Origin of the sequence: Tenacibaculum sp., from assembly GCF_048269885.1 — a bacterium.
In the GTDB taxonomy this organism is placed as follows: domain Bacteria; phylum Bacteroidota; class Bacteroidia; order Flavobacteriales; family Flavobacteriaceae; genus Polaribacter.
In genome coordinates this window covers 1-57,671 of sequence record NZ_JBLWTZ010000019.1, presented here as the reverse complement: position 1 = coordinate 57,671, position 57,671 = coordinate 1, and the positions used below count along the sequence as shown (strand labels likewise).

Below are 57,671 nucleotides of genomic sequence, written 5' to 3'. Positions count from 1 at the left end.
AAGAAAATCAATTGCTGCACTTAAGTCTTCTGTAAATATTTCAGGTGATGCGACATTTCTTAATTCTCCACCGCTTTCACCTGTGAACGAAGGGTCAAATGCTATTACGGCAAATCCACGTTGGGCAAGTTGATTAGCATATAATCCAGATGATTGTTCTTTTACCGCGCCATAAGGTCCGCTGGTAGCTAAAGCAGGTAACTTTTCGTTTCCTTTATTTTTAGGAGTGTATAAATCACCAGTTAATGTTATTCCATATCGGTTTTTAAAAGTAACCTTTTCTCGTGTTACGTTTTCACTTAATTCAAACGTATAATGTTCTGTTTCTTGATGCATGTTTTCTGTTTTTTTAATAGTATTATTCTGACCGTTTGAGTAGCTCACACATAAAAGTGTAGCTATTGCTAGTATTAACGTTCTCATTATTTCTCTTTTAAATACTCTTTATCTGTAACAGCTTCTTTCCAGTCTACAATTCCTTTTTCAACATTTGGTACAATGTAGAATTGTTGTAAGCCTACATCAGGACTAGCTCCATGCCAATGGTTTACATTTGGCGGACATTTTACCACGTCTCCTTTTTTGATAGTCTCAATCGGCTCTCCTTCAATTTGATGATAGCCAACACCATCAGTAATAATTAGGATTTGTCCAGCAGGGTGACTGTGCCAATTACTTCTTGCTCCAGGTTCAAAGTAGACATTACCCACTGCTGTTGTAAATACAGAGTCGGGAGCTACTAGTCCATAGTTAAAGGCATTTCCTGTAAATAATTCATTTGAGCCTTTCTCGCCTTTAGGGAAGATAGCGTCTAGTTTATCTTTGCTTTTTTCCATGATTTCTATATTTTTTTTGCTTTTTGATTGACATCCTACAAGAAGAATAAAGCTTCCTAATAAGAGTGTCAGTACTTTTATTTTTGTTGTGTTATGCATTTCAATTTTTCTTAATTGGTTAACCATGGTACAAATTTACGATGTTGATATGCTCTATTTGTTACATTTAATTCGTAGATTGTGTCATATATTACATATGTAGTAATGAGTGTAGAGAAAAACAGTAAAAATGAAGAAGCAGAAAGTCTTATTGTTTGAAGGATTAGGAGGAATTCAGTTTCCTGAGAATTTTTTGGAGACTTATCATACGCATATTTATTGTCATAGTGGTGAGATTGCTTTTATATTTAAGGGAAGACAGCTCAAAGCATCTGCAGGTGAATTTGTATTCTGGTATGCCCACAGCGTAGTATCTCATATATCATTTACAAATAACTTCACGGCGACTGTTCTTTTGGTAGATGAAGAGTTTTTAAATAGTAACTTGCCAGATATAAGCTGGAGTATAGATGTACTCATTCATACACGTGACCATCCGGTATTGCACTTTAACGAGCAAAAGAACAAACAGAAGGTTCTGAGCAATTTTAGGTTGCTGCATGACAAGCTTCAGGAAAAGGATCATACTTTTTATACTGAGCTAACTAAAACACAAATGCACCTTTTTACGTTGGAAATGTGGCATGTATTTGCTGCAGAGTTTGACCGAAACAAACGAACACCACAAAGTGGGAGCATTTATGACCGTTTTATTCATTTAGTACAGGATTATTGTATGACCGAGCGTGAGGTTAAGTTCTATGCAGACAAGCTATTTATCACTCCCAAACACTTGAATTTTATTTGTAAACAGAATACAGGTATTACTGCCTCTGAGTGGATACAGCGTTTTGTAAAAGAACGATTGATTGTTCTTTTAGAGAATCAAAACCTAAGTATTGCTGAATTGGCAGACATGATGGAGTTTTCTAGTAGATCATTCTTTACTAGGTATGTTAAAAAGTTACTTGGACTAACTCCTTCGGAATATAGAAGTAGGTTGGAGTAGTTTATTGGTTTTTTTGTGGAATTTTAGATTGTGGTTAGTATTTTTAAGTGTGTAGACTTTTTTTGAAGAAAGTTAAAGTAACTGAATTTGCAATAAATGATACCAAATATTTTCTTCACCATGCTTGTTCTTAGGTGTAGTTGGATTGTTTAAGGTGTTTTTTGAGGTAAGTAAGAGTAGGTAATTACTTATTGTATTTAGTTTATGTTTTCAGTTTTATCAAAAAGATTATCTATTATTTTTTCATATTCAGAAGAGTTAAATTCTTCTTCGGTTATAAAACTATTAAAAGATTTGTCTAGCATCCATTCAGGCTCTTCAAATGGGTAACCTCCAAATAATCCTAGAGACATGTCAAACCTCATCTTACTCCCCATTACAGACATTTCGTCAAAAGAAGAATGCTTTAACCATTCATCAACTCTCCTTTTTGCTTCTTGTTCAATTTCGATTCTCCTTTCTGAGGATAAAATTGTTTTTGTTCTAGGTGTTTTACGTAACTTATTCAACTTGTGTTGATTTGTAGCTATTTTAGCTTTTTTCTTTTTTTGTTTTCTCTTTCTAGAATTACTCATTTACTATTATTTATAGTGATCTTAAATGACCATCAATTATTATCGGTTTAAATATACTTTAGTTTTTGGTTTAGAACTGACTATAGCAATTAAACATTGTCTAATTTACCTTTATGTATTGTTTGGTTTAGCTATTTCTAGTTCAGATGTTAAGTATTTTTGATTTGAGTGTGTACTCTCAGTTGAAATAAAAAAATCAAATTCAATTTCTTCCTTAAAAAAGCCTTTGTTTATAGGTATAACAGCTAATCTACGCCAAGAATTAGGTAAGATAGGTTCGTATTCGGAGCCTATTTCAAATTTATTATTTTGTATTGTAATTGTTCTTGTTATTTTATTTGAAAATGATATTTCAAATAAATCAGTTAGAGAGGTTTTTTCAAGATTAGTAAAATCTATATATTTGAAAGCTGACTTTTCAATTTGTAAAAAACAATTTATATAATTAGCCATAATGTTCCCAGTATTTTCAATGGCAATTATCAATTCATAATCATAAGCTCTTAATTTTGTTAATTGCTTAATTATATAATCAGGTTTTTTCTGAATAAATATTTTTTCTTGAATTATAGGTTTATTGTGTCTATTGACTAATGATTTTATTTCCCAATCATCCATTTTTACTGATTGGAATTCAAACCTTTTATAATACCTTTTATCATTAGCTTGATGGACAGTTATACTTTCTTTAAAATCGATAGCAATTACAAATTTATTTTCATCAACATCAATTTCGTGTATTTTATAGTTTTGAATTCTTGGTTGTATTCTAGAGTTCATTATTTGTTCCATCCATTCAACAGATATCTTATTCTTATCGATTGGTGATAACCTCTTCGCTTTACCTTTATTATTTCCTTTTGGGAACTCTTGAATACCATAAATTATGGTTCCTCCACTAGAATTAGCAAGAGCAGTTATATCTTTAGTAAATTCATTTATATCATCTTCTTGTTTTCTCGCCAGATTATATAGAGCATCTGCTTGTTTAAATTCAAGAGTATTACTTTCTCTGACTTGATTTTTAATTATATTTTCTATGTCTTTTTTTGTCATTCTTTACAATTAAGCTTATAGATAATTTATACATTGGATATTATAAAATCACTAATAAATTCCTCAAATAATAAAATAAGCAGAAGCCATAGCAATTTCACTCTCCCAAATATAAAAAAATAAACAGAAGAAAGGATGCCACTTTTATAGGTACAACATCTTGTATCTAAGAAGAGTAACACCAAACAAATAAAGGGATACGAATAGGTGCGTGTGTAGAAAAATGTTTGTTAGCATGGTATGCCGTATGCTTTTAAAGGTATTGTACATCAGTTAGTTATGTGTTTTTTCTTTTATACATGTAATACGTGTATTCGTGATTGATTATCAGTCGTTTACTACCTTTTTTTTATAATGTGTTTATCAATTTCTCAACTTTATAATAACAAATGACATAAAATAATAAGTGCAGTAGGGGGACTTAAAAAACTGCATTCGTACTCAGGTAAAGCCTAAAGGATTGTTAGTTATATAAGGTATTTGATTAGGTTTTTAATCTGCTGTCGAAAATAACTTAGTAAACATTAAATACAATATATTATGAAAAATTCTCAATTCCCCTACGGCATTAACGCTTGGATCTTTTTAAATGAAGATGAACCACCAAAAACGAACTACAATAGTCCTGATAGCTGTTTTCAATCGCTTATTACATACAAAGTATACGATAGTGTAACCTCACTTGGAATTGCTTTTTTTGAAGTGGTTCCCGCCACCAAAGGATCAACCATTAAAATGGGAGACTCATCACACCCAGGTGGGCTTACGAATCAAGATTATTTAAACTATGTACTTAGGGATGCTCGCCAAGTGAATCCGAATATCAAGTTTTTAGCAACGATGGTCTATTCGGGAGATAACACACTGGCGTCTATTTTTTCACCTGGTGGAAACGAACAAGAAGAGGCAACTAATTTTGCTAATAATTTGGTAGCTTATTTAAAAGAGACTGGAATGAACGGACTGGATGTTGACTGGGAAGGTAATGTGTCTACACGCATGACTCAATCTCAATTTAAAACGTTGTTTTCTACGATTCGCTCAGTGTTTGATAAGCAGCCAGTAAAATATTACTTGTCGTTCACTCCTGCATGGCCAACTAATTCGATTGACTATCCAACGGTAAATAACGCATTTGATTTTGTATCACCGCAGTTTTATGATGGCATGCCATTATCTGAATTTATAAGTGCTGGAATATCGCCAGAGAAAATTGGTTATGGTGCGCAATTTGAACCCGGAAATGCAGCACCTAACTCTAGTGCTCAACAAGTTTGGAATCGAGTTTCTGATGGATTTACTAATAAAGGTGCTACTTATGAGTATCAAGATATTTTTATGTGGCGTTTTAACTCTGGAAACTTCCAGTTTGAGCAAGCCCAATTTATGATTCTTAATCAGTTAGCCAACCCATTGCCAAGTAACGCATTTGATGATACTCCGATAGTTGGAGCAGCAGGTAACCCAAACATAACGCAAATGACGATCCGTTCGGGTGATGTACTTGATGCTATTCAGACTGTAAATACTGGAACTGGACCTTATAATACGGGGACTCAGGGTAATAATACAGGTGTGTTTACGTTGCTACAGCAGGGAGGAAATAGTGGAGTGGCTAAAACGATAGATATTCCTCAAAACGATCCAATCGTGGCTATTTCTGGTTACACAGGTGTGTGGTATGGTTGGCAATGTGTGTTACAAATAACTTTAATAGGTAAAAGCGGCGCTTCTTATGGTCCTTTCGGAACTATGAATGGTTCAGCTATGCAAACACCTTTTAAACAATCTGCTGAGGCAGGACAAAGTTTAGTAGCATTTAAAGGTGCTACCGTAAGCGTTCCGTTGGCTAATGGTAGCCATACAGAAATTATAGCTAGCTTAAATGCTGTTTTTGCGAAGCCTTTTGTAGCTCAGAAATTAACCGAAAAGACACTTTCTCTTTAAGTTTTAGTATAATAGAAAGTATATAAGATACTTTTAAAATAGCATAGGCTATGTGTCATTAAAGTGGCACATAGCCTTACTATTATTTATTCTCTAAAAAATAAGTAAATATTGTTTTGATTTATTGGTTTCCAGTTTTTTGCATGGAAACTGTTTTCTCCCCAGTAAATTATAAGATTTATATGGTCTATTTTTACAGAATTGGTTGTTTGTGTTAATAGGTTTAAAGTGTCTTTACTTTTTACAACTTAATAAACTTAAAGAGAAGAATGCAATTAGGAATGTATTTGTTATTCTCATTTTATATCCTTTTCTTTTATCTTCTTGCTAATGGTTTTTGTTAGTCTTAAATACAACGGTTTGTATATGAAAAGTAGCAGAATAAAAAAGCTATTACTTTTCAATTTAAATAGCAAAAAAGAACGAACCTTTAATTTTAGTGCTAAACTACTATTTTTTATATACCTTGTTATAAGCCGTTACGCTTAGTTTTTAGTATTTAAAAGTTTCTGGACTAAAATTTCTAAATCCTTAATTCTAGAGTTTTGTTTTTTTAATTTTTCAATCTCTTTTTTCTGAGCGTTGATTTCTTTTTGTTGCTTAGCAATCTCAAATTTAGCTTTTTTCAATTCTTTAATATCTTTTTCTTGTGCAATAGTATATAGAGTCAACTCCTCAATTTTTTGTAATAACTTAGAATCCATTTCACCAAGATAAATTCCATTTTGTTCAACCTCTTTAGCACTAGGAATATCTTTAAGATGTCCTTTTTCTTTGATATGGTTTTCTACTTCTTTTAATGTTGGTAAATTATATTCTTTTTCAAAAACAAAATCTGCCCAATCTGATAAATTTAAATCTACACGAACCTCTTTGGTGTGAATTTTTCCGTTGACAGCTAATTTTGCAGTTGGTTTAGTTGTTCCTATGCCTACATTCCCGTTTGCATGAATTCTCATACTCTCAACGAGTTCATCGTCATTTGTTTCTTTCGTCCAAAAAGTCAAAAATCCTGTATATGTTTCTGTTCCTCTAGGCATTCCTATTCTTGCAACCTCTTTTGTACCCTGCTTAGCTACTAATCGACCAACATCAACCCATTGTGCATCATTTCTAATACTTTTTAATGAAATAATTGAAGGAGATGTAGTTGAATCATAAAGCTCTAATTTTTCACTAGGATTTATTGTTCCAATTCCAAGATTACCATGATAGTCAAAGGCAAAATTTCCTATTCCTGTTTTTAATAAAATTCCATAATATCCAGCTAGTTGCATAGCAGAATAAGTTGTACTAGGAAATGTAACATTACTTTGACCTAAACCATACCAAGGACTATTATTTATTTTTTGAGTTTCTTGTTTTATTGGATATTCAGTAGTTTGAGCTCTCATTCCTATGCTCATATTCATCATAGCTATGACAGCTATTTTGATTGTTGTTTTCATAATAATTTAAATTTATAATTGTTTTTAATTTGTTTTCTTTTATGGCTTATAATTTGTTTATATATGTATAAAATACGTCGTTATACAACCAAAAAGTAAAGTATAAGAGTACCTTTATTGTTCTTTTATTACTGTGTTTTTAGTAAGGGAAATTAAAAAAGGAAACCATAGCAATTTCACTCATCCAAATATAAAAAATAAACAGAAGAAAGGATGCCACTTTTATGGGTAAAACATCTTATCTCTAAGGGGAGTAACACCAAACAAGTAAAAAAGATAAAAATAGGTGCGTGTGTAGAAAAATGTTTGTTAGCTGCTGTGGGATATAAAGAGACTATAAAAAAAATGCTGTTTAGATAAATGTAAATAGCATTTTAATAGTGGGTTAAATAGCTTCAATTTCTTGATATATCTTCTTTTTAGAGTTTTCAAAAATAGCTCCTCCAAACTCCTCATTATCTAAAGAAATGATGGTAATATCTTTAATCCCCATAATTCCAAAAACAAACTTTAAATAGGTTGTTTGGAAGTTCATATGTTCGTTTTTTTCATTTTCACCATAGCCAGTATCGCCTCGGCTAGATAGAATAAACATTTTTTTGTTTTTTAAAAGACCTACATAATCACCATCGGGTGTTCCTGAGCGGAATTTCCATGTCTCATTAATTCTCATAAGCTGATCGATGTAAGCTTTTAATCCGCTAGGTATAGACCAATTGTACATAGGCGTACCAAGAACATATACATCGTGTTCTTTAAATTCTTTAATTAGGTCATTGCTCAAAGCAACTCCTGATTGATTTTCTGCGGTTCTTTCTTCAGGTTTCATAAAGGCACTAGCAATCCATTTTTCGTCAATGTGAGGTATTTCTTTTAATCCAACTTCTCGGTACGAAAATGGATCGTCAGGATGCTTTTGTTGCCAGTTATCTACAAAAAGTTGTGTTAGTTTTCTGCTGTGCGATTTTTGGTTTCTTACACTAGCATTGATAATAAGTACTTTGTTCATATCTTAATATAGTTTACATGATATGGCAAAGGTCGTTGTATAAGAAATGAAAAAAATTGACCTAGTTTAAGATGGCTTGTGTTTTTTACGAACTCTACTTAAAAACTCAGGAGTTACACCTAAGTACGAAGCAATTAAGTATTGAGGAACTTTGTCTGCTATTTTGGGGTAGTCTTTTATAAAATCAACATATCGTTGTTCTGCATCATACACATTGTTGTGAATAATTCTTCTTTGCAAGCTACCAAGATAGTTTTCGAGTATAATTCTAAAAAAACGCTCCAATTTAGGTACTTGCTTTAGCATTTCCTGAAAAGAATCATAGCGTATTTGTAACAAGTTGGTTTTTTCTATTGCTTGAATATTGTAAATAGAAGGTTGTTGCTTTTGAAAGCTATCAATATCAGTTGCCCACCAGTTTTCTATGGCAAAGTATAATACTTCTTCAGTTCCAGTAGCAGCGTTTATATAAAAGGCTTTAAGAGTTCCGTTAATTACAAAATTATCGGTTCTACATACCTCACCGTTTCTTAGAAGGTATGCTCCTTTTTCAAGAGTCTTTTCAGTCCAAAAGCTTTTAACGATACTCTCTTCTTCTGAAGTTAACTTGATGTATTTTGAAATTGATGTGATTAAGGCTTCTTTCATAAGAAAAATGAAATTAATAGAAATAAAGTTAAGAACCAAGAAGCGGGGAGTATAGATATGAGTGTTTTTATTGATATTACTAGTTTTAGTAAGGTAACTCCTTGTTGCTTTATTTTTTTTCAATAAAAAAGAATCCCTTTGTAGTTTTTACAAAGGGATTTTTGGGTATCATAGCCTCGAGGTTTGTCTAGAGGGTATTAACTTTAATACTCAATTTTATCTTCTTTTTCAGACCATTTCTGAAAAGGTTCTAAAGCAATATCACGTCCTATTTGCTCAAACGGAATACTTCTCTTTTCGTATGGTAACGGAATTTCTTTGTATATAAATTCATCATCAAAACCAATATTAGCAGCGTCTTGCTGATTACTTCCGTAAAAAACTTTATCAGGACGCGCCCAGTAAATAGCTCCTAAACACATAGGGCAAGGTTCGCAAGAGGTATACACCACACATCCATCTAACTGAAAAGAACCTATATTTTTACAAGCATCACGAATCGCAGTTACTTCTGCGTGTGCTGTTGGGTCGTTGGTAGAGGTAACTTTGTTGTTTCCGCGTCCTATAACTTTACCATCTTTTACTACAATGCAACCAAAAGGACCTCCTTCGTTATTTTGCATTCCTTTTAAAGCTGCTTTTACAGCTTCACTCATATATTCTTCGTGTGTATTCATTGTTACATTTTTATCAAAAAAAGGGTTACAAAATTACGCCTTTTCTTTGGTTCAATTTACTAAATAAACTCCTTTTTAAGATTTGTGTATTGCGAATACTTACACTTGGTATTAAAAAACAGCTTTTTATAACTGTAATTTAAGTGTTTATGACTTCTTTTTTAACAGACACGAATAATATTCCCTAATTTGTAACTATTATCAAAAACTAATCAATCATGAAATTAACAATCAAACTTATTTTAAATGCAATGCTTGTAATGAGTGTTGTATTTTTTAATTCTTGTAAAAAGAAGAAGAAAGAGAATGACACTGTAGAGGAAGTAGCAAAAGTAGCTTACAACAAAACAGCCACCGAAAGTTTATGTGAAAGTGATTGGTTCCCTCACACACAAACCCCTGCCCCTGAAGAAGGAAAAGGAAGTCCGTTTGATGTATCGAGCACAACCAATGCAATTTTTCACCAATGGTCTTGGCAAAAGTTTTTATGGCTTACAAAACCAACTGAAGAAGTTGTGTTATTACCTATCATAACACGAGGTGAGCCTACGCCGATAAAGTTAAAGGTAAAAATACCATTGTTTTTAAACCCAAAGGAAATGCATCAAGTAACGGCTCATATGCAAGATGTAAAGCAAAAAGAAGGAGCTGCTTTGGTTTTAATAGATACTGCTCAGGCAGGATCGGGAGGAACGTTAAAAACAAACCCTGCGTATAACGAAGATGGAGTTTCAGAAACCGTGTTTTACTCAATTCACGTAAGCCCTACGATGAAGGAGTCATCAAGAAAGTATAGAGACTCTATAGTTAACGGAACTTTAAGTGGAAATAACCAGGCATCTTTTCCAGTAGGCTCTTTAGAGTTAAAAGTATCATGGACACCAGTAACTGCAATTGCTGAAGAAGAGATAGGTAATTATTATACTACAGTAGCGGCTTTAAGTAGAGATGGAGAAACATATACGAATACTGAGGTAGCTTTATTAGGAATGCATGTTGTAGGTATTGTAGAGAATCATCCAGAATTTATTTGGGCTACGTTTGAACATGACGATTTAGCGCCAAACTATAACTGGAAAGATGATAACGCATCTTCATCTACCAATAAATTATTATTTGCTGAAGGAACTACTACGGGAATTGACGGTATTGTGTGGAGTAATGGTAGTGCAAAGTTACCGTATAAGGCGTACGATTTATTTAAGTATGGAGTTCCAAGAGATAGTGTAGGAAACTTTATGAAGACAAGTCAAGAAGAACCTGTAAACTTTGATAATATAGACAACCTTAATACTTGTGTAAAAGAAAACTTAACCGACGTATGGAAAAACTATTTTTATAATGGTTCTCTATGGATTGATACTGATGGAATGACGCCAGAACAGCAAACTGCTAAAATAAATAGTTTAGGCGGAAATATAGGAAACGCAACACCAGATAGTACTTCGGTAGCAAGAGGATCAGTAAACTGTGCTAATGTTACTATGGAAACATACACACAAACTTTTAAAAGTAGTTTAAAAGATATTGAAGCAGGCAATTTAGCAAACTGCTTTAGTTGTCATAACGCGGTAAACTTTTCAACTAATAATAAATCACCATTGTATATAAGTCATGTGTTTAACGCCTACTTATTAAGAGGAGAAGGAAAAACATTTAATGAAGTTGAAGCTATTAAAGCGAAGCAAGAAGTAGAAGACTTTATAAAAAACAGCTTAAAGTAAAGTTTTTAAGATTGACTTTACAGAAGCCTCTCTAGTTTGTTTCATTACTAGGGAGGTTTTATTTTTGTTAGTTGTTAGTTGTTAGTTGTTAGTTGTTAATATGTTTTACCTAGAAAATAACGATTGGAAACCAAAAGGTGTAGGGGAGCTAAAAACAAACAGTTAAATCTTTGTTCTAACAGCGAAGTGGGCTTTTTTCTTAGTTCTAAAATTAGGAAATTAACAGTTAATAACTACTGCGTCTTTTCCAAAAAGTAGCCTCTTTCCACCTCGTTTCAGTACTGTAGAAAAAGTTTTTATGCTTTAGATAATGATTCCAAACTTGTTGTAGTTGATTTTTATACAATCTATTGAAGTGTTCCTCTTTAGTGGAGTTCAAGTCCTTAATAAAATCATAGTTAATAAGTAGCTTTTGAAGCTGCATAGCATTTGCCATAGCATTAAACATACCTTGAGAAGAAAGTGGGTCAAAACTCATAGCAGCGTCGCCTAAAGCAATCCATTGTTTGCCAGCTACCTGTTCTAAACGAGTAGAATTGGCACTTACCGTACCATGGAAGTTAACAGTAGTTTCGTTACCGTCAATTAAAGGCTGAATGAGTTTGTGTTGTTTGGCAAAGGATAAAAATGTATTTACATGCTTAAAGGTGTTTCTATCTACTAAATCAGCATCCGTTTGAAAGGCGATGACCCTTTTGTTATCGGGAACTACAGCACTATACCACCAACCTAATTCATCAGCAGCAATGGTGCTCATAGTATTTTCTTGAGTATTGGGTAAGCTTATCCAGCAAGATATTAACTTATCATACGATGTACGTTGAATACCTAAGCTTTTGGTGAAATGCGATTGCCTACCAGTGGCGTCAATTACGAATTTTGCCTGAATAGTATGTGTGATTCTGTTTTTTAAATCATCAGACTTTGTGGTTACTTTCCAGTAATTATCTTCATAAGAGCTATTAGAAAGACGTGTTCCCCAAATACAGTCAACACCTCTTTCAATAGCAACCTTTCTTAGGTAAATTTCAAACTCTTTTCTATCCAAGCTTCTAGAGAAGCCATCTGGGTTTCTTAAATGATCGACAATTTGAAGTTGATTGCTTCCCCAATAGGATTGCATTCCTAAATTATTACGAAATATGGTTTGTTTTACAGCATCCGATTCATTTTCTAATAAATCTAACTCTTTTAAAATTCGTTGTGCAGCAGGCGCTAGCGATTCTCCAATTCTATCAACAGGTTCCACTAGTTTATCTAGCAAGGTAACATTATAATGATTAACTAAAGAAATGGCGGCAATGCAACCTGCAATGCCACCACCTATAATTAGTATGTCAGTAGTACTAGTATATTCTTTCAATTCGTATATTATTTAGGAATATATCTTGAAAAACGTGTCATCTTCTCAGGAATACCAACTTCCACTCTTTTAGGAGCTGCTTCTTGATGTGAATCAGACTGTTTCATATGATGTAACTTAGCAGCAATTAAATGTATGGTTTTAATAACATTGGGTGTTGCTTTAAAGTCTTTTGCTAGTTCATCTTCCGTTAAGCTTAATAAACTACGTTGTGCATCTTCCAATACCAACTGCTCGTTTAATAAATTATCGTGTGATAGTTTATCTACGGCTGCATCTATTGTATTTTGAAGTCCTTTCTTTAACGCATGTTTAGCGGTTAAAACACCTTGTAATTCTTGTATGGTAGCGTTTAATAATGCTGCCTCTTGTTCTGGAGTAGGAGTAATACCCACTTGCATTTCTTCAGGGAAATTTGGATCATGCTGAACTCCTGGGCGCTTTTGAACCACGGCTAGCTTATCAAAATACTTAATCATGCTATTAATTTGATTCGTATAGGTTGGTGCTTCACCATCTAAGGGAAGGTTGTCTAACCAATCGGAACGGAAATTAAAGGCTTGAATTCGGGTTTCCTCTGATAAATTCGTATCCATTGTTTCTTTATAACGTTCTTCATTTAAAACGTTGTTTGGTACTCTCGCAGGCCAAAATGTTGGTAAATACGGATCGTATTCACTAGTGTATCCGTCTCTACAACTTGCCGTATCTGTTTGCCAAGGAATTGCCATCCAACGCGTGATACCCCCAGCTACTTGTCCGCCTAAAATAGGCCCTTTTGCCAATGGTAATGTATCATTATTCATCATTGGACCATAATACGTAGTATTAACAGGCGGTGTTTTAGGTGCATGTTTAATTCTAAAAGGAGCCATGTACATACCAGAAGAACGCATAGGCCACGTCATTTCACAACCTGGGTGGAAAGCATCTGCCAAACAAAACTCCATGGCAGCTTTGGTGAGCATATCTGGTTGTTCTGAAACTGGAAGTTCGTCAATGGTAGGCGGTTTAGGAACGTGGGGACATCCAGTCATATCCACATAATCAGCATCGAAATCACCTTGTACCCATTGATCTAAAAACTCTAATTGTAAGTCTGATAAGGTAGCATGTTGTCGAACAGACCCCGTAGAAGGAATGCTGATTGCATCACCATATAGCCAAGGCCATAGTTGAGGTGCTTCTGCTCCCGATACATCAAAACGACGGAAGTTGTTAGAAATCGTTCTTCGCATTTCCATATAGGCAGGCGACGGATTTCCTAATCGTTTTATCCACTCGTTAGTGGTATAATCAAACTGACCTCCAAAACCAAAAGCTCCAGCAAAACCAGCATTTACCCATTGTAAATCGGTCATGCGTTGGAAAATTGGTAAAATATCCTTGGTAAACGATGGTCTTACAGGACGCACCAACATTTTAGATTTTACAGCCACATCGCGCATTAAATCCCACATCGTACGTACCGATTTTTGCATCGGTGCATAATCTGGTGGAGCACAAATAACCCAAGCTGGATCTACTTTTAATTTTGTTCCTTCGTATTCAACTTCCGCAGTAACAGGACCATCCGAAATATCGTCATGCCATCCTTCGTTATTGGCAAACGTAATGGCGATATCACCATTGATATTTTCCGATTTTCCGTGTCCGCCTAACATCACTAAACGTCCTTTTTCATCGGTACGCATTTCACCTAAGTATACTTTTTTAGAGAAGAATTCCCCCTCAAAGAAAGGGCCTTCGGTAACATTGGTTCCGGTAATAGATTTTGCACCACCATCAATTAATAAAGAGTTACGGTCTTTTACATCAATATTGCGTAACATAGAAGGAGGCATATCAGCTGCTTCAGGAATATCTAAGGCAATGTTAAACTGATACCAAGACGATTTTTGATTGGCTAAATGACTATGCCACGTAATTTTGGCATTTTCAGCCGTTAATTCCTTTACCGCTTTTCCAGCTGCATTGAATCCGTAGATTCTAAATTGTGCCGCTTGTCTTTTTAAGGCACCAGTTTTATCACGATATGCATATGGGTCGGTTTGTGGTTCAGGATTGTCAACTAGTGGGCCAATAAAGTATTCGTGTTCGCTATTTCCTACACGCATGACACCAATAGGAGGATAAATCCCTGCTTTTACGATACAGTCGCTATTTTCATCGGTGTTACCCTCAAACTGTGGATTGATTTCTTTAGGTTCTTGTAGTTGTTGTCCGTTGGCTTGATGACGTGCTTCGGCACTTGCCGCATATACTACTTTTCTTGCTTGCGCAATAGATCCTAAAGGTTCGTGTTGCGGTAAGGTTCTCCAAATATTAAAGGCTAAGTTGCTTCCAAACTCGGCTTGACCAATACTAGCTACATCTTGTTGAGGTAAATGTAATTTTGCAATACATATATACGGACTTTCTTCCGTACTCCACACTACCTGTGCATCATCTAACGGCATAGTAGCATCATTGGTACGCAATTGTATTTCGAAACGGAAGGTTGCTTCTTTGGTTAATAAGCGTTGTTGTAAATCAATACCTAGGTAATTGGTATCGTTAAAAGGCGTTCCTTTATAAGTGTCTTCAGGAACTAAACGATATTTTACAATTTGTGAATCACCTAATTTAAAAGGAAGAATTGCCCAGTAACTAGCACTTAATACACTAGCTTCTTCTTTGGTCATCGCCTGTAAAATACTCGCTAATTCAGGGTGTTTGGCTATGTACGAGTCGTAATCACGGTCAATAACACCAGCAGTGGTGAAACTACACATCTGTTGTGCATCACGAGCAAAGAAACGGTCGATGTTTTGAAAGATAAAATCGGCATTGGTACCATCTCCTAATAGTTTAGGACCTTCCACACCGAAGAGTTTTAAACCGACTCCTAGGGTAGAATGTAAATCGGGAGAAGTGGGTCCCGTATCACTTGAAAAACGAACAGCACATTCGTAAGCGTCACCGGCAAAAATTCCGATTTTGAATTGTTCTTCGATGTCTTTGTTTACAACAAAACGACCGTATGCAATACCGTGTTGTTTCCTAAATACCGCTCTCTCGGCAGGTTGTTGTCCGTTTTCAATACGGGTTTTTTGTCCCATTTCCACAAACATTTCTTTTAAACGTTGTGTAACTTGGGTAATGTCTCCATCGCAGTTCCAGCATGATGAAGATTGATTTTGTGAGGGGTTTGTCATTTTTTGGTTAGTTTTAGTTTGACATTATATATCTTTAAAAATAAGGAATATAAGTTAGAGTTGGTTTTAAGAAATTCTTAAGCGTTAGGTTTTCGAGTATTAGTTGTTGGTATTGAGTATTGGGTAGTGATATTTGAAAAAAAAGCTAAAGGTTACTAAAATAAAAATATGCTTTGATTGAGAAAGTATATTGAGAGGTAACTGAGGAGGAAGCTCTATTTAAAGAGAACAGCTATTTTTAAAGTGGTTGTTATTTCGTGTAGAAAGTCAAAAAACTGTATATAAAAGAGAAATTTATTAAAAAGTAAAATTTCTTTGGATTTAAAGTTACTTGCTTAAATCTTTTTAGATTTGTGCTTTAATCTAAAAAAAATATGAAAATTAAAATTGCTGTCATTGTTATGATAAGTGCGTTTACAAGCGTGGAAGCCCAATGGAATTCTAATGGTAATAATTCTTCTACAGGAAATTTAACTTTGGATGGTAGTTCCATTAATATAAATACGCCTATTACTACAGGAGGTTGGGCGAGAGGTATAAACAATATGGCTACTGACAAGTCTACAAGGATAGGAGGAATAGGCCTTCTAGGATCAGGAGAAAGTACGATTAAATATTATTATATGGCTCACGGTGTATCTCCTTATAGTTCTGGATTAGGCTTGTATATTAAACCAAATGGAAATACAGGAATTGGAACAGTAAATCCTTCTGAAAAGTTGGAAGTTAATGGAAATATCACAATAACGGGAGATTTAAAAATGTCGGGCTCTGATAGTTATATATGGACAAATGGAACCGGAACAGGTTATACAGGGATATGGGATCAAAAAAATAAGAGAGTACTTTTATATACATCTGAAAGTACAGGTAACATAGGAATTGGAACAACTGATACTAAAGGGTTTAAACTTGGAGTAAATGGAAAAGTAGCAGCAACAGAAGTAAAAATAGCTACTTACGCTAATTGGTCAGATTTTGTATTTGAAAAAAGCTATAAGCTACCAAGTTTAGAGAATGTAGAACAACACATCAAAGAAAAAGGACATTTACAAGACATTCCCAGTGCGAAAGAAGTTGAGAAAAATGGTTTTTATTTAGGTGAAATGGATGCTAAACTATTACAAAAGATTGAAGAGTTGACATTGTATACCATTCAACAAGAAAAAGAAATTAAAGAACTAAAGAAACAAAATTCTAAAATTAACAAACAACAAAAGGAGCTAGAGGAGTTAAAAACTTTAGTTAAAAATTTATTGAAAACTAAAAATTAAATTAATTGAGTATGAAAACAAAAATTAAAATTGCTGTGATAGCAATGATAGGGTTGGGGTTAGGGACGAAAGCTCAAGAAAAAGTTATGACAGAGAATGGAGCAAAACCATATTTTATTTATAAAGAAGGTAAAATAGGGATAGGAACGATAAGTCCAAATGCTAAATTAGACGTTAGAGGAAATATTTCTATAACTGGATCAGAGGAAAAAAATGACAGTTATATTAGTCAACTTAAGTTTATAAATCTTTACACAACAACTTCACCAATGGCTTCTATTGGTGTTAAAACAAGAAAATCTGTAATAGCACCATTTGATTATTCAAACATTGTATTTAATACTTCTAATGGGTATAATACTCTATCTGAGAAAATGCGTATAGCAGATAATGGTAATGTAGGAATAGGAACAAATACTCCTGAGTCAAAATTACATATTAAAGGAAATTCTTCAATGTATAGTACAATAGAAAATACTGTAGGGGATTCTAAAATAGTTATGGGAGCAGTGACTAATAGAAATATTATATACAGTAGGAAATTAGATAATGCACCTCAAGTTTTGAAGCTTCAAGTTAGTAATGAAAATGATTTTGTAATTAATACTAATGGTAAAATAGGCGTAGGTACAACGATTACAGGTTCTCATAAACTAGCAGTAGAAGGTTCCATAGGAGCACGAGAAATTAAAGTTGAAGGAAGTGGCTGGTCAGATTTTGTGTTTGAGAAAAGCTATAAGCTACCAAGTTTAGAGAATGTAGAAAAACATATTGAAGAAAAAGGACATTTAAAAGATATACCAAGTGCTGAAGAGGTAGAAAAAAATGGTTTTTACTTAGGAGAAATGGATGCAAAACTATTACAAAAGATAGAAGAGTTGACATTGTATACGATTCAGCAAGAAAAAGAGATAAAAGAATTAAAGAAACAAAATTCTAAAGTTAATAAACAACAAAAGGAGCTAGAGGAGTTAAAAACTTTAGTTAAAAATTTATTGAAAACTAAAAATTAAATTAATTGAGTATGAAAACAAAAATTAAAATTGCGGTGATAGCAATGATAGGGATGTGTTTAAAGATTGATGCGCAAACTTATAAAAATCCAGCAACTAATACAGATTATAATCATTTTATTAGAAATGGAGGTGGGGCTGCTGTATATATTAATCAGGTAGATAATGTTCAACCTATTTTAAGATTGTCAAGTGGTACAGAAACCCCAAATCAAAATGTTCAATTTACAGTAGAGAATAATGGTAATATAGGTGTTGGAACACTTGTCCCTAATGAAACTCTTACTTTGTCAAAAAACGGAGCAAGTTTAGGAATTTATGATACAAACCCTCTCTCAAAGGCTAACAATAGAATAGCAAGATATGGAAGTTCATTAGTGATACAAAATGATTTTTCTAGTACTTGGGTCGATAATATTAATTTTCATGATAATGGTAATGTGGGGATTGGAACAAGAAATCCTAGTGCTAAATTGCATGTTTTCGGAGATAATACTCCAGTTACTTTTAGAATTCTTGGAGGGACTACTAATGCTAATTCTGCAACTATAAACTTAGGTGTTGTAAATGGAAGAGATTGGGAGATGGTAGCTAAAGAATATCAATCTGGAGGTTATGCTTTAAATTTTAATCAAAAAACGAATGATTATCAAGGTCCTATCACTTTTTCATGGATGAATACTGAAAAGGTTAGGATAAACCCTAATGGAAATGTAGGAATTGGAACGACAAGTCCTTCTGAAAAACTAGAGGTAAAAGAAGGGAATATTAGAATTTATGGAGTAAACACTTCTAGATATATTCGTTTTGGAGAAGTTAATTATCAAGGTGCTTTTATTAATTATGATGGAACAAAAAATGTATTGAATATAGGTGTCAATAATATTAACACAGCAGATTTAAGTAATGATTACAATGCTATTAGTATAGTAAGAAGTACCGGTAACGTAGGAATTGGGACATCAGATACTAAAGGGTTTAAGTTAGGAGTTGATGGAAAAGTAGTAGCGACCGAGGTAAAAGTTGCTACCTATGCTAATTGGGCCGATTTTGTGTTTGAGAAAAACTATGAATTGCCAACTTTGGAAAATGTAGAAAAACACATCAAAGAAAAAGGACATTTACAAGACATTCCCAGCGCGAAAGAAGTTGAGAAAAATGGTTTCTTTTTAGGGGAGATGGATGCTAAACTATTACAAAAGATTGAAGAGTTGACATTGTATACCATTCAACAAGAAAAAGAAATTAAAGAACTAAAGAAACAAAATTCTAAAATTGAAAAATTAGAGAAGGAAAATAAGTTATTAAAATCTTTGTTAGAGAGAGTCTCTAAGTTGGAAGAAAAAATAAAATAGTTATAAAATTAAAAACCACAACAAGCGTTGTGGTTTTTTTAATATCTATGAGTAAGTTTAGCTTATTTTAAACTTCCAATCATGTCCTCTGGTTTTACCCATTCGTCATATTGTTCTGGAGTTACATACCCTAAACGTACTGCTTCTTCTTTTAACGTAGTTCCGTTAGCATGCGCTGTATTGGCAATTTCAGCAGCTTTGTAGTATCCAATTTTAGTGTTTAACGCTGTAACTAACATTAGTGAGTTGTTTAGTAACTCAGTAATTCTTGTTTGGTTAGGCTCAATACCAGCAGCACAGTTTACATCAAACGATACACAAGCATCTCCAATTAATTGAGCCGATTGTAATACATTCGCTGCCATCATAGGTTTAAAAACGTTTAATTCGTAGTGACCTTGTGTACCACCTACAGTTACCGCAACATCGTTCCCCATAACTTGTGCACAAACCATAGTCATAGCTTCTGCTTGTGTCGGGTTTACTTTTCCTGGCATGATAGAAGAACCTGGTTCGTTTGCAGGAATAATAATTTCTCCAATTCCAGAACGTGGTCCAGACGCCATTAAACGAATATCGTTAGCAATTTTATTTAATGAAACCGCTAATTGTTTTAAGGCTCCATGTGTTTCAACTAACGCATCGTGTGCAGCCAAAGCTTCAAATTTATTTTCAGCAGTTACAAAAGGTAATCCTGTAAACTCAGCAATATATTTAGCCACTAATACATCGTAACCAGCAGGCGTGTTTAATCCTGTTCCAACAGCAGTTCCTCCTAACGCTAATTGAGCTAAGTGTGCCAACGTATTTTTTAAAGCATTTAATCCGAAGTTTAATTGTGCTACATATCCAGAAAACTCTTGACCTAAGGTTAGGGGAGTAGCATCCATTAAGTGTGTACGTCCAATTTTAACTACATCTTTAAAAGCTTCTGCTTTAGCTTGTAAGGTATCGCGTAATTGTTCTACTCCAGGAATCGTTACTTCTACAACTTTTTTGTAAGCTGCAATGTGCATACCAGTAGGGAAGGTATCGTTAGACGATTGCGATTTGTTTACATCGTCGTTTGGTTGGATTGTTTTTTCTCCTTCACCAATTATATTTCCTGCAATTTCGTGCGCACGGTTCGCAATAACCTCGTTTACATTCATGTTCGACTGTGTACCAGAACCTGTTTGCCAGATTACTAACGGGAATTGGTCGTCGTGCTTTCCAGCCAAAATTTCATCACATACTTGTGCGATTAAATCACGTTTTTCAGTTGCTAATACACCCAACTCAGCGTTAGTGTAAGCTGCTGCTTTTTTTAAGTACGCAAATCCGTATACCACTTCTAATGGCATAGAGGCAGCAGGACCAATTTTAAAGTTGTTACGAGAACGCTCGGTTTGTGCTCCCCAATATTTATCAGCAGGAACTTCTACTTGTCCCATCGTATCTTTTTCGATTCTGTATTTTGTCATTTTAAATGATTTAAAAGGCTATAAATTATTGATGTTCAAAATTACAAATTCTAATAGTTTTTAATAGTGATTTTTATCAGATTTTATTGGAGAAAAAGAAAAATAGTTATAATTTTGTGGCATAACAATTATTAATAAGAAACAAATGTTAGATTTTTCAGAATTCTCAGGATTGGTATTATTCATGTTTATTTTTACAGCTGGATTTTGGCTGTTAATTTTCTTATTAACATTTGTAGTTCCTTACTGGATTGGTGGAACTATCTGGGAAAACATGAAGTTAAAAAGAGAAGCAAAAAAAGCTGCAGAAGAAGGTAAGTAAGCTTTTTATTATAATATATTATAGAACCACGCTAATAGGCGTGGTTTTTTTTATGTTTTTATCTTGGGCGTTCCCCCAAAGGGGACGGGCTTTGCGCGTTACATGGTAACTTGCTTCAATCCCTAACGCAAAAAAGAGCACTTGTTTACATCAACAAGTGCTCTTTTTAATAATTTGTAGTATGAGACATTAAAATCCTTCACCGCCTCCGTCGAAATCACCATTACGTTCTGAACGTTCACGTTTTTTCTTTTGGTTAAAACGGTACGTAAAGCTTAAGGTAATTTGGCGTTCTCTCCATTGAAATTCTTGATATGACATTACTCTTGAAGTATTTGTATAGCTTTTTCTTTTACGTTGATTAAATAAATCACTAACATTCAACACCAAGGAAGCTTTGTCTTTAAATATATCTTTGCTAAATGCTAAGTTGGTAACAAAAATACCTTCTCTACTACCTTGTGCATCATCTTGTGGTCCTCGATACATAATACGTGTTTGCCAATCTATTTTCGCAGGTAAAGTAATTCTAGAGTTAAAACGAGCAAACCAACTGCTACTATTTACTTCAGGTAAAGACTCAGTTTCGGTTACTAGATCACCATTGATAGGATTAGTATAAGAATAAGTGTAGTTGAAAGCATCTGTTCTAAACTTAAAATAGTTAAAAGTTGCTGATAAACGGGCCCATTTTGCTGGGTTATAGTTTGTTGTTAATTCAAATCCGTAACGATCTTCATCATTTAGGTTTAAGAACTGACGTACAAAAACATTTCCTTTATCTCTTGTTTCAATTCTAGAAACAGGTCTGATTAAATCAGTTGAAAATTGATAGTACAATGAAGAGTTTAAGGTTACTTTACTAACTCTTGTAGTATATCCTAAGTCGAAAGAACTAGTGTACGTCGGGTTTAAGTCTGGATTTCCTTTAAATACATACGTATCTGAACTACGTGTTTCGAATGGGTTTAAAAACCAATGACGAGGTCTTCGTAATCTACGAGCATACCCTAAAGTTAAGTTATCTGTTTCACTAAATTCATATCCTAAGTTCACAGTAGGGAACCATTCAGTATAGTTTTTATCAGAAAACTCACCCGTATTTAATACTGTTAAATCAACATCAGTATATTCTGCACGTAATCCTAATAGGTATGAGAATTTATCTATTTTACTACCGTATTGGGCGTAATAAGCGTAGATATATTGTTTAAAATCAATCGCATTAGATGGATCGAAATCAAAAGGTTGCCCGTTTTCATCGCGAACTCTAAAATCAGAAGTTAAATCCTGTAAATCTGCTTTATGACCTAATTCTAATTGACTTTTCTCTCCTAAAGGAAGTACATAGTCTATTTGTAATAACCTGTTTTTAGATTTGGTAACTTGACTATTTTGTTCAGCTAAAATATTGTTGTTCGTAATATTAGCAAGTTCATCTTCTTCGTTTTCGCTATACTGTAAGTCAATAATTAATTTTTGACCTTTGTCATCAATATTATTGGTATAGTTTAACGAATATTGAGTGTCAATATCATCTTCGGTTTCAGTTTCTACTCTCTTTAAGCTTCTTATAGGATCGTTCGCAGGAGAAAAAACATCTGTATTGTTTGTGGCAATATCTTTACCGTCATTATTTCTATAAAAAATGGTTCCAGTAAGAGAACTCTTGTCATTCAGGTAGTATTCCATACCAAAAGAACCGTTAAAACTTTTGTTTTTTCGGTCATAGTCTCTCTTTTCAATGCTTAAACTATCTATAGCTCCATCGGTTAAATAGGTAAAGTCGCTAAATGCATTTCCAGGGCCTTTTCTGTAAGAGTATCCTAAATTAGAAAAAAGATTGAATTTTCTTGTGCGGTAATTAATGTTACTACTTAGGCTATACAAATCAGGGTTACCTACTGAAAAGTTAAGCGATCCATTAAATCCTCTTATTTTTCCTTTTCTAAGAATAATATTTAAAATACCTGCAGTACCTTCAGCATCATAACGGGCCGAAGGAGAAGTAATAACTTCAACTTTCTCAATTGCATCGGCAGGTAAGTTACGTAAAGCATCTGTACCACTTAGTCCTACCAAAGCAGAAGGCTTACCATCGATTAAAATACGCACGTTTTCGTTACCTCTCAAGCTTACAGCTCCTTCTGCATCGACATTTACTGAGGGTACATTATCTAAAACGTCAGAGGCATTTCCGCCTTTCACTGTCATATCTTTTCCAACGTTGTATATTTTTTTATCTAAACGAATTTCAACGGTAGATTTTTCAGCAATAATTTCAACTTCGTCTAATGTTTCAGCATCTTCAGATAGTAAAATAGTTCCTAGGCTTTTATTTTCTGTTAAGTTGTGGTTTCCTAAGTTCTTAGTCTTAAAGCCAATAAATTCAACTTTTATATCATAGGTACCAGAAGAAGCGTCTATTGAAAAGCTCCCATTAGCATTGGTTACTCCTCCAATAACTTGTTGAGTGCTAGTATTGGTAAGCACTAAAGTAGCATACTCTAAAGGTTGCTTAGAATTTGTTTCTAAAACTTTTCCTGTTAGGGTAACTTTAGATGGGGTACGCTGTGCTACAGCTGTAAAACTAATTAGTAAAATAATAAGTAGTGTAATTTTCTTCATTATGTTGATTTATAAAGCTTGTTTGACCGCAAATTTCCCTAAAGGTTTAATGGGGTTTAGTTAAAAGAATGTTAAATAAGATTTGTGTAGTAAAGTTTGAAAAGTGAAAAATGAAAAGTGAAAAGTGAAAAGTGTGAAATGAAAAAGGAAGGTTTATAAAGTTTTTGGGAATTAGAGTAAAAAGTTAATTTCAATACTCAAAAGTAGAAGACAGACTGAAAAAGAAAAACCGACTTTTTTAATGTGAAAAAGTCGGTTTTTAAGATAATTTACCAAGATTGTTGGTCATTATTTTTTCTTAGCACGTTGTTGTGCAGCCTGCTGTTCTTGAGCTTGTTTCATGGCAGCGTCTAAACGCTCACGGAATTTACTCTTTTTAACAGGCTTCTTTTTATTTTCTTCAATTTTAGCATGAATTTTATCCTCATCAATTACATAGTTCTTAATAACAAACATGATAATAATGGTAAGTAAGTTCGAAATAAAGTAGTATAAACTCAATCCACTTGCATAGTTGTTAAAGAAGAATAACATCATAATAGGAGAGAAGTAAATCATCCATTTCATCATCTTACTCATGTCAGGCATTCCTTCTTGAGTAGGTGCTTGCATATTAGCTTGCTGACTTTGGTTCATTTTCATATAGAAGAAAATGGCTACAGAAGCTAAAATTGGGAATAAACTTACATGGTCTCCATAAAAAGGAATTTTAAACGGTAATTTAAAAATAGTATCATAAGAAGATAAGTCGTTTGCCCATAAAAAACTCTTTTGACGAAAGTCAATGTTGGTAGGGAAAAACTTAAAGAGCGCAAAGAACACAGGCATTTGCATTAAGGCAGGGATACAACCCGACATCATACTTACTCCCGCTTTTCGCTGTACTGCCATAATTTCTTGCTGACGCTTCATAGCGTTTTCTTTACCAGGATACTTTTTATTGATTTCTTCCATTTCTGGACGAATCACTTTCATTTTAGCACTTGATAGGTACGATTTGTATAATACAGGAGACATGATTATACGTACCACAATTGTCATCAAAATGATAATTAACCCGAAGTTACCAATAAAACCTTTTAACATGTTGAATACAGGGTAGAATATCGTACGGTTTAAGAAACCAAAAATACCCCAACCTAAATCAGCGATTTCGTCTAAACTAGTTCCTTCGTAAGATTTTAATAAATTATAATCTGTAGGTCCATAAAACCATTGCATATTATAGTTTAACTCTCCATTTGTTAAAGCTAATGGAGTTTTTAATCCGTAGGTTTTAGTGTATACGCTGTCTTTATCTTCACCTGCAAAGTCAACAGATTTTAAAGTAGCATTGCTAAATGGTGTATCAGATGTTAAAATAGAAGAGAAGAAGTGTTGTTTATAAGCAACCCAATCAATATCACTTACTACATCATCATCATTCATTTGTAAGTAATCTACTTCATCATCAGCTTTATAATAGTAGTAAGAGTACATATTTTCGGTTTTTAAACTCTTTTCGTGTCTAAAACCTTTTAAACTCCAATCTAAATTTATTTCTTGAGAACTATTAATAGTATTACTCAATCCTTGTGAACGAACGGCAAAACCTACACGGTAATCCCCTTTTTTCATTTCGTAGCGGTATTCTAAAAACTTTGCTTCAGAAACCTTTAACTTCATAGAAAGTACTTGCGTATCTCCATTTTTGGTTAGGGTAGGAGTAAATAGTAAGTCTTTAGTATTTAAAATTCGGTTATCAGTAGTTCCGAAGTTAATATTAAAAGAGGCATTGTTATTTTTTACCAAGTAAAGAGGTAACGAATCATACGTTTTGTAGTTTTTAACAAGAGCTTCAATAATTTGTCCACCTTTATTGTCGATAGTTAACTTTACAAGATCGTTTTCAAGTGTTGTATTTCCTTCTTGGCTTTTTGAAGCTCCGTATGCAAAGGCACCAAATTTAGTTTGTAAAGCAATTTGTTGTAACGAGTCGTTTGTTACTACGTTATCCGATAAACTGTTTTGAGTGTTGGTTGTAGCATCTGTAGTTTGCTCTGTTTGGGTAGTTGCCTCAGGAGTTTCTTCAGGCTTTTGAGTGTTCATCCACCAAAGCATAATTCCTCCTAATAAAAGCATTCCTATAAAGGAATTTAAATCAAATTTTTTTTGTTCCATTGATATATGTTAAAATGTCAACTTGTCATGTAAAGCTTTTCTTGAAAGCTAAAAAACCCGACAAAGGTAGTAAAACCCTATAGATTTTTTGAGGTTTTACAATGAATAATTTTGTTAGTGATGATAGTTCAAACAGTGTTCCAATTTTATACCCAATAAAAAAATCCTGTAACTTCAATTACAGGATTTTTAATTTATTTTTTTGATTGTTTCAACGCTGCTTTAATAAAGCTTACAAACAGTGGATGCGGATTTAACACGGTACTTTTATATTCAGGGTGATATTGAACTCCAACAAACCATGGGTGTGAATCGATTTCAACAATTTCTACTAAGCCTGTTTTAGGGTTAACACCTGCTGTTTTCATCCCCGCATTTTCTAACTGCTCTTTGTAATTGTTATTGTATTCGTATCTGTGACGGTGACGTTCACTTATTAATTCTTCCTTATATGCTTGAAAAACTTTAGAATCTTGTGTTAATTGGCAATCCCAAGCACCCAAACGCATTGTTCCACCTTTTTCAGTAACCTCTTTTTGCTCTTCCATTAAATTTATAACAGGATGTGCTACTTCAGGGTTCATTTCAGTAGAGTTTGCTTCTTTAAGGCCTAACACGTTTCTAGCAAATTCAATTACAGCCATTTGCATTCCTAAACAAATACCTAAAAAAGGTATGTTGTTTTCACGCACGTATTGTACTGCTGCAATTTTTCCTTCAATTCCTCTATCTCCAAACCCAGGAGCAACTAATACACCATTCAAACCTTCTAGCTGTTTTGCCGCATTTTCAGGAGTTAACTCTTCAGAGTGAATCCAACGAACGTTAACTTTTGTTTTGTTGGTAGCCGCAGCTCCAGCATGGATAAAAGCTTCAGTTATTGATTTGTATGAATCGTGTAACTCGACATATTTTCCTACCAAACCAATTTCAACAGAAGAAGTTGGGTTTTTATGACGTTCTAAAAACTTATTCCACGTTTTTAGGTTAGGCTGCTTGCGTGTAGATAAGTTTAATTTATCTAATACAACATAATCTAAGCCTTCTTTAAACATTAAGTTAGGAACATCGTAAATAGTTTCAGCATCTAACGACTGAATTACATTTTGCTTTTTAACATTACAAAATAAAGCTAGTTTGCGTTTAATGTCATCTGAGATTTCATGCTCTGAACGACATACTAAAATGTCAGGTTTTACACCACTTTGCATTAATGTTTTTACAGAGTGCTGTGTGGGTTTTGTTTTTAATTCACCCGCCGCTGCCAAATAAGGAACAAGAGTTAGGTGAATAACAATAGCATTGTCTTCTCCTAAATCCCATTGTAATTGACGAACAGCTTCTATATAGGGTAAGGATTCAATATCACCAACGGTTCCTCCAATTTCAGTAATAACAATGTCGAAATCGCCTGTGTTACCTAAAATTTGGATTCTGTTTTTAATTTCATCAGTAATATGAGGAATAACTTGAACTGTTTTTCCTAAAAAGGCTCCTTTGCGCTCTTTGTTAATTACAGACTGATATATTCTTCCTGTAGTAACGTTATTAGCTTGTGAAGTAGGAATGTTCAAATAACGCTCGTAATGTCCTAAGTCTAAATCTGTTTCAGCTCCGTCATCGGTAACATAGCATTCTCCATGTTCGTATGGATTTAATGTTCCTGGATCTATATTAATATATGGATCCAACTTTTGAATGGTTACTGAGTATCCTCTTTCTTGTAATAATTTGGCTAGAGAAGCGGCAATAATTCCCTTCCCTAGTGATGAAGTTACGCCTCCGGTTACAAAAACGTATTTTGTGTTGTTCATGGTACTGTTAGGTTTGCGCAAAAGTAAGAAGTCTGGCAATTACAACAAATAAAAAAGAGAAAAAACGTACAGAAAAATTATGTATGTTTGCCAAACAAACTTTTTTTTAAAAAAAATAAAATAAGGGTTTGTCAGACTGAAAAACTGTTGTATATTTGCCCACGCTTTTAGCAGACGGAATTTCACAAAAGCAAAACATTTTTTAAAGAAGATATTTAAGATATACTGTAATGAGTAAAAGAACGTACCAACCATCGAAGAGAAAAAGAAGAAACAAACACGGTTTCCGCGAAAGAATGGCTTCTGCTAATGGACGTAAAGTATTAGCTAGAAGAAGAGCAAAAGGAAGAAAAAAGTTGTCTGTTTCATCTGAATCTAGACCAAAGAAATAATGATTAACTATTGTTAATATTTTAAAGGCGTTACTATTAAGTATCGCCTTTTTTTATAACCAAACAATTTTTATTTTTACACCACAACACAACACAGACTAAAATGCCTAAAAGACAAGACCTTAAATCGATTTTAATTATTGGATCAGGACCAATTGTTATTGGTCAAGCATGTGAATTTGATTATTCAGGATCTCAAGCGTTAAGATCTTTGAGAGAAGATGGAATAGAAACCATCTTAATTAATTCGAATCCTGCAACTATTATGACAGACCCTTCGATGGCTGATCATGTATACTTGTTACCTTTGAATACAAAGTCTATTATTCAAATTTTAAAAGAGCACCCACAAATTGATGCTGTTTTACCTACTATGGGAGGGCAAACAGCCTTGAACCTTTGTATTGAAGCTGATGAAAAAGGAATTTGGGAAGACTTTGATGTTGAAATTATTGGGGTAGATATTGATGCTATTAATATCACAGAAGATAGAGATAAATTCCGTTTATTAATGGAGAAAATTGACGTGCCAATGGCGCCTCAAGCTACCGCAACATCCTTTTTAAAAGGAAAAGAAATTGCACAAGAATTCGGATTTCCATTATGTATTAGAGCTTCTTTTACTTTAGGAGGAGCAGGAGCATCTATTGTATATGATGAAAAAGAATTTGAAGAATCATTATCTAGAGGTTTAGAAATATCTCCAATCCACGAAGTAATGATTGATAAGGCCATGATGGGATGGAAAGAATATGAATTAGAGTTGTTACGTGATGATAACGATAATGTTGTTATTATCTGTTCTATTGAAAATATGGATCCAATGGGAATCCACACAGGAGACTCTATTACAGTAGCTCCAGCAATGACTCTTTCTGATAAAACATATCAGAAAATGAGAGATATGGCAATTAAAATGATGCGTTCTATTGGAGAATTTGCAGGGGGATGTAACGTACAGTTTGCCGTTTCTCCAGATGAAAAGGAAGATATTATTGCTATTGAGATTAACCCACGTGTATCTCGTTCATCAGCATTAGCATCGAAAGCAACTGGGTATCCAATTGCAAAAATTGCTGCTAAATTAGCAGTAGGATATACTTTAGATGAGTTAGACAACCAAATAACCAAGTCTACTTCAGCTTTATTTGAGCCAACTTTAGACTATGTAATTGTAAAAATACCTCGCTGGAACTTTGATAAGTTTGAAGGGTCTGATAGAACATTAGGTCTACAAATGAAAGCGGTTGGAGAAGTGATGGGAATTGGACGTTCGTTCCAAGAAGCATTGCATAAAGCAACACAATCGTTAGAAATTAAACGTAACGGGATTGGAGCAGATGGTAAAGGATATAAAGACTATAACCAAATTATTGATAAATTAACACATGCTTCTTGGGATCGTGTATTTGCTATTTACGATGCCATTCAAATGGGAATTCCATTGAGTAAAATACATGCAATCACTAGGATTGATATGTGGTACTTGCGCCAATATGAAGAATTATACGAGTTAGAGAAAGAAATTTCTAAACATACTGTTGATACGCTTGGTAGAGAATTATTGTTAGAAGCTAAGCAAAAAGGATATGGTGATCGTCAAATCGCTCACATGTTAGGTTGTTTAGAAAGTGAAGTATATGCGAAGCGTGAAGAGTTAAAAATAAAGCGTGTTTATAAGTTAGTAGACACCTGTGCAGCCGAGTTTAAAGCACAGACTCCTTATTATTATTCAACTTTTGAAAGTGAAATTGAAACTCCTGATGGAGAAGTTTCTGTATCGAATGAAAGTATCGTTTCTGATAAGAAAAAAGTAATTGTATTGGGCTCTGGACCAAACCGAATAGGGCAGGGAATTGAGTTCGATTACTGTTGCGTTCATGGGGTGTATGCAGCAAAAGAATGTGGTTACGAAACTATTATGATTAACTGTAACCCTGAAACAGTTTCTACTGATTTTGATACGGCAGATAAATTATACTTCGAGCCAGTCTTTTGGGAACATATTTACGATATTATTAAGCATGAAAAACCAGAAGGAGTTATTGTTCAATTAGGAGGGCAAACAGCTTTAAAGTTAGCAGAAAAACTAGAGCGTTATGGAATTCCAATTTTAGGAACGAGCTTTAAAGCGTTAGATTTAGCAGAAGATCGTGGAAGTTTTTCAAGCTTGTTAAAAGAAAATAATATTCCTTATCCTGAGTTTGGAGTAGCAGAAAATGCAGATGAAGCTTTAGCGTTAGCAGATGAGTTAGACTTTCCAATCTTAGTGCGTCCATCGTATGTATTAGGAGGACAAGGAATGAAAATTGTGATTAATAAAGAGGAGTTATTAGAGCATGTAGTAGATTTATTGCGTAAAATTCCAAATAACAAATTATTATTAGATCATTATTTAGAAGGAGCTATTGAAGCAGAAGCTGATGCAATTTGCGATGGTGAAAATGTGTATATTATTGGGATAATGGAGCATATTGAACCTTGTGGAATCCACTCAGGAGATTCAAATGCTACTTTACCAGCGTTTAATTTAGGAGAGTTAGTATTGGAACAAATTAGAGAGTATACTAAAACCATTGCTTTAGCACTTGATACAGTTGGATTAATTAACATTCAGTTTGCGATTAAAGATGATAAAGTATATATCATTGAAGCAAATCCACGTGCATCTCGTACGGTTCCATTTATAGCAAAAGCTTATAAAGAACCTTATGTAAATTATGCTACCAAAGTGATGTTAGGAGAGAAGAAAGTTACTGATTTTGATTTCAATCCTCAGTTAGAAGGGTTTGCAATTAAGCAACCTGTATTCTCTTTTAATAAGTTTCCAAATGTAAATAAGAACTTAGGGCCTGAAATGAAATCAACAGGAGAAAGCATCTTATTTATTGAAAGTTTAAGAGACGATGCCTTTTACGATTTATATGCAAGACGTAAAATGTACTTGAGTAAGTAAAATCGTTTTAGAATTAAAATAGATAAAATCCGAAGTTTATTAAACTTCGGATTTTTTTATTGGTTTAAAAAGTTAACTAATTGCTCAGCATTAATAGTATATCTTTTTTTTATAAGTTTTGCTTTTTCTAGTTGTTCTACTTTTTCTTTTGAGTAAACTTTTGTGTCAAAATTCTCTATATATCCATTTACTTTATACAGATAAATATCAAGGTTTTTAGTATTCTTTTTCTGAGCAAATTTTTTAGGTAAATTGATGTTTTGAGAGCCTTTTTCTACTGTTTTTTCCATTTCCTTTCCACCTACAGGTCTTATGGTTAAAGGGTCGTTTAATTCACTATAAAAGAATAAATCTTCATTTTGATAGGCTACCAAAAACATATCGGTAGGGTTTTGGATATCAAATAACAAATTTCCTTCATTTTGAGATTTTGAAATTAGTTGATAACGTTCTTTGGTAAATTCAAAGTTGACGGTAAAATAGTATTCTTGGTTTTTTGAGATATTTACTGATGAATTAAAATCGTTTTGAGATTTTTTGGTCGTATAATTTTTACAGTTTAAAACAAGAAATAAAAAAAATAAAGGATATAAAGCAAGATGTTTCATAATAAAAAAACGTTAGAATTAAAAGAATAACACGACTATGAAATAACCGTGTTATTCTTTTTATAAAGTTACGATATTAATACCATCCGTAATCATGATACTTAAAGGCATGAATATAATCTTTATACATTCCTTTTATGTACATGTTAGAAGAACCTGGCCACATGTAAGCAAACCAGTTGGTATTGTGTATAAATAAGTTGTCTTTTCCAGTTTTACGGTCGTCTACAATTAATTTATCACTACTACCAAGGTTCCAGCCACCAATCCAGTCGCTTTGGTAGTTTACACTTACTGTACTGCCATTGGTAATTACACGTCCTAAGTATTGAGTAGACCAATCTTGATTATTGAAGACGTATAAGTCGTCTTTTCCGTCACCGTTAATATCAGCAACATAAAATTTATCACGATTGTTCATATTCCAACCGGGTAAAGCATCGTCATATCTTTTAATATACTTGTATTCGTTTCCATCAGATCTAAGTAATAATAAATATTCTGGTCCCCAGTTTGTGCCATTAAAAATATATACATCATCTTTTCCATCTCCATTAATATCCGCAATATGATATTTATCACCAGGTTTACTTGTCCAACCCGGTAAACTAGCAAAATATTCCTTAGTTTTTGTTAATGAACTTCCTGTAGATTTGAACATTCTGGTAACTTTAGAATTCGTATTGAATAATACCAACTCTTCTTTGTTATCACCGGTGTAATCTGCTACAAAATATTTATCAGTAGAACTCATATAATGACCCGGTAAATATTTGTCATATCGTCTTACATAAGAGAAGTTACTACCTGTAGATCTGTACATTCCCATATAGCCTTGATTCCAGTTAGTAGCATTAAATATGTAGAAGTCATCCTTCCCATCTCCATTAAAATCAGCAATAAAGAACTTGTCACCATTTCGCATCTGCCAACCGTTTAGGTTGTAATATATCTTTTTAATACATTCAAACCCATTCGGAGTAGATTTTAATATTCCTAATCTTGAATATTGATTGTTGGGATAAAAAACGAGCAAATCATCATAGCCATCTCCTGTAAAGTCTCCTACATAAAATTGATCTTTTGAAGATACATACCATGTACCACCTGAGCCTTTAATTTTTTTAGTGGTTACATATGAGTTAGCTGGGCGTGTTATGTTTGCTCCACTACCAGTAAAGCCCTTTGGATGTTCGGTAGGATAGGCAGCGATATAATTTCCGTAATGAAGTACTACATCATTGTAGCTGTTTCCCTGGAAGTTGCCTATTATTGGTTTGTTAAAGTTATAATTACTTTTTGATTTATTTCTTGTCCAGAATTCGTTATAACTAGGTGGATTAAATAGGTTGGTATTGCCTTTCATAGTACTGTTGTTTGAAGGGCGATAAATACACGTTTCGTTATAACGTCCACCTTCAAAACCATCTACATTATATTCTGATGGAGCCCCAGTAGTTACAGTGCTTCTAGCAAACTTATTCCACTTACTAGGATTGCTGTTTTTATCAACATTCACAGCAGAAGGATTGGTTCCGCTAAAGCAACCAGGTCTTGTATATTCGTCAGCTAATTTACCAACGGAGTGTCCTAATTCATGTAGCAACACATTATTGCTGGTAGATTTAGTGATAGATAATACTTTCCCATATGAACACCCTCCAAAACCTGATTCATTTAGAATCACAACAACAAAGTCAGCACCAGATAAACCAACAGTGTTTAAAGCATTGTTAATTTTACTATCAGTATTGCTAGATTTTGACATCCAACAACAGTTCCAGCACCCTGAATACTTAAAGTTCAACGCTGTATTTCTATTATCAGCTGGATTATTACTACAGTCGTCGTTGTCGCAGGTGTATTGTGTTACTCCAGATTGACTAGAGTTTAGGTTTACTCTATATACATTAAAAGCGTCTTGTAGTTCAGACAAAACATTGTCTAAATTACCATTTTCATGAGTAAACATCGCTTTAAAATAATCGGCAACCAAATTATTAAATTCACTTTGGTTAGATGAAGTAAAACCATCTCCCATGAATACAATATCAAATTTTGAAGCAGAACTTCCGTTATATAATAAGGTGCTTTTGGTTTGTGAATAAGCTGTAACAGCTAGAAAGGTCATTAATATTATTAATGTTTTATGTACGTTTTTCATTTTTTCTGATTATTGGTTAGTAATTTTTTTCAGTTTAGAAAAATCAGCCTTAGGGGCTGTTCTTAAAATTTGGAAAGAGGTGTTTAAATCACTTTTTCGCAATTGCTTTCTTTGTACCTTTTGTAAAATGTTTTTCGCATTAGAAATATCTTTAAACTTAACTAGCTTGAGATCTAGTTTTTCTGAGGCTACTTTTGATTTATATTTAATAGGCATTTTAACCGATACATATGCTTCTTTTGCAGTAAACTCCTTGTGATCACTTTTTTTAGGATCAAATATTGTTCTATAACTAAGAGGGTTTTCAAAAGTTTCAGCAAGTACAGTATTGTTGCCCTCTAAACCAATAATAGCCCAGTTTCCAGACTCCTCGGTAGGTAAAGAGTAACTTCCTTCTACTTCGGTTTTAGACACAGGAGTCATTCCATTATTAGTAATTTTATACGTTACGACTAAGTGTTTTTTTAGAATTCTCCCTTTTTTGTTTTGCAAACTAAGCTCAGGAGAAAGATTGTCTATTTTTCTAATACTTCTGGCTAAGGCAGGCTTAATTCCCCCCGTTTTACTCATTGCTGTAGTACCCCTAAATTTTATGTTTTTAGGTTTAAAAGGGTCTTTCACTTTTTTTATGTTTTTAAAAGTGTTTATTTTTTTTACTTGAAGTAACTTACTACTAACACCTAATTTAGGTTTACTCTTATCAATACGTTGATTTTTATCATTAGTTTGCTTTGCTAAGAGTAGGTTAGAAGAGTTGAAAATCAAGGGAGCATTCGCAGCGGTAGAGATCATCTTATTTTCTCCTTCTTTAGAGTCTATTTTATAAAAGAATTTAATAGTAGAAGGAATGATTTCTGAAAGGGCACGATCAACAGGTGTGTTTGATAATTGACCTGTAACATTAAAGTTCTTATTATCTCCAACGATGAATAAAAGAAAGTTTTGTTTAGAAAGTTCTTTTATAACTGAAGAAATAGAGGTGTTGTTTAATTTACCTGACAAGGTATGGTTGTTAACGTTGTACTTAATGTTTACTTGTTGTGAAAACAAATAATTACTTATAAGTAAACAGCTTACCATTAATGCTAGTTTTTTCATTACAATAGGTTTAGGTTAATTGATTGATTATTAGTTGACAAAGTTATTCTAGACCTTGTTTTTACCAGCATGTAAATGAATAGGTTTTAAGGAGGTGTTTTCCCTCTTTTTTTACAGGTTATGTATGGTGGTTAAAGTGTATGTTTTCCTTGAAACGAGTGGGGGATTACTAAAAAGGGTAATGGAGCAGACAATTTATATCGTCATTTAGAGAGACTATACAGCAGTAAAAAAGGATTATTCAAATATAGCAACAGCTCTTACAGGTGATCCCGTACCTCCTCTAATTTTTAATGGCAATGCTATGAATCGAAACCTACCTCTACCTAATAATTTATCTAGATTTATCATGTTTTCATAGTGTGTAAAACCCATTTCACCACAAATATAATGTACTTCTTTGTTGGAAACTTTTGGAATACCTGGAGACATAGTTTCTACACCAAAAGCTGAAATTTTTTGTTCGCCAAGCCAAGTAGCACATTCAGCGGTAATACCAGGGCCTTTTCCCCAATTTTCTGTAGTAAAATGTTTTGTGTAGTGGTTGGTACAAAGAAGAACCGTATCCCCTTCCTTAATGCAAAGTTTTTCTTTATCTAGTTGTTCTCTAATTTCTTCAGAGGTAATTAATTCTTGTAAGCCCTTATGAGAAAAATCTAAACAAATACCTTCAGTATAAAACATACTAAGTGGCATAGTATCTATAGATTTTCCTTTGTGCTTTGCCGCCATATGATTTAAAGCATCAACATGAGTTCCTGTATGCTCTCCCATCTCTAGTTTATATACAGCTGGAGTTTTGGTTGTAGGGTTTTTAATTCCATCCCACTCTTCATGAGTGTTGTGCACAGACATTTTGACTTGTGGAAGGCTTTTATAAACAGGCATTCCGTCAAAAATATCTTGACTTAGATCGATAATTTCAGTCATAGTTATAACTCGATCTTCACATTATAATTTTTAAGCTCCTCGATATAGTTTTGAGCGGTAAAATTATCATTATCAAACTTCTCTTGTCTATTTTTTTTCATTTTAATTCTATGAATAGCTTCTAAAAAACGACGCATTTCATTATCGTCATTAATAATGATTCCTGGAACGTTGGCATTGTCACCGTTATCTTTTTTGGCTACCATAGTAAAATAAGAAGAATTACAGTGTTTGGTCTTTCCTGTTTGTATGTTTTGTGCTTCCACGCGGATACCAACTACCATTGAAGTTTTACCTACATAATTAATAGACGCTTTCATGGTAACTAATTCACCTACTTCAATAGGGTTTATAAAGTTAACGGTATCTACAGATGCTGTTACGCAATAAGTACCTGAGTGTTTAGAGGCACATGCAAAAGCTATTTGATCCATTAGCTTTAAAACGTACCCTCCGTGAATTTTACCGCTAAAATTAGCATGAGAAGGAAGCATTAACTCAGAAATAGTAATGCGAGTATCTTCTATGTTTCTATAAATAGTATTATTCATTGTCTTTTCTTATTCCTCTAAAGTGAGGAGATTGTTCTTCTTCCACGTGAGTTATAAAATACTTTGTATCACCTAACCAAAAGAAAGTTCCGAAACGCTCTTTGTATGTAACTTTTACATAACGACCTTGATATTCTTGAAGCTTTTCGATGACCTTTTTTTGATTGTCTTCTACAGAAAAAGCAAAAATTTGCGCTCCTGAAATACCTTGACTAATTTCACCTTCCCATGTTTTTACTAACACACCTTTGTAGCTAATTTTTATTAGCTCACCCGAGCGAACACCTTCACTATAAGGTACAAAATAAATAAAAGCATAATATGCTGCTGCTATAAGAGCTATACCAATTAAAATTAATCCTAAAATTTTTTTCATAGTAATCTATTAAAGAATGTATGATAACAAAAGTAAGGTTTATATTTTGACTTGTAAAATGATTTGAAAGTGGTAAGTTTGTGTTGCTTCAAAAAATAATTAATATGAACTATATTTTATTCGATGGTGATGTACGCTCAGCCTTACTACCATTTACATATACACGACCAGTAGCTGATATTAGAGTAGGTATTTTAACTATTAGAGAAAAGTGGGAAAAATACTTAGGTTTAACAACAACAACCGTAACTGAAGAGTATTTAGAAGAAAAATACCCTATGGTTGAAATGGAAGAAAACGTGTTGTTAAATGCTTCTTTTTTGCCCACTAAGCCTTTGGTTGAAATGGTTAAAAATTTACAAGCTAATCAAGCAATTTTTAAAGGCGAAGATGTTATCGCTTTTTTTACGACCGATAGCCAAGAAGAAGTTAATTTTTCTACTTATGAGCATTTAGAGTTTGAAGATGATATCATTCAAATAAAAAATACATGGGATATTTTTTCTTTAAATGAGAAAGCTATAAGAGCCGATTTTGATTTACTAACTGAAGGAAGAAAGTCGCAACCAATTCCAGAAACGGTTAATTGTGTTAATAGGAATGATATTTTTGTAGAAAAAGGAGCTAAACTAACTTTTGCTACTTTAAATGCTTCAACAGGTCCTATTTACATTGGAAAAAATACTGAAATAATGGAGGGAGTTGTTGTACGCGGAGCTTTAGCGATGTGTGAGAACTCAGTGTTAAAATTGGGGGCAAAAATTTATGGAGCAACTACTTTAGGTCCTTATTGTAAAGTAGGAGGAGAGGTGAATAACTCCGTGTTATTTGGGTATTCTAATAAAGGACATGACGGGTTTTTAGGAAACTCTGTACTAGGTGAGTGGTGTAATATAGGAGCAGATAGTAATAACTCGAATCTAAAAAATAACTATGCTGAAGTTAAGTTGTGGAATTATGAAACAGGGCGTTTTGCCAAAACGGGCTTACAATTTTGTGGCTTGATGATGGGAGATCATTCCAAATGTGGAATTAACACTATGTTTAATACAGGTACTGTTGTTGGTGTTTCAGCAAACATTTTTGGAAGTGGGTTTCCCAGAAATTTTGTACCTTCATTTAGTTGGGGAGGAGCTTCAGGATTTACTGAATATAAAACAAATAAAGTTTTTGAGGTTGCAGATGTGGTAATGAAAAGACGAGGAATTGTGTTTGATGAAAGAGAAAAACAAATTTTAGAGCACATTTTTGAAAACACAAAACAATATAGAAATTATTAAACTAAAAAGGACTTTACATTTTGTAAAGTCCTTTTTAGTTAAAAATTAACTCTAAAAACAACATTAGGAGTAATTCCTAAAGATACTTTGTTTACCTCTTTTAGTTTGTATTCAATCTCATTATTAGAGTTTCTAATAGGAATAGCGTTAAAGGTTCTACTTAAAATATTCTTTTTATTAAAAATATTCAGTAAAGAAAAGCCTAGCTTACCCTTCCATCTTTCAGAAAAATTAAAAGAATAGGTCATTGAGGTATCAAATCGACTATACTTAGGAAGTCTAAGTGCATTTATATTGTCTGAGTCCAAGTAAATGTGAGGAGCGCCATCGTCATCGGTATAAAATTGTTTAACCGCCGTATAAGGGTTCCCAGTTCTGTAAATCCATCCAAAAGAAAACTCGTAGTTATTTAACTTGTATGCATGAGACCAAGAAAAGTAATTGGTGATGTCGTGATTTGCAGGGAAGAACTTGTTTTCTAAATCTAAAAACTTAAACCTGTTTTTAGTGTATGAATAGTTAATCCAAGTTCTGTAATTATTAAATTTTTTATTAACCAGCATGTCAATACCATATACTTTTCCTTTCCCATTAGAAAAATCAGCAGTTTGGTCATTATATCCACTTGTTTGCGATGTCATCCCACTAACTTTTTTATAATAGGGTTCAATGTCTATTTTCCAATTGTCTTTGTTAAAAAGTATTCCAGTAGAGACTTGCAAACTTTTTTGAAGAGGAATGTCGTCATTATTTACTTGAGCCCATATTTGGTTTTCTAAATCAAAACCTAAGCTAGAGGTTTGAAATTCTATAATTTGACTCAATGTTTGATTTTTTTGTTCAAAAGAAGCTTTGAAGCTTAAGTTTGATGTAAGCTTTTTTTCAAAGTATAATCGAGGCTCAAAAACAAGTTTGTCGATTTTAGAAAAATAATTCAATCGCACTCCAGAATTGATATTCCAGTTGTCGTTATCGTATAAGTATTCAGCAAAAACAGAGTGTGTATTGTTTGTTCCTTTGTCTTTCTGTATCGATGAATATCGATTTTCCCCTTCTAAGTCAATAAGGTATTTTAACTCATAAGCTGCTTTGGTTGACGTAAAGTCGTACCCCCAAAATAGAGCTGTTCTATCATTAAAAGAATAATTCATATTGTATGAAATACCAAAATCGGTTAAAGAATTGCTTTTCGTTGATAATAGAATCAGATAATCATCTATGTAGTTGTAATTGCCCACATAATCTAAGTGAAAATTAGAAAAATAGCTTTTCACATTATGTGTCTTCTTTTCGGTAGATTTTTTTTTCCAGTTTACACTTATACCTGTATTGTCAATATCTAACTTATCGTTGTATTTATCTTTATATACAGGAATACTAAAGTCGTTAAACATTTGATTTTTTGTGTATAAGAAACTTAAACTTAAAGTTTCATCTTCATTAGGTTTGTAAATAAACTTTGTAGTATAATCTGAAAACTTAAATTTATTATCTCTATCAAATTTAATATTCTTATCTATAATTTGATTTTCTTGATTATCGTCAAATGTTTGAAAAACACGCATAGATAATTTATCGAAGGTAAAAGTTTTTAAAATATCAGAAAAAGACCTTCTAGCTGAAAAAGAAAGAGCTGTTTTATCTGAGAAGGGAATAGTAAGTAGCACATCTGCATGAGTCATGTTTAGACCAAAGTTTCCTGTAACTTTTTCTGGAACTTTTTCGGTGGTTTTGATATCAATTACTCCAGAAACTCGATTTCCATACCTAGCTCCTGTACCACTTTTAGACAGGGTAACTTCTTTGGTAGTATATGGATTAAAAGCTGAAATCATTCCAAAGAAATGCCCTGAGTAATACATTTTTATTCCATCCCACAAAACTAAGTTTTGATTTGGCGTTCCACCTCTTATATAAATACCGGCAGCAGTTTCATTAGGACTTTGAACACCGGGTATAATTTTTAAACTTTCGAATACATCGGGTTCTGTTAAACCTGGTAAAACACCTAGTTGTTTCGGCAGAATAGATATAGCCCCATTCTTTTTTTTATGAATACCAGAGGTTATGTAATTTGTAATAAGAACTTCTTTTAAAAGATTGTATTCGTTGGGCCTAAAGTTTGAGTTTTTGGTTATGTAATAATAACGCTCGTTAATTTGGTTAAAAATTAAAGGTGTTTGACGTTCTATTTCTCCTATAAGATATACAAGCTCACATTTTTTCTTTTTAAAAGTAAAGTTTTTACCATGAATTATTTCTGTATTAAAAGAGAACTTAACACCAAAATGGGCTTCCGTTTCTTTCAATACATCTAATAAAGGTGCATCAATAAAAGAAATGTCTACCTTTTCCTGGGAAAAAATAGACATCGCTAAGCATATAAAAAGTATACTTAATTTTATCTTCATTTACTATATGTCAATACAACTGAACTATTTTCTGCTAATTTATAAGAAATTTTCATAGGAGCAAAAACAGTTTGCAATGCAATAGTAACATCTTCGTGTGTAAATGTACCTGTAAAACGTTGAGAGGTATCTATTCTTGAAGCGTCAAAGTTTAATTTGAATTGATTTTCTAAAGCCTTTATAACTTGATGTAATGGAGTATTGTTAAAAGAACTTTCTCCTTTAATCCAAGAAGGGGTTTTGTCTAAAAATTCCCATTTCTCACTTGAGTTACTGTAATTTCTGTAAGCCTTTCCTTTAGTTAAAATAACTTCTTCTTTACTTTTAGAAGTAACTTTTACCTTGCCTTCATAACATTTAACTTCAAAATAGTTTTCTGAAGTATTTACAGTAAACTTAGTTCCTAGCACTGTAACATTTCCTTCATTAGACTTTACCGTAAAAGATTTTCCTTTTTCTACTTCAAAGTATGCTTTTCCTTTTAAAAACAATTCTCTTTGAGTATCCCAATTACGTTTTTTGTACGTTATTTCAGATTTAGGAGATAAATAAGCCTTAGAATTGTCTGGTAAAGTAATGGTTAGTTGTTCTCCATAATTTGTAGAAAAATCAACGCTATTGTTATTAATATACAAGAAACTAATTAATAAAGCGATAGAAGCAACAGCACCATACATCCAAGTAGGAATGAATTTTACTACTTTTTTGTTAATTTTTGTTACTGCTAAGGTGGTTTTAATTTTGTCAAAAGCTTCTTCTTTATCATAAGAAGGAGTTTTTAATAATTGAGAAGCAGTATCAATGGCTTTAAATTGATGATAAGCTTCTGTTTGTTGAAACTCCATCAACTCTTCAGCAGATAGCTCATTAGCTATCCATCTGGCTAAAAAAGTTTCATCTTTATAATTTATTTTCATTTTCTGTTATTCGTGCTATTTGTATAAAAACAGGTAAAAGACTAATTACCCTACTACAAATATTATTTTTTATTATACTTTACCTATTTGCTCTTTTAATGTAAGAAGAGCTTTACTCATTCTTTTTTCTACAGCTTTTACAGACACTCCAACAATATCTGCAATTTCATTATACTTTTTCTTATCTATTCGACTCAATAAAAAAACTTCTCGTTGTTTTTCTGGTAAGTCTGCAATTGCTTTTTTTAGTTTAGCATGAAATTCTTCTTCTTCTAAAAGAAATTGAGGAGTTTCATTTGTTTTTCCTGAAGAGATACTTTGTTTTTGGTGTTCCAAAACTACTTTTTTGTGTGCTGCATCATTTAAAAAATGATTATTCGCTACCGTATAGAGGTACGATTTGGCTTTATCAAAAAAGACTTTGGCGCAATTGTTCCACAGTTTTATATACGCTTCTTGTACGATATCTTCAGCTTGCTGGGTATCACCGCACTTATAATATATGTAATTTCTTAATGTTTGTGAGTGTAAATTGAAGATTTCTTCAAAATTTTTCTGATCACAAACAGATTTTAAGGGTTCTTTGTTCATTTAGATTAATTTCCTAATCGGTAACAAATGTATGAAAATGTAATTAAGAGGTTAAAAAACTATTAATATAACTTAAAAATAGGTAACTTCTTATGTGCTTTTTCGTAATGGGGAGTTTTTTTGTATATCCAGTATAATTGTGCTTGGGGATTTTTAGCAAAATCTTCCTCTTCCTTTAATTTCTCTAAAAACTCTTGTTGAATTGAAGGGTTTTTGCTTAAAAATTCTTCAGCAATATCTTCAAATACATAAGCAGAATAGCCTTCTTTTTGTTGTAAAATAGTATCAAAGAAATTCCAATTAAAAAAAGAATCTGGAGCTTCCGCTTCTAAAGTTTCAATAATATAACGTATTCCAGTTTGGTTTGTAGGAATGTAAATATCTCCTTGATAAAATTTAACTTGTTGATTTTTTGTTCTGAAAACTTCGGTGTTGGAATGTAAATAATGACCTTCATAAGCCATTTTTCGGGTGTCAAACTCTTTGATGTACTGTGTTTCAACGGTTAAAATAGTATCTTTTTTAAAAGGAGTAAACTCAATGTTGTTGTTGTTCAATCGCTCTACAACACCGTGCCATCCTTGTCGTAAAATATAGGCTTTTGGTATGGTAATTTCTTTGGTGGAAATAAAGTTGTTATAATAAGAGACCTTTACATTATAAGGTTTTGTTCTGTTGTAAAACAAACGTTTTCCACTGGTAACTTTACTGTCTATAAAAGTTCCTTCGTACCCCTTAAAATGAAGAGCTGTAGGTTTATTCTTATCAACTGTGAACACAACGGGATAGGTTTTCTTATTTATTATTTCTTCAACGGCATTTTTTCGTAAATCTTTTATTTCACGACTATTATTTTCGGAAAAATCCAAACTAGAAAACAACAATTCATAGGTTTGTTCTACTCTAATCTTATACGGTTTTAGCATGTGGGTTTCAACCATTAGTCCTAAGGTATTGAAGAGGGTAGTGTACCCAGTAGAATACCTAGGGGAATCGAAAAACTGCGACCATCCATTTTCAGGAGTAGTTCCCCAAACGTTTACATACGGGGTTATCATGATGTCTTTTTGCGCTAAAGATTGTTCTATTTCAGGACGCATTTTAGTTTCGACAAACTGACCAAGTTTTCCTCCTAACTTATTGTGTTGGGTAAAAAGATGGGTAATTGCGTACTGATAATCTGCTCCGTTGCTTACGTGATTATCTATAAAAATGTCTGGATTTACCGTGTGAAATATTTCTGCAAAAGCTGCGGCATTTTTAGTGTCTTGTTTAATAAAATCACGATTTAAGTCGTAGTTGCGAGCATTTCCTCTAAAACCGTATTCTTTTGGACCATTTTGGTTGGCTCTCGTGTGTGAGTTTCTGTTTAGTGCGCCACCAATATTATAGACAGGAATAACACAAATTAAAGAATTTTTGTAGTTGTTTTTTAAAGAATCATTTTGAACGATGTCTCTTAATAAAAGCATAGAAGCATCTATTCCGTCAGATTCTCCTGGATGGATACCGTTATTGATTAAAATTCTATTTTTAGAGGAACTTTTAAGTTCTTTGATATTTGTTTTTCCTTCAGCATTAAAAACAATTAAGTGTAAAGGTTTGCCAATATCAGTAGTACCAATCTCAAACAAGGAAATTTCAGGGTAAGTGTTAGCCAACTCTTCATAAAAAGAAATAACCTCTTTATAAGTAGGAGTCTCCGTTCCGTTTGAGGTTTCAAAGAGTGTTGTAAAATCGATATTCTTTTTTGTAGACACTTGTTTACAAGCAATGGCTATAATTAAAAGAAGTATAAATAGTTTTTTCAAAAGGAGGGTGTTTTAAAAATTAAATACTAACGGCATCGGGTACCAGTCCAGTATAGTCTCCATCGTTTCTAATAACATCTCTTACAATAGACGAAGAAATATAACTTTTACCTGAAGAGGTTAGTAAAAATACAGTCTCTATTTCAGAAAGTTTTCTGTTGGTATGTGCAATAGCTTTTTCAAACTCAAAATCGGCAGGGTTACGCAACCCCCTTAAAATAAATTGTGCGTTTTGTTCTTTACAAAAATTCACCGTAAGTCCGCTATAAGTACGTACTTTTATTTTTGGCTCGTGTTTAAAAGTTTCCTCAATAAAATGTTGACGTTCTTCTAAAGAAAACATGTATTTTTTATCAGCATTTACACCAATTGCAATGATTAACTCATCAAAAAGGGTGACACCTCGTTCAATAATATCTACGTGTCCTAACGTAATTGGGTCGAAAGACCCAGGAAAAATAGCTCTTTTCATTATGTTTTGTCGTTTAAAGCCATTTCAATAGCATTTCCGAATAATTCAGTTAAAGAAATGCCTGCGTGATTGGCTTGTTGTGGTAAAATACTTGCTTCCGTTAGCCCAGGCACAGTATTCATTTCAATAAAATGTGGCTCGTTATTAACTAATATATATTCTGAACGAGAAAAACCACTCATGTTTAAAATTTCATACACCCGTTTGGCTACTTCTTCAACTCTCTTTCTTTGAGCATCCGTTAAACGTGCGGGAGTAATTTCTTGCGACTCACCTTCGTATTTAGCTTTGTAATCAAAGAAATCATTTTCAGAGACAATTTCTGTTATTGGAAGTACTTTAGTTTCTCCTTTGTATTGAATAACCCCAACAGATACTTCGGTGCCATCTAAAAAGCTTTCAATTAATATTTCAGTATCTTCTTCATATGCTTTTTCTATAGCAGGAATAAGTGCTGCTTTGGTATATACTTTTGAAATTCCAAAGCTAGACCCCGCACTGTTAGGCTTTACAAAACATGGAAGGCCTACTTTTTTTATAAATTCGTCACAATTTATAGCATCGCCTTTGTTTAAATATATAGAAACAGCTGTTGCTATTCCGTATTGTTTTACCACACTTAAAGTATCGCGTTTATTGAAGGTTAACGCCATTTGATAGAAAGGGGCAGAGGTGTGTTTTAAACCAATAAGATTGAAATAAGCCAAGATAATACCGTTCTCACCAGGAGTACCGTGGATAGCGTTAAAAACACAATCAAATGTAATTTTTTGCCCACCCATTACAATTGAAAAATCTTCTTTGTTTATTGGATATTCTCGCTCGTTATCATCGACGTATACCCATTTGTTTTCTAAAATATGAACTTTATACGCGTTATATTTCTTAGAGTCAATATGTTTGTAAACTACATTACCACTTTTTAGAGAAATTCCTACTTCAGAGGAATAGCCTCCCATAATAATAGCGATGTTTTTTTTCACTTCAAATGTATTTCAATTACTGTTTTAATCATTGTTTGTCTAAAATCCAATGGTTGGATTATACAAACTTACCAAAAAAACTCGTTTAAGACTTGTTGAATTTAAAATAGTAATATTTTTACTGTAAATTTGTGCGATCTTACAAAAAAATGACATGAGTAATTTTACCGAAAATTTTAAAGGTTTATTTGAGTTTATAAAAAGTAAATCTTTTTTAAAAAATATAATCATAGCAATTGTTTCAATACTTGTTTTTGTATTTGTTTTACAGTGGTGGCTAGGGGTTACAACAAATCACAATCAAAAAATACAAGTGCCGAACTTGCACAAAATGTCATTGACTGATGTTGAGCAGAAACTTAGTGAATTAAATTTAGATTTTGTGGTAATAGATAGTGCTAGCTACAATCCTGATTACCCAAAGAAGTCAGTTATTGAGCAAGATCCTGAGGCGGGGAACTTTGTAAAAGAGAAACGTAAAATATACTTAACTCTAAATCCGTCTAAGTACAGAGATGTAGAAGTACCTAATTTAAACGGACGTACAAGACGTCAGGCTACTACACACTTACGTTCTGTTGGATTTAAAGTGGGAACAAATGTTACTTGGGTTCACGATATAGGAAAAGATGTGGTTCGTGGATTGAAACATAACGGACAAAAAATTGAACCGGGAACTAAGTTACCAAAACAAACAACCATCGATTTAATTTTAGGGGATGGTAATGGTTATTAATTTTATAATTGATTGATGCAGGAAGATTATACTCCAGAGATAGAGAATGATGATTTGTACGAACACCATAGGTTTGTAGCAACAGATGGTCAAGTACCTTTACGAGTAGATAAATTTTTAATGAATTTTATTGAAAATGCTACTCGAAATAAAATACAGCAAGCAGCTAAAGCAGGCAATGTTTTAGTTAATGATGTGGCTGTTAAACCTAATTACAAGGTAAAACCAAAAGACGTAGTTAGGGTTGTATTAACTTATCCTCCTCACGAAAATTTGTTAGTAGCAGAAGATATTCCTATTGATATAGTGTATGAAGATGATGAAGTAATAGTGGTGAATAAGCCAGCAGGAATGGTAGTTCATCCAGGGCATGGAAATTATTCAGGTACACTGGTAAACGGGTTAATTCATCATATAGAAAACTTACCAACCAACTCTAATGAGCGCCCTGGTTTAGTACATCGTATTGATAAAGATACAAGCGGATTGTTGGTCGTTGCAAAAACAGAATATGCCATGGCACATTTGTCAAAGCAGTTTTTTGATCGCACTACTAAACGGTTGTATTATGCTTTAGTTTGGGGAAATATTGAAGAGGATGAAGGAACGATTGAAGGAAACATAGGTCGTAGCTTTAAGAACCGCTTACAAATGGATGTTTTTCCTGATGGAGAACATGGAAAACATGCAGTAACCCATTATAAAGTATTAGAAAGGCTTACGTATGTAACCTTGGTGCAATGTAAGTTAGAAACGGGTAGAACACACCAAATTAGAGCTCACTTTAAGCATATAGGGCATACGCTTTTTAACGATGAACGTTATGGCGGGAATGCTATTTTAAAGGGAACTACATTTACGAAGTACAAACAATTTGTAGACAATTGTTTTAAAGTATTACCGAGACAGGCTTTGCATGCAAAAACCTTAGGTTTTACACATCCAACTACAGGAGAATTTTTACAATTTGATTCTGAAGTACCAGAAGACATTACCACTTGTTTAGAAAAGTGGCGAACGTATTCTGAACATTCAAAACTGGAAGAGTAAAAAGGTTATTGTTTTTGAACTTTGATATTTTTATCAAATAGGTTTACCCCTCCTTTCACACCAAAATCAAGTGTGGTTACAGGGTATGCAATAGAGATGTTTTCTTGTTCAAAACGCTTTTTAATACGCATAATAACATCGTTCATTCCCCTACAAAAATCATCATTAGATTCAAATTTTACCCAATAACGTAGCATAAAGTCGTAAGTAGAGCCACCAATGTCAGTAAAATAAAAATCAATACCTTCTTCTGGGAGGTATTCTTTTATTTTTTGAACTTCATCCAAAGCAACAGCTCTAACGTGTTCTAAATCGTCACCATACGAAACACCGCTTTTTAATATAATACGACGTTTTCCCCAAGTGGAGTAATTGGTAAAAGTTCCATTATAAATAATTTGGTTAGGAACAAATACTTCCTGTCCGGGTACGGTTTTAATTTTAGTAGTAAGCCAACTAATATCTAACACAACACCATATTTGCCGTCAATTTCAACCCAATCACCCACTTTATACGGACGTTGTAAATCAACTAACAGTCCAGAAAACATATTAGAAGCGATATCTTTTAAAGCAAAACCAGCAATAATTCCTAGAACACCAGCACCCGCCAATAACTTTTCAAAAGGTTTGTCTAAGCCTAAAATGTGTAATGCTAATAATACACCAGTAGCAAAGAACAAAGCGTAAAATAGTGAGGCGATGATTCGTTCAATATTTAAATAATTTTCTTTAAAAGCTTTTCGGTAAATACGAATACATATTTTTTTAACACCGTTAGCAATAAATGCAAAAATAAGAACGACGATAAGTGCTAAGATAACTTTAGGAATATGCTCTAAAATGTTTTGTTGAAACTCTTGCCAAATTTTGGTTATGTTCGATAAAAATTGATCCATAATAGATGAATTTAAAGTTTGTTTGTAGGAGTTTCATTTTTCTTATAAAGCCACTCAAGAATAAAACACAGTACAATAATGCTTAAAGAAACAAACACACCAACAAGATTTGTTTCTAATTGTTGTTTTATAAGAATAATTAGGGCAACAGCACATAAAATACAACCGAATAAAGGAATTCCTTTATTAGAGTTTGTTTCTTTTGAAAGCTTAAAGCCTACGTAATTCACAATTCCGAAAATAAGGATAAAACCAACACTACCAGCGGTAGAAATACTCTCTAAATTCAAGGTGTTAACTAATATCAAAGTTGCTATAGCTGTAATAAGCAACCCGATAGGTTGATTCCAAAACTTGGCTAGAAAGTGATGTGGTAGTTCATCATCTTCTGCAATTTCATAGTTCACTTTACTTCCTCCGTATAATGAAGCATTAATAGCCGAAAATGTAGATATTAATGCGGCTATGGTTATAATGGTAAAACCTATTTGTCCTAACATTGGTTTAGCGGCTTCTGCTAGTACATAATCCTGTGCTTTGGCAATTTGATTAAATGGGAGAGAACCTACAGTAACAAGAGCAATGATAATGTACAATACAATTACAAATATTACAGAGTAGTAATAAGCCTTTGAAATGTTTTTTTCAGGATTTATAATATCTGGAGCAGCATTGGCTATTAATTCAAAGCCTTCATAGGCAACAAAAATAACCATACCTCCAGCAAATAATTTGATAGGGTTTTCCCAGTTACTAATGGATAGTTGCGCTATGCTAGGGTTTCCTATTAGTCCATAGGCTCCTATAGCAATAAAACCAATAAGAATTATAAGTTTTATAACTACTGCGTACGATTCAATTTTTCCTACTACAGCAATACTGTAATAGTTAATAGCAGTAGCTATACAAATAATAGCACTGGCATATATGTGAAAGTTGAGTGTTTTGTTTTGAGTAATTTCCCATAGGTTAGGAGCATAAGAGCCAAAAGCAGAAGCATATAAAGAGAGCATTACAATATAACTTATCCATAAAAGATTGTTAATTGCTCCACTAAAAATAGTTCTTCCAAAACCTTGATTGATAAATTTTACGGTTCCCCCTCTATCTGGGTATTTCTTAGAAAGATGAACGTAGCTGTATGAGGTTAATAAAGCCAATATACCTGCAAGTAAAAAAGCAATTGGAGTTCCTCCTTTGGCAAGTAAAACAGCAAGACCTAAAACGGCAAAAATACCACCGCCTACCATACCACCAATTCCTATTGAAATGGCTTCTTTTAATCCTATTTTTTTAGACATATTTAGTGACTGTTAGTTAGTGTAACAGTCACTAAAATAGTTATTTATTTTGAAATATTAATTAATGAGAAGTATTAGGAAATAATAATAATTTACTCAAACTTATTTTCTGAAAATGTTTTTGCAATATTTTGAAGTGTATTTCCATTTACTTGATATTCGTAGTCAAGTTTAGTAACTAATTGGTTACCAAAAGTTACATTTTTAATATATTCAAGAGCTTTAGGAGTTAATTTATTTACAGCGTTTTTATTAATTAAAATTGTAGCCTTGTCTTTACCACCTAATAAACCCTTAGACTCCTTTAAAGGTCTTATAGTATAGGTATGAAAAAGATATTGTGGTTTCCATAGTGGAATAATTAGCCATTCTTTCTTTTTATAGCCATCAATGAAGGTATTAGTACAATCTGAAATGGTTCCAGTCTTAAATTTAAAACCTAAAGAATCTAAACCATAAGATTTTATAATATTTCTAGAAAACCTCGAAATACCTGCACCTTCATTAATCCCTTGAATAGTTTTATTAAATTTTTTTGCAATTGCAGGGTTTGTGATATCGCTTATTTTTTCTATCTCCTTTGGAAGATAATCTGGAACTCCCCAAATACAGAAAGGTGTATATAGTGTTGAAAATTCATGTGTTTCATTTTCTACTTCTCTTATGTATTTTCCATGAGAGGAAGGTAACCAAGCGCCCAAAATCATATCTATCTCCTTTTTTCTATATTTTTCAAATAATTTTTCGTGAGGCTGGGTGTGTAATTGATAAGCTTGTCCTATAGTATCAAAATAAGCTAAAATAATAGCAGCAGTAACTTTATGAAAGCTTAGATCAATTTGACCTATTTGCAAAGGAGTAGTATTCATGGCTAAAGAATTTATTCAATTTCGGCAAAAACATAAATTAAAGTACTAGCATTAAGGGGCGAAGAATTCATCCCTTGTGCTGTTCTAGTATGTCTCCCTTTTTCTCCAAATACCTCATTAAAAAGGTTGCTAGCACCATCTAATACTTGTGAGTGTTCACTAAAATTTGGAGCGGCATAAATAGTACCTTCAACTCTAATAATTTGTTTAACTCTAGTTAAATCACCATTAGTGGCTTCTTTTAATTGTGCAATAGCGTGTAAAGCGCATAATTGAGCAGAAAGAGCTCCTTGTTTTGTCGTTACTTGATCTCCTAATCTGCCTGTAAAAGCTATTTTGTCTTCTTCCCATGGAATTTGTCCTGATGTACAAACAATATTATTTGAGAAAATAGTCCAAGCTTTATAAGCTCCAACTCCAGGTTTGGGAGTTGGTAGTTTCAGACCTAATGCTTTTATTTTTTCTTCAATAATATTCATAGTTTACTTATTTTAAAAACGGATAATCTGTATAACCTCTCGCATCACCGCCACCAAATAGGGTATGTGTGTCACTTATTTTGTTTAATGGAGCATTAAGTTTTACTCGCTTTGGATAATCGGGGTTGGTTAAAAAATTGCGTCCAAATCCAATTAAATCAACCAGTCCTTTTTCTAATAAATCTTCCCCTTGTTCAGGTGTTTTATTTCCTGTAGCAATGATAGTTTTGTTAAATGTTTTGCGTAGGTTCTGTCTAAAATCATTAGGAATTTCAGGAGCATCATCCCAATCTGCTTCGCTTAGATGTAAATAGGTAATTCCAATGTTTTCAAGTTCTTGAGTAGCAATCATTATAGTGTCTAATATTTCAGGATCGTTCATGTCTTTAAAACTAATAAAAGGGGAGAGGCGAACCCCAGTTTTTTCATTACCTATTTCCTGAGCAACTGCTTGAGTGATTTCGGTTAGTAATCGAACTCTATTATCTTTAGTTCCCCCATATTCGTCAGTTCGTTGGTTAGAATTACTTCTTAAAAACTGATCTATCAAATATCCATTGGCTCCGTGAATTTCAACACCGTCAAAACCTGCTTTAATAGCATTTTTTGCCCCTGTTTTAAATTCTTCAATTACTTGATTGATGTCTGCTTTTGTCATTGCTCTAGGTTCTTCTACAGGTACAAAAGTAGCATCACCATTAGGTGCTCCATCAAAAATATAAACATTGGTGTCTTTGGCTGCTTTTTTAGAAGGAGCAATAGGCTGTAGTCCGTTTACTTTTGAACTAGATACGCGACCAACATGCCATAGTTGTAAAAATATTTTACTTCCTTTTTTATGGACTTCGTCAGTAATTAATTTCCAACCTTCCATTTGTTCCTGGGTGTAAATTCCGGGTGTTTTAGCGTAGCCTTTTCCTTGTAATGAAACTTGAGTAGCTTCAGATATAATTATTCCTGCGGAAACTCTTTGTCCATAATATTCAGCCATTAATTCATTAGGAACATCACCAGGCTGTGAACTTCTAGAACGTGTCATGGGAGCCATTAAAAACCTGTTTTTTAATGTCAAGCCATTTTTATTATAGGGTTGATATAATTTTTTAAAAGCCATGATTTACAAAGTTTTAATTGTTTAATAGTACAAATTTACTACGGTTTTAAAATATTGTTGTTGTATAATTTTATGTTTAATTTGTGAAAACACATTGTGTTATTCCGCAAACTCTACAGTTGTAAAATGTAGGGTGGTAGTACCTATGTTTTCTAGATTATGTATAAAGAAATTTTTAGTGTTTAAATTGTTAAAGTACTTAACATCATTAGGTTCATAGGATGTTTCAATTACAGCACCATTAGAAAAATAGGAACGAGAGCTACCCCTTGTATGACAAACATAAAAATAAGGTTTATCATGTTTATGAAACGGAAGAGTTTTTCCGGGTTCCAATTCAATATGCCATATTTTAACACGTTTATTTTCTAATAATAATTGTTGTCCAATTTTATGACTATTAACTCCTAATTGAATGGCTTTTTTTAAGGATTCTGTCCAATGTACAGACCAATTTCCAGCGGTGTTTATGGTTTCTACTTTCATTAGAGTTTAATTATTAATTTATAGTATATAATAACCATTCTTGAAACTCATGCTTAGGAAGAATGATGCCTTTTTTGAAGCTAAAACCTAATTTATTGAGTAATTTTTGAGAGCCAGTATTACTAGGACGTGTAATTGCCACTAGGTTTTGAATTCTGAACTCATTTAGAGCTACTTCTTTTATTTTTGAAGCACTTTCAAAGGCATACCCTTTACCTTCAAATTGAGGTAAAAAAGCAAAGCCAAAATCAATTCCATCAATTCCCTCACGATCATAAAGTCCCACAGTTCCTATTTTTTCATTATCAGATTGTCTAATTACAGTATAGCTAGAATATCCTAATTGCTTGAGTTGTTTAAGCATAACTGTTTCAATATATAGTTTTGCATGAGTCGTTGAAGTTATGTTTCTATCTCCAATGTTTTCAATCCATTTAGGAGAGTTAAATAAATTGAAAATAAAGTCAGCATCTTCGGTAGTTGTCGGTCGTATGATTAACCTCTCAGTTTGATATTGTGAACTCATTTATTTTGATTATTTACGGGGTGTAACTTTTGGGTGCTAACAATTTATTATCGAGAGACCATTTATTTTCTGATACTTGACTTATAATAAAGAAATAAAACAAGGCATATAACATTTGACCACCTGCCCATTCCCAGTGCTCTGTTAAACACGAGCCAAGAATCAATATTACAATGACAATAGCGCCTATTATAGCTGCTCTGTAAGTAAATAGACCAATGATTAATAGGAACCCTATAAAAAACTCAAGAAAGGGGAGTACGGTAGCCCAAGCATACACAAGAGACTCTGGAAGTATGCTTTCTTGAAATTGACTTAGCATCCAGTCACGGAATGAAGGGATTTTTGGCAATCTTGCTAATCCATGTCCGAAAAAATTGATCCCCATGGTAATACGTAGCAATGTATATGCTGTTTGTTTAGGTGTGGTTTTCATTTATTTACTTTTCTTTAAATATGCTGGTAGTTCATTAGTCAACCAATCTTGTCTTACGGGTACATGTACATCTAAATCAAGTGTGTTTTCCAGTGCAAAAAATTCGTGAGATACATTTTCTGGAAAAACAATTACTTGACCAGCAGAGATGATATAGGTTTTTCTTTTTCCTTTATCAATAGTGTTAATTTTCACTTTTCCTTTAAGGATATAGGTAATTTGCTCATTGGGATGTTTGTGCATAGGAATATGCGCACCTTTTTTTAAATGAAAATAGGCCATTTGCCCTTTGGCACCATGAAACCATTGTCGTGTAATTCCTTCGCTAATGGTATCATGTGGCATGGATTCAAAGTTTATAACTTGAATATTTTCTACTTTTTTACCTAGAAGTGTAGTAGTTTCTTGTGCAGCTATTTGTCCGAAAAAAGTTAAGAAACTACCTATGAATATTAGTTTTATGTTCATGATGTTACTTTTTAAAGTGATACTTCAATAATTTATGATTCAACATTAAAGGGATGTATAACGTTTTGGTAGCTTTGTCAAAGTAGGTATCAGCACTTCCTTGAGGTAAATCAATTACAAACTGCCCTGTATCATTTCCTTTTTTTAAGTAGAATAGGCTTCCTGCTAACCAATCAGTAATGAAAAAACCGTGTAAGGTTTCGCTCAGTCCATCTAAGTTTCCAAATGGTTGGCTTATGGGTTTGATTTTTTTTGTTTTTAAATTGATTTTAACCAAATGCCCTGGTGTTTTAGTAGCAAATGTTTTAGCATCTAAATCTACCCCCCAGCCAGCAGTTATTAGATTATTTTTTGATAGAGATAAGCCATTAGGCATGTTTAATTTATCATCTTTTAGCCATAGTTCAACTTTTCTTGTTCCTTTAATTGGTAGTTTGTAAATAGCACTAAATCCAAAAGTGTTAGAAGCATAAATATTTCCTTTTTTATCAGCAATAATATCATTGAGAAACGTAGCATCTTTGGCTGTAAATCGCTGGACTTGTTTACTCGCTATATCAACTTCAACAATAGTATTAATATCCGTAACGTATAATTTTCCTTTGTGAATAATAAGTCCTTTAGGAGCATCCAGTCCTTTAAGCCATTCTAGTTCTATTATTTCTCCATCTAAACTTATTTTAGAGATAAAACCATTACCATCTTTATCAGTAGGGGCACCGTTTACATTAGATACATATAATACTTGGTTTGTTTTATCAAAAACTACACTTTCAGGATTTTTTAAGCCTTCTAGTTCCCAGTCTTTTTCTAATTGAAAAGGTAATTTGTTTTGTGCATTTATAATCGTTAGTGTACTAAGTACAAGGTATAAATAGATTGCATGTTTCATGTTGGTACTCTTAGTTGTTAAATTTTAATTCGGCGTTATCAATTGGGGTATTTGGATCGTTTATCACCATTTTAGCAATATCATCTTTACGCATAAACACGACACCTTCATGTTGTTTTGCATACTCAATAAACTGATCGACTACATTCACTACTGCTGGAGTACCTCCAATTCTATCGTGTAAACTCACACTCATCATTCTTCTTTTAGAGGTACTTTCTTTATAAAGCTGATTGAATTCTGTTTTTAGTTGGAATAAGAATTGATCTGGCGACCAGTTTTTACCTGCAATATTTACAATGTCGTTATTACGTAACGTATAAGGCATTACAACAAAGTTTTTACCTCTTACTTTAGTAATGAACGGTTCATCACGACTTACATCATCAATATGATATAAAAAGTCAAGTTCTTGTAAAACCTTAAGAGTGTTTGGGCTTCTACGTAACCAGTTGGCATTGTATCCACGTCCTCTTTTTCCTGTAATTGCTTCTACTGTGTCAATTCCTTTTTTAACAAAGGCAAGTTCCTCCTCGTAGCTTAAATTCCATTGATCGTCCCATGCAATTCCGTGAGCAGCTATTTCGTGTCCTTTGTTAGCTAAAGCCTTAGCGATTTCAGGATATTTTATTGCAGCTTCACCTACCACATGAGAGGTTACTTTTATGTTATGTTTATCCCATAAATCCATCATTCGCCACATTCCTTCTCTTGCTCCATAACGAAACCAACTTTCAGCAGGTAAATCAGGATTTCCTTTAGGTAATGGGTTTCCTGAAAAAGGGCTTTCAGCTCCTTCAGGCTGTCCTCCTGTTTCAAACTGCATTGAAAAAGAAATAACTAATTGTGCTCCGTTAGGCCAATAGCTTTTTTTTGCTACAGTTTTTGTTGAAGTAGAACTTATTTTACGTGTCTTTTTTTGCTCTTTTTTACAGGCATTTAATGTTAAGCTTACTGCGATGATAACTAGTGCTATAATGCTATTATTTTTCATTTTATATTGTTTAATTGACTGTTGTGACAGCAAAATTAATAGCTATTTTAAGCTATATTGTTGTATGAATACATTGTATATTTGTATAAAAACATTCTGATGACGCAACGTTTTTATATTACCAAGAATTTAGATGTATTTGAGTTCGATGCAGAAAAGGAGTGGGGCTATCCAAAGCATAAGCACCATTTTTTTGAGTTAACTTTTGTTTTAAAAGGAAGGGGAAAACATGTTTTAAACGAAAGTGTTATTGATTATAAAGAGGGAGATTTGTTTTTTTTAACCCCAAAGGATGAACATGAGTTTATTATTGGAGAACCAACAAGGTTTGGGGTGCTAAAATTTACAGAACAGATGTTTTTAGAAAAGGCTACATTTTCTACAAGTACTTATTGGAGAAAGAATTTAGAAGCAGTAATTTTTCATCAGAATATTGTTGCTAAAAGTGTAATTAGTTGCGCAACAGATAAAGAGCAACTTTTTAGGCTTTATCATTTGATAAAAAGTGAATTGCATAGTCCGTTAACCTACAGTCGTAATGTATTGTCTGAGTTGTTTGGAGCTTTGTTGATTATACTGTCGAGAAACTTAAAGTCTACATTAAAAAATAGCGGACATGTTTACGATAAGAATAAGGTAGATTTAATATTGACGTATATACGACAAAATGTACAAAATAAAGAGCTTATTAAGGTTGATGTTATTGCAGAAACGTTTCATTTATCACCAAACTATGTCGGTGTTTTTGTAAAGAAACATATAGGTATATCCTTACAGCGTTATATCATGGAAACCAAAATAAAAATGGCAGAAAGCTTGTTAAAACAAAGTAGTTTAAGCATAGGTGAAATTGCTGAGAAAACAGGTTTTACAGACTCAAGTCATTTTAATAAAACATTTAAAAAGTACGCGGGTAAAAATCCGAGTGAATATCAGACTTCAAAATAAATATACGTGTATTAAGTCGCTTATAGCGCTCAAGCCTTCATAGGCGAACAAATTTCTATTAAAAAACCATTAATGTCTCTTACATAGCCTACTTTTTGTCCCCAAGGCTTTTCTTTGATTGGTTCAAATTCAATAGCTCCCATATCAATCGCTTTTTTAAAATCGGCTTCTATATTTTCAGACACAAAAACCATTTCTATTCCAAAAGGTTTACTAGATGTATTTGCTTTGATGAGTTCTTTTTTAAAGTTAGATTTTTCTAATTCATAAGAGGCAAAAGCAATGGTTGTTTCTCCTGAAATTAATTCTCCATAATCATTTTCAGGCGTGATAAATTTAGGGGTAAAACCGAAAGCTTTTTCGTAAAAGTTACTTGTTTCTTTTACGTTTTCAACATAAAGTATAGTGTATCCGTATTTCATAATAGCTTTTTTATGATATAAATAATATAAACCTCATTTTTCAGTTTGATGTAAATGTGTTTAGGTACTTAATTGTAGCAAATACAAACCAAATTGAAGGTCCGAAAAAAATAGAAAAGTAGGTAAGAACAATTAATTATTTATAATCAATGTTATGGGTAGTATTGTACGAAATGTCAAATCTTTTTAAATAGTCTTCTATTGGCTCTAGTCCCATCTCTTGTCTTCTTTTATCAACAGTTTCTGGCGATTCTAAGTCATATAATTTACCGTTCTTAATTTGACTTCCAAATATTTGAGGTTTCCCCTCATGCATTAAGATTCTATCTTTCATTAGGGCATATTGCTCTTTGCTCAAATCACCATTTTTTACAGCTTTTTCAATAAGAGGAAAATATTTTATTCTATATTTATTTTCAGCGTTATGTTGCAATCCTAACCAGATTGCATTCATTTGTTCCTGCGTTACTTCATTTAAAGTTGGCATTCCGCATTTTTCAATTATACTTATAACTAATTCTTGATTTCTGTGGTCTTCTTTAGCGTACTTAATTAACTCACCTTCTCGTCTAATTTTTTGGTCACTTTTATAGACCTCACTGAGAATTTCACTTTTTTTATTGCAGTCTACTTCTATATAGTCAACAGAGCCAACGTAAGCAAATTTGTCTCTGTTTATAAATAAGAATATAGACACAGTTAATACTAGTGTTATAAAAATGGTTAGGAATACTTTCGTCTTTTTCATTTGTTTTTTCATTAATGTTGACCAAGATAGAACAAAATAAAAAACCGCACAAAAATGTACGGTTGAAAGTAGCTTGTTTTTTAGCTTTCATGCTAAGTTTATGAATCCGTTGTAATTGCGGTTATACATCTTAAGTTAGCAATTGTTTAAATTTAGTAATAAAAACCAGAAAGAAAAAAGCGTAGAGTAAGGTTATGATATACGTT

General features: G+C 33.1%; 52 protein-coding genes (1 of these 52 running past the window's edge). 13 read left to right on the top strand and 39 right to left on the bottom strand.

What is annotated here, in order from left to right; all coding sequences use genetic code 11:
• Together ACN0WY_RS13835 and ACN0WY_RS13830 are read right to left on the bottom strand one after the other, a co-directional pair.
• Window positions 1-423 carry the beginning of an alpha/beta hydrolase gene (locus ACN0WY_RS13835; protein ID WP_417800745.1) on the bottom strand. The gene continues 633 nt to the left of window position 1, outside the view, so the window shows 423 of its 1,056 coding nt (coding positions 1-423); its start codon is at window positions 421-423; its stop codon lies beyond the left edge, outside the window.
• A complete protein-coding gene (locus tag ACN0WY_RS13830; RefSeq protein ID WP_417800744.1) occupies window positions 423-836 on the bottom strand; it encodes a cupin domain-containing protein in 414 nt (137 codons plus the stop codon). Before ACN0WY_RS13830 ends, ACN0WY_RS13835 begins: the two co-directional genes overlap by 1 nt.
• 229 nt (window positions 837-1,065) lie before the next feature.
• On the opposite strand from ACN0WY_RS13830, the gene ACN0WY_RS13825 reads away from it, so the two are divergent.
• Window positions 1,066-1,884, top strand: a complete 819-nt coding sequence (locus ACN0WY_RS13825; protein WP_417800743.1) for a helix-turn-helix domain-containing protein — start codon at window positions 1,066-1,068, stop codon at window positions 1,882-1,884.
• A gap of 197 nt (window positions 1,885-2,081) precedes the next feature.
• Here ACN0WY_RS13825 and ACN0WY_RS13820 read toward each other — a convergent pair whose 3' ends face one another.
• Window positions 2,082-2,459, bottom strand: coding sequence for a hypothetical protein (locus tag ACN0WY_RS13820; protein ID WP_417800742.1), 378 nt, complete (start codon window positions 2,457-2,459; stop codon window positions 2,082-2,084).
• A 111-nt stretch (window positions 2,460-2,570) separates the two neighbouring features.
• Window positions 2,571-3,515, bottom strand: coding sequence for a helix-turn-helix domain-containing protein (locus ACN0WY_RS13815; protein WP_417800741.1), 945 nt, complete (start codon window positions 3,513-3,515; stop codon window positions 2,571-2,573).
• 540 nt (window positions 3,516-4,055) lie between these two features.
• On the opposite strand from ACN0WY_RS13815, the gene ACN0WY_RS13810 reads away from it, so the two are divergent.
• On the top strand, window positions 4,056-5,462 hold the full coding sequence (locus tag ACN0WY_RS13810) for a glycosyl hydrolase family 18 protein (RefSeq protein ID WP_417800740.1): 1,407 nt from the start codon (window positions 4,056-4,058) through the stop codon (window positions 5,460-5,462).
• 485 nt (window positions 5,463-5,947) lie between these two features.
• Here ACN0WY_RS13810 and ACN0WY_RS13805 read toward each other — a convergent pair whose 3' ends face one another.
• The 4 genes from ACN0WY_RS13805 to ACN0WY_RS13790 form a co-directional block, all read right to left on the bottom strand.
• The gene (locus ACN0WY_RS13805; RefSeq protein WP_417800739.1) at window positions 5,948-6,910 is read right to left on the bottom strand and encodes a hypothetical protein; all 963 of its coding nucleotides are present in this window, start codon (window positions 6,908-6,910) and stop codon (window positions 5,948-5,950) included.
• Between the two features lie 385 nt (window positions 6,911-7,295).
• Complete coding sequence (locus tag ACN0WY_RS13800) at window positions 7,296-7,919, bottom strand: FMN-dependent NADH-azoreductase (RefSeq protein WP_417800738.1); 624 nt, start codon at window positions 7,917-7,919, stop codon at window positions 7,296-7,298.
• Window positions 7,920-7,985: 66 nt separating this feature from the next.
• Window positions 7,986-8,567, bottom strand: a complete 582-nt coding sequence (locus ACN0WY_RS13795) for a Crp/Fnr family transcriptional regulator (protein WP_417800737.1) — start codon at window positions 8,565-8,567, stop codon at window positions 7,986-7,988.
• Window positions 8,568-8,770: 203 nt separating this feature from the next.
• Window positions 8,771-9,244, bottom strand: a complete 474-nt coding sequence (locus ACN0WY_RS13790) for a nucleoside deaminase (RefSeq protein ID WP_330486569.1) — start codon at window positions 9,242-9,244, stop codon at window positions 8,771-8,773.
• A gap of 218 nt (window positions 9,245-9,462) precedes the next feature.
• On the opposite strand from ACN0WY_RS13790, the gene ACN0WY_RS13785 reads away from it, so the two are divergent.
• Window positions 9,463-10,968, top strand: coding sequence for a hypothetical protein (locus tag ACN0WY_RS13785; protein ID WP_417800736.1), 1,506 nt, complete (start codon window positions 9,463-9,465; stop codon window positions 10,966-10,968).
• A gap of 226 nt (window positions 10,969-11,194) precedes the next feature.
• On the opposite strand, the gene ACN0WY_RS13780 is transcribed toward ACN0WY_RS13785, so the two are convergent.
• A complete protein-coding gene (locus tag ACN0WY_RS13780) occupies window positions 11,195-12,331 on the bottom strand; it encodes an NAD(P)/FAD-dependent oxidoreductase (RefSeq protein ID WP_417800735.1) in 1,137 nt (378 codons plus the stop codon).
• Between the two features lie 8 nt (window positions 12,332-12,339).
• Complete coding sequence (locus tag ACN0WY_RS13775) at window positions 12,340-15,528, bottom strand: LodA/GoxA family CTQ-dependent oxidase (RefSeq protein ID WP_417800734.1); 3,189 nt, start codon at window positions 15,526-15,528, stop codon at window positions 12,340-12,342.
• Window positions 15,529-15,902: 374 nt separating this feature from the next.
• Here ACN0WY_RS13775 and ACN0WY_RS13770 point away from each other — a divergent pair, with 374 nt between their 5' ends.
• Genes ACN0WY_RS13770 through ACN0WY_RS13760 form a run of 3 tightly spaced genes read left to right on the top strand, consistent with a single transcriptional unit; the run spans window position 15,903 to window position 19,170 of the window.
• A complete protein-coding gene (locus ACN0WY_RS13770; RefSeq protein ID WP_417800733.1) occupies window positions 15,903-16,802 on the top strand; it encodes a hypothetical protein in 900 nt (299 codons plus the stop codon).
• A gap of 11 nt (window positions 16,803-16,813) precedes the next feature.
• On the top strand, window positions 16,814-17,815 hold the full coding sequence (locus tag ACN0WY_RS13765) for a hypothetical protein (RefSeq protein WP_417800732.1): 1,002 nt from the start codon (window positions 16,814-16,816) through the stop codon (window positions 17,813-17,815).
• 11 nt (window positions 17,816-17,826) lie between these two features.
• Entirely contained in the window at window positions 17,827-19,170 is a 1,344-nt protein-coding gene (locus ACN0WY_RS13760) for a hypothetical protein (RefSeq protein ID WP_417800731.1), read from the top strand.
• A 62-nt stretch (window positions 19,171-19,232) separates the two neighbouring features.
• Here the strand turns inward: ACN0WY_RS13760 and fumC are convergent, their stop codons facing one another.
• Window positions 19,233-20,633, bottom strand: coding sequence for a class II fumarate hydratase (fumC, locus tag ACN0WY_RS13755; RefSeq protein ID WP_417800730.1), 1,401 nt, complete (start codon window positions 20,631-20,633; stop codon window positions 19,233-19,235).
• A 145-nt stretch (window positions 20,634-20,778) separates the two neighbouring features.
• Here fumC and ACN0WY_RS13750 point away from each other — a divergent pair, with 145 nt between their 5' ends.
• Window positions 20,779-20,955 (top strand): hypothetical protein, encoded by a 177-nt coding sequence (locus ACN0WY_RS13750; protein WP_164505156.1) that lies wholly within the window; start codon window positions 20,779-20,781, stop codon window positions 20,953-20,955.
• A 189-nt stretch (window positions 20,956-21,144) separates the two neighbouring features.
• Here ACN0WY_RS13750 and ACN0WY_RS13745 read toward each other — a convergent pair whose 3' ends face one another.
• The 3 genes from ACN0WY_RS13745 to ACN0WY_RS13735 all read right to left on the bottom strand — a co-directional run bounded on the left by ACN0WY_RS13745 (window position 21,145) and on the right by ACN0WY_RS13735 (window position 27,557).
• Window positions 21,145-23,583, bottom strand: a complete 2,439-nt coding sequence (locus ACN0WY_RS13745; RefSeq protein WP_330486577.1) for an outer membrane beta-barrel family protein — start codon at window positions 23,581-23,583, stop codon at window positions 21,145-21,147.
• 288 nt (window positions 23,584-23,871) lie between these two features.
• Window positions 23,872-25,743: a membrane protein insertase YidC gene (gene yidC / locus ACN0WY_RS13740; protein WP_417800729.1), complete on the bottom strand. Its 1,872-nt coding sequence runs from the start codon at window positions 25,741-25,743 to the stop codon at window positions 23,872-23,874.
• A 194-nt stretch (window positions 25,744-25,937) separates the two neighbouring features.
• Window positions 25,938-27,557, bottom strand: coding sequence for a CTP synthase (locus ACN0WY_RS13735; RefSeq protein WP_330486579.1), 1,620 nt, complete (start codon window positions 27,555-27,557; stop codon window positions 25,938-25,940).
• Between the two features lie 230 nt (window positions 27,558-27,787).
• On the opposite strand from ACN0WY_RS13735, the gene rpmH reads away from it, so the two are divergent.
• Both rpmH and carB read left to right on the top strand, forming a co-directional pair.
• Window positions 27,788-27,949, top strand: coding sequence for a 50S ribosomal protein L34 (gene rpmH / locus ACN0WY_RS13730; RefSeq protein WP_028891113.1), 162 nt, complete (start codon window positions 27,788-27,790; stop codon window positions 27,947-27,949).
• 103 nt (window positions 27,950-28,052) lie between these two features.
• On the top strand, window positions 28,053-30,905 hold the full coding sequence (gene carB, locus ACN0WY_RS13725; protein ID WP_330486580.1) for a carbamoyl-phosphate synthase large subunit: 2,853 nt from the start codon (window positions 28,053-28,055) through the stop codon (window positions 30,903-30,905).
• 56 nt (window positions 30,906-30,961) lie between these two features.
• Here carB and ACN0WY_RS13720 read toward each other — a convergent pair whose 3' ends face one another.
• The 6 genes from ACN0WY_RS13720 to ACN0WY_RS13695 all read right to left on the bottom strand — a co-directional run bounded on the left by ACN0WY_RS13720 (window position 30,962) and on the right by ACN0WY_RS13695 (window position 36,632).
• Entirely contained in the window at window positions 30,962-31,513 is a 552-nt protein-coding gene (locus tag ACN0WY_RS13720) for a hypothetical protein (RefSeq protein ID WP_330486581.1), read from the bottom strand.
• Window positions 31,514-31,589: 76 nt separating this feature from the next.
• On the bottom strand, window positions 31,590-33,677 hold the full coding sequence (locus ACN0WY_RS13715; RefSeq protein WP_417800728.1) for a M64 family metallopeptidase: 2,088 nt from the start codon (window positions 33,675-33,677) through the stop codon (window positions 31,590-31,592).
• A gap of 9 nt (window positions 33,678-33,686) precedes the next feature.
• Window positions 33,687-34,775 (bottom strand): hypothetical protein, encoded by a 1,089-nt coding sequence (locus tag ACN0WY_RS13710; protein ID WP_417800727.1) that lies wholly within the window; start codon window positions 34,773-34,775, stop codon window positions 33,687-33,689.
• 237 nt (window positions 34,776-35,012) lie between these two features.
• A complete protein-coding gene (locus ACN0WY_RS13705; RefSeq protein WP_417800726.1) occupies window positions 35,013-35,705 on the bottom strand; it encodes a cyclase family protein in 693 nt (230 codons plus the stop codon).
• Window positions 35,706-35,707: 2 nt separating this feature from the next.
• A complete protein-coding gene (locus ACN0WY_RS13700) occupies window positions 35,708-36,256 on the bottom strand; it encodes an acyl-CoA thioesterase (protein ID WP_330486585.1) in 549 nt (182 codons plus the stop codon).
• Window positions 36,249-36,632 carry a 6-phosphogluconate dehydrogenase gene (locus ACN0WY_RS13695; RefSeq protein ID WP_330486586.1) on the bottom strand — a complete coding sequence of 128 codons (384 nt, stop codon included), beginning with the start codon at window positions 36,630-36,632 and terminating at the stop codon, window positions 36,249-36,251. The genes ACN0WY_RS13700 and ACN0WY_RS13695 overlap by 8 nt, the downstream gene beginning before the upstream one ends.
• 104 nt (window positions 36,633-36,736) lie before the next feature.
• On the opposite strand from ACN0WY_RS13695, the gene ACN0WY_RS13690 reads away from it, so the two are divergent.
• Entirely contained in the window at window positions 36,737-37,912 is a 1,176-nt protein-coding gene (locus ACN0WY_RS13690) for a GlmU family protein (RefSeq protein ID WP_417800725.1), read from the top strand.
• Between the two features lie 38 nt (window positions 37,913-37,950).
• On the opposite strand, the gene ACN0WY_RS13685 is transcribed toward ACN0WY_RS13690, so the two are convergent.
• The 6 genes from ACN0WY_RS13685 to ACN0WY_RS13660 all read right to left on the bottom strand — a co-directional run bounded on the left by ACN0WY_RS13685 (window position 37,951) and on the right by ACN0WY_RS13660 (window position 45,097).
• Window positions 37,951-40,284 carry a TonB-dependent receptor plug domain-containing protein gene (locus ACN0WY_RS13685; protein WP_417800724.1) on the bottom strand — a complete coding sequence of 778 codons (2,334 nt, stop codon included), beginning with the start codon at window positions 40,282-40,284 and terminating at the stop codon, window positions 37,951-37,953.
• 35 nt (window positions 40,285-40,319) lie between these two features.
• Window positions 40,320-41,240, bottom strand: coding sequence for a FecR family protein (locus ACN0WY_RS13680; protein WP_417800723.1), 921 nt, complete (start codon window positions 41,238-41,240; stop codon window positions 40,320-40,322).
• A gap of 72 nt (window positions 41,241-41,312) precedes the next feature.
• Window positions 41,313-41,831: an RNA polymerase sigma factor gene (locus tag ACN0WY_RS13675; RefSeq protein WP_330486590.1), complete on the bottom strand. Its 519-nt coding sequence runs from the start codon at window positions 41,829-41,831 to the stop codon at window positions 41,313-41,315.
• A 62-nt stretch (window positions 41,832-41,893) separates the two neighbouring features.
• Entirely contained in the window at window positions 41,894-43,642 is a 1,749-nt protein-coding gene (locus ACN0WY_RS13670; protein WP_417800722.1) for a M14 family metallopeptidase, read from the bottom strand.
• A 19-nt stretch (window positions 43,643-43,661) separates the two neighbouring features.
• Window positions 43,662-44,114, bottom strand: coding sequence for a pantetheine-phosphate adenylyltransferase (gene coaD / locus ACN0WY_RS13665; protein ID WP_417800721.1), 453 nt, complete (start codon window positions 44,112-44,114; stop codon window positions 43,662-43,664).
• Window positions 44,114-45,097 carry a D-alanine--D-alanine ligase gene (locus tag ACN0WY_RS13660; protein ID WP_417800720.1) on the bottom strand — a complete coding sequence of 328 codons (984 nt, stop codon included), beginning with the start codon at window positions 45,095-45,097 and terminating at the stop codon, window positions 44,114-44,116. Before ACN0WY_RS13660 ends, coaD begins: the two co-directional genes overlap by 1 nt.
• A gap of 154 nt (window positions 45,098-45,251) precedes the next feature.
• On the opposite strand from ACN0WY_RS13660, the gene ACN0WY_RS13655 reads away from it, so the two are divergent.
• Together ACN0WY_RS13655 and ACN0WY_RS13650 are read left to right on the top strand one after the other, a co-directional pair.
• Window positions 45,252-45,833 carry a PASTA domain-containing protein gene (locus ACN0WY_RS13655; protein ID WP_330486594.1) on the top strand — a complete coding sequence of 194 codons (582 nt, stop codon included), beginning with the start codon at window positions 45,252-45,254 and terminating at the stop codon, window positions 45,831-45,833.
• Between the two features lie 15 nt (window positions 45,834-45,848).
• Window positions 45,849-46,883, top strand: coding sequence for an RluA family pseudouridine synthase (locus tag ACN0WY_RS13650; protein WP_330486595.1), 1,035 nt, complete (start codon window positions 45,849-45,851; stop codon window positions 46,881-46,883).
• 5 nt (window positions 46,884-46,888) lie between these two features.
• On the opposite strand, the gene ACN0WY_RS13645 is transcribed toward ACN0WY_RS13650, so the two are convergent.
• The 11 genes from ACN0WY_RS13645 to ACN0WY_RS13595 all read right to left on the bottom strand — a co-directional run bounded on the left by ACN0WY_RS13645 (window position 46,889) and on the right by ACN0WY_RS13595 (window position 55,347).
• Complete coding sequence (locus ACN0WY_RS13645; RefSeq protein WP_330486596.1) at window positions 46,889-47,782, bottom strand: mechanosensitive ion channel family protein; 894 nt, start codon at window positions 47,780-47,782, stop codon at window positions 46,889-46,891.
• 11 nt (window positions 47,783-47,793) lie between these two features.
• A complete protein-coding gene (locus ACN0WY_RS13640; protein WP_417800719.1) occupies window positions 47,794-49,083 on the bottom strand; it encodes an APC family permease in 1,290 nt (429 codons plus the stop codon).
• 92 nt (window positions 49,084-49,175) lie between these two features.
• Window positions 49,176-49,952 carry a glycine betaine ABC transporter substrate-binding protein gene (locus tag ACN0WY_RS13635; RefSeq protein WP_330486598.1) on the bottom strand — a complete coding sequence of 259 codons (777 nt, stop codon included), beginning with the start codon at window positions 49,950-49,952 and terminating at the stop codon, window positions 49,176-49,178.
• Window positions 49,953-49,963: 11 nt separating this feature from the next.
• The gene (locus tag ACN0WY_RS13630; RefSeq protein WP_417800718.1) at window positions 49,964-50,431 is read right to left on the bottom strand and encodes a RidA family protein; all 468 of its coding nucleotides are present in this window, start codon (window positions 50,429-50,431) and stop codon (window positions 49,964-49,966) included.
• Between the two features lie 7 nt (window positions 50,432-50,438).
• Window positions 50,439-51,545 (bottom strand): alkene reductase, encoded by a 1,107-nt coding sequence (locus ACN0WY_RS13625; RefSeq protein ID WP_417800717.1) that lies wholly within the window; start codon window positions 51,543-51,545, stop codon window positions 50,439-50,441.
• A 99-nt stretch (window positions 51,546-51,644) separates the two neighbouring features.
• Window positions 51,645-52,031, bottom strand: coding sequence for a hypothetical protein (locus tag ACN0WY_RS13620; protein WP_330486601.1), 387 nt, complete (start codon window positions 52,029-52,031; stop codon window positions 51,645-51,647).
• Between the two features lie 13 nt (window positions 52,032-52,044).
• A complete protein-coding gene (locus ACN0WY_RS13615; RefSeq protein WP_417800716.1) occupies window positions 52,045-52,557 on the bottom strand; it encodes a GNAT family N-acetyltransferase in 513 nt (170 codons plus the stop codon).
• Window positions 52,558-52,570: 13 nt separating this feature from the next.
• Complete coding sequence (locus tag ACN0WY_RS13610; RefSeq protein WP_417800715.1) at window positions 52,571-52,993, bottom strand: DoxX family protein; 423 nt, start codon at window positions 52,991-52,993, stop codon at window positions 52,571-52,573.
• Window positions 52,994-53,461 carry a cupin domain-containing protein gene (locus ACN0WY_RS13605; protein WP_349265175.1) on the bottom strand — a complete coding sequence of 156 codons (468 nt, stop codon included), beginning with the start codon at window positions 53,459-53,461 and terminating at the stop codon, window positions 52,994-52,996.
• Between the two features lie 4 nt (window positions 53,462-53,465).
• The gene (locus ACN0WY_RS13600; protein ID WP_417800714.1) at window positions 53,466-54,353 is read right to left on the bottom strand and encodes an SMP-30/gluconolactonase/LRE family protein; all 888 of its coding nucleotides are present in this window, start codon (window positions 54,351-54,353) and stop codon (window positions 53,466-53,468) included.
• 10 nt (window positions 54,354-54,363) lie between these two features.
• Window positions 54,364-55,347 carry a polysaccharide deacetylase family protein gene (locus ACN0WY_RS13595; protein ID WP_417800713.1) on the bottom strand — a complete coding sequence of 328 codons (984 nt, stop codon included), beginning with the start codon at window positions 55,345-55,347 and terminating at the stop codon, window positions 54,364-54,366.
• Window positions 55,348-55,446: 99 nt separating this feature from the next.
• Here ACN0WY_RS13595 and ACN0WY_RS13590 point away from each other — a divergent pair, with 99 nt between their 5' ends.
• Entirely contained in the window at window positions 55,447-56,295 is an 849-nt protein-coding gene (locus ACN0WY_RS13590; RefSeq protein WP_417800712.1) for an AraC family transcriptional regulator, read from the top strand.
• Between the two features lie 29 nt (window positions 56,296-56,324).
• On the opposite strand, the gene ACN0WY_RS13585 is transcribed toward ACN0WY_RS13590, so the two are convergent.
• Together ACN0WY_RS13585 and ACN0WY_RS13580 are read right to left on the bottom strand one after the other, a co-directional pair.
• The gene (locus ACN0WY_RS13585) at window positions 56,325-56,717 is read right to left on the bottom strand and encodes a VOC family protein (protein WP_417800711.1); all 393 of its coding nucleotides are present in this window, start codon (window positions 56,715-56,717) and stop codon (window positions 56,325-56,327) included.
• A gap of 136 nt (window positions 56,718-56,853) precedes the next feature.
• Window positions 56,854-57,477 (bottom strand): DUF6624 domain-containing protein, encoded by a 624-nt coding sequence (locus ACN0WY_RS13580; RefSeq protein ID WP_417800710.1) that lies wholly within the window; start codon window positions 57,475-57,477, stop codon window positions 56,854-56,856.
• Between the last annotated feature and the right edge of the window lie 194 nt (window positions 57,478-57,671).

Bases quoted from the DNA above. Each gene is read 5' to 3' on its own strand.
- ACN0WY_RS13650 (WP_330486595.1), top strand. From the start codon at position 45,849: ATGCAGGAAGATTATACTCCAGAGATAGAGAATGATGATTTGTACGAA.
- ACN0WY_RS13795 (WP_417800737.1), bottom strand. From the start codon at position 8,567: ATGAAAGAAGCCTTAATCACATCAATTTCAAAATACATCAAGTTAACT.
- ACN0WY_RS13640 (WP_417800719.1), bottom strand. From the start codon at position 49,083: ATGTCTAAAAAAATAGGATTAAAAGAAGCCATTTCAATAGGAATTGGT.
- ACN0WY_RS13580 (WP_417800710.1), bottom strand. From the start codon at position 57,477: ATGAAAAAACAAATGAAAAAGACGAAAGTATTCCTAACCATTTTTATA.
- ACN0WY_RS13720 (WP_330486581.1), bottom strand. From the start codon at position 31,513: ATGAAACATCTTGCTTTATATCCTTTATTTTTTTTATTTCTTGTTTTA.
- ACN0WY_RS13715 (WP_417800728.1), bottom strand. From the start codon at position 33,677: ATGAAAAACGTACATAAAACATTAATAATATTAATGACCTTTCTAGCT.
- ACN0WY_RS13785 (WP_417800736.1), top strand. From the start codon at position 9,463: ATGAAATTAACAATCAAACTTATTTTAAATGCAATGCTTGTAATGAGT.
- ACN0WY_RS13610 (WP_417800715.1), bottom strand. From the start codon at position 52,993: ATGAAAACCACACCTAAACAAACAGCATATACATTGCTACGTATTACC.
- ACN0WY_RS13770 (WP_417800733.1), top strand. From the start codon at position 15,903: ATGAAAATTAAAATTGCTGTCATTGTTATGATAAGTGCGTTTACAAGC.
- ACN0WY_RS13810 (WP_417800740.1), top strand. From the start codon at position 4,056: ATGAAAAATTCTCAATTCCCCTACGGCATTAACGCTTGGATCTTTTTA.
- ACN0WY_RS13700 (WP_330486585.1), bottom strand. From the start codon at position 36,256: ATGAATAATACTATTTATAGAAACATAGAAGATACTCGCATTACTATT.
- ACN0WY_RS13750 (WP_164505156.1), top strand. From the start codon at position 20,779: ATGTTAGATTTTTCAGAATTCTCAGGATTGGTATTATTCATGTTTATT.
- ACN0WY_RS13615 (WP_417800716.1), bottom strand. From the start codon at position 52,557: ATGAGTTCACAATATCAAACTGAGAGGTTAATCATACGACCGACAACT.
- ACN0WY_RS13680 (WP_417800723.1), bottom strand. From the start codon at position 41,240: ATGAAAATAAATTATAAAGATGAAACTTTTTTAGCCAGATGGATAGCT.
- ACN0WY_RS13635 (WP_330486598.1), bottom strand. From the start codon at position 49,952: ATGAATACTACTCCTTTGCAAATAGGTCAAATTGATCTAAGCTTTCAT.
- ACN0WY_RS13620 (WP_330486601.1), bottom strand. From the start codon at position 52,031: ATGAAAGTAGAAACCATAAACACCGCTGGAAATTGGTCTGTACATTGG.
- ACN0WY_RS13765 (WP_417800732.1), top strand. From the start codon at position 16,814: ATGAAAACAAAAATTAAAATTGCTGTGATAGCAATGATAGGGTTGGGG.
- ACN0WY_RS13710 (WP_417800727.1), bottom strand. From the start codon at position 34,775: ATGAAAAAACTAGCATTAATGGTAAGCTGTTTACTTATAAGTAATTAT.
- ACN0WY_RS13815 (WP_417800741.1), bottom strand. From the start codon at position 3,515: ATGACAAAAAAAGACATAGAAAATATAATTAAAAATCAAGTCAGAGAA.
- fumC (WP_417800730.1), bottom strand. From the start codon at position 20,633: ATGACAAAATACAGAATCGAAAAAGATACGATGGGACAAGTAGAAGTT.
- ACN0WY_RS13600 (WP_417800714.1), bottom strand. From the start codon at position 54,353: ATGAAACATGCAATCTATTTATACCTTGTACTTAGTACACTAACGATT.
- ACN0WY_RS13595 (WP_417800713.1), bottom strand. From the start codon at position 55,347: ATGAAAAATAATAGCATTATAGCACTAGTTATCATCGCAGTAAGCTTA.
- carB (WP_330486580.1), top strand. From the start codon at position 28,053: ATGCCTAAAAGACAAGACCTTAAATCGATTTTAATTATTGGATCAGGA.
- ACN0WY_RS13760 (WP_417800731.1), top strand. From the start codon at position 17,827: ATGAAAACAAAAATTAAAATTGCGGTGATAGCAATGATAGGGATGTGT.
- ACN0WY_RS13655 (WP_330486594.1), top strand. From the start codon at position 45,252: ATGAGTAATTTTACCGAAAATTTTAAAGGTTTATTTGAGTTTATAAAA.
- ACN0WY_RS13625 (WP_417800717.1), bottom strand. From the start codon at position 51,545: ATGGCTTTTAAAAAATTATATCAACCCTATAATAAAAATGGCTTGACA.
- ACN0WY_RS13675 (WP_330486590.1), bottom strand. From the start codon at position 41,831: ATGAACAAAGAACCCTTAAAATCTGTTTGTGATCAGAAAAATTTTGAA.
- ACN0WY_RS13705 (WP_417800726.1), bottom strand. From the start codon at position 35,705: ATGACTGAAATTATCGATCTAAGTCAAGATATTTTTGACGGAATGCCT.
- ACN0WY_RS13630 (WP_417800718.1), bottom strand. From the start codon at position 50,431: ATGAATATTATTGAAGAAAAAATAAAAGCATTAGGTCTGAAACTACCA.
- ACN0WY_RS13790 (WP_330486569.1), bottom strand. From the start codon at position 9,244: ATGAATACACACGAAGAATATATGAGTGAAGCTGTAAAAGCAGCTTTA.
- ACN0WY_RS13645 (WP_330486596.1), bottom strand. From the start codon at position 47,782: ATGGATCAATTTTTATCGAACATAACCAAAATTTGGCAAGAGTTTCAA.
- ACN0WY_RS13585 (WP_417800711.1), bottom strand. From the start codon at position 56,717: ATGAAATACGGATACACTATACTTTATGTTGAAAACGTAAAAGAAACA.
- rpmH (WP_028891113.1), top strand. From the start codon at position 27,788: ATGAGTAAAAGAACGTACCAACCATCGAAGAGAAAAAGAAGAAACAAA.
- ACN0WY_RS13820 (WP_417800742.1), bottom strand. From the start codon at position 2,459: ATGAGTAATTCTAGAAAGAGAAAACAAAAAAAGAAAAAAGCTAAAATA.
- ACN0WY_RS13825 (WP_417800743.1), top strand. From the start codon at position 1,066: ATGAAGAAGCAGAAAGTCTTATTGTTTGAAGGATTAGGAGGAATTCAG.
- ACN0WY_RS13590 (WP_417800712.1), top strand. From the start codon at position 55,447: ATGACGCAACGTTTTTATATTACCAAGAATTTAGATGTATTTGAGTTC.
- yidC (WP_417800729.1), bottom strand. From the start codon at position 25,743: ATGGAACAAAAAAAATTTGATTTAAATTCCTTTATAGGAATGCTTTTA.
- ACN0WY_RS13685 (WP_417800724.1), bottom strand. From the start codon at position 40,284: ATGTCTATTTTTTCCCAGGAAAAGGTAGACATTTCTTTTATTGATGCA.
- ACN0WY_RS13690 (WP_417800725.1), top strand. From the start codon at position 36,737: ATGAACTATATTTTATTCGATGGTGATGTACGCTCAGCCTTACTACCA.
- ACN0WY_RS13745 (WP_330486577.1), bottom strand. From the start codon at position 23,583: ATGAAGAAAATTACACTACTTATTATTTTACTAATTAGTTTTACAGCT.
- ACN0WY_RS13775 (WP_417800734.1), bottom strand. From the start codon at position 15,528: ATGACAAACCCCTCACAAAATCAATCTTCATCATGCTGGAACTGCGAT.
- ACN0WY_RS13695 (WP_330486586.1), bottom strand. From the start codon at position 36,632: ATGAAAAAAATTTTAGGATTAATTTTAATTGGTATAGCTCTTATAGCA.
- ACN0WY_RS13805 (WP_417800739.1), bottom strand. From the start codon at position 6,910: ATGAAAACAACAATCAAAATAGCTGTCATAGCTATGATGAATATGAGC.
- coaD (WP_417800721.1), bottom strand. From the start codon at position 44,114: ATGAAAAGAGCTATTTTTCCTGGGTCTTTCGACCCAATTACGTTAGGA.
- ACN0WY_RS13830 (WP_417800744.1), bottom strand. From the start codon at position 836: ATGGAAAAAAGCAAAGATAAACTAGACGCTATCTTCCCTAAAGGCGAG.
- ACN0WY_RS13605 (WP_349265175.1), bottom strand. From the start codon at position 53,461: ATGAACATAAAACTAATATTCATAGGTAGTTTCTTAACTTTTTTCGGA.
- ACN0WY_RS13800 (WP_417800738.1), bottom strand. From the start codon at position 7,919: ATGAACAAAGTACTTATTATCAATGCTAGTGTAAGAAACCAAAAATCG.
- ACN0WY_RS13735 (WP_330486579.1), bottom strand. From the start codon at position 27,557: ATGAACAACACAAAATACGTTTTTGTAACCGGAGGCGTAACTTCATCA.